Raw genomic sequence first — 57,671 nt, 5'->3', positions numbered from 1 at the left:
TACGCTGTTCGGTCAGCTCATTCTTTTCCGTTTCCAAAGAGCCTTGATAGGACAAAAGCTGCTCTGCGGTGTCAATGTGACAGCGGCAAAGCAGCCTTGTTTCTTTTGTGATAGCGTCCATTTTCATAAGGTCGTCCCTGAGAATATAATGGAGCTTCGCATAATTTTGTTTTCTGCCCTTCGGCAGGATACCGAGCTTGTAGCAGTAATGGAGATACAGCCCACGCAAGCCCCCGATTTTTCTCGCTCCAGACAAAGAACCTTTAAGTCGATAAGCTTTGACCTGTTTTGTCGGCTCGGTAAATCGGTTAAACTTTACGGCGTAGGAGTTTTCACGGATACGCTCCATAATTCGCTCGTTGGTATAATCCTCTCCGAGCTTGTATAACCTCTTGGGGCGTTTCCAACCTCTGCCGATAATCGTCCAATATTTGCGGTTGGGGTCAAAACTGCATTTATAGCCCATTTCCGCCATAAGACGGTCAAAGTCTTTGAGCGTAAATGATTTTGAGATAGCTTCATCAACCGCCTGTCTTGCCACATTATCTCTGGTGGGAAGTCCTTGCTTCTCCGCTTGATAAAGGGCGTATGGCTTTTTCCTGCCGCTTGGGTGTTCAATCACGGACAGAGCATACTCACGGCATAGCTCATCGGAACGCTGACGCAGAAGCCGCAGGTTCGCTTTGTTGTCGTGATAATGCTTGCCGTCCGTAAAGGAAACGGAGTTGACCACAAAGTGATTATGCAGACAGTCCGTATTAAGGTGGGTGGCAACAATCACTTGAAATCTATCGCCCCACATTTTCTCGGCAAGTTTTACTCCGACCTCGTGAGCCTGCTCTGGCGTTAGTTCTCCAGACTTAAAGCTCTGAAAACCGTGATAGCAGACAATCTCGCTTTCATCATTCCATTGGGCTTTGGCAATCAGCATTTCATCTCTGGCAGTTGCGGTATCGCAGTTTACGCCTGTAACAAAAAACTGCTTCTCGGTCTTATCGCCGTTGGTGGCGTATTTCATCACATCTCCGAGAGCCTGCAAGTCAGCTTCGGTATATTTCGGATTGGCGGTCTTATCTGGATTTTTGGCATAGTCGATTGGGTGGTCGAGCCTGCCACGTACGTCCCATATCTCGCAGACTGCCATTAGTCCGACTTCCCTTTAGGGAGTAGATATTTTTTGCGGACATCCATCTGGAACTGCTGCCACTTTTTCACTTCCTCACGGAGCATAGGCGTATCCACAAAGTCAAGGGCGTTTGCCTTAACTGCAAGCTGGTTGATACGGTTGCCGATGGTGGACAGCTCACGCATAATCTGATAGAACTCTGGGTCTGGCTTCTCGCAGAGCCGATACCCTTTGACCATTGAACGGAGTAACGCTTCTTTGGAACGACCAGAGCGTTTGACAAGGTCATAAAGGTAGTCTGCTTCTTCCTCATTCAAGCGGAAAAGTATCTGCACATTTCGTTTTCGCATTTTCCACTTCCTCTCTTTGGGAGAGCCTGTTTATCTGTAAAAGGCACATCAGCACAACGCCGACCAGACCGCCGAGCATTGTGCCGATAATAAAAAACAAAAGCTCATTCATTCTTAAAAACTCCTTTCTTCTGTATGCCGTGTTCTTCACGGCAAAATGGGATACCCTTGCGGTGTTCCTGTTTTTATGGGGTATTAGGGGCAGCCCCTAACAAGCGAATTTGGTTAGCCAAATTCAGTGCTTGGTAAGACTTAATCTTCGCACTCGTCCTCGTACACACATTCTCCGCATACGGGGCAGAAGTACGGACATTCCGAACAATCCTCATACTCAAGACAGGCGTCCTCGTCCTCATTGTCCTCGCAACCGTCCGTCAAAGACTCGGTAATGTCGGCTTCGCCGCAGACAAAATCGTCGTCGGTAAAGTCGATAAGGTCGGTATCGAAAAGGACGATTTCGGTCTTTTTCTTTGCTTCTTCGGGGCTGTCCGCATAGACGGAGATAGTCTTTTCATAGTGTCCTCGCAGGGTTACATCATACTTTTTCATTGGGTAAATTCCTCACTTTCGTTCTTAAAATTGATTTGGTTTGTTGGCTTTTGGGCAAATAATTCAGCGGACAATCAACGGGCATCACTCCTTTCACGGCTCGTCTTTCGCTGTTCCATACCTAAATAGGACAATAAAAAATCGTTGAAGTCCTTGCCGACAGGCGGAGGGTCATCAACGATTTCATAGTCTTTTTTGAGCAGTTCTTTCAATGCAGCGGTACAAAGCCGACCTGTTTTGTCATTGTCCAAATGCAAAATGATGGTCTTGATATGCGGATTTTCTTTCAAAAATGTGGTCAGAGCAATCGGCACTTTGCTGTCCTGTATCTCTTTCTTGGGCTGATACACGCCCGACAAAGAGAGCAGATTTTCTTTTCGGTAGTCCTTGCCCTCGCATTTGAGGTAGGTGGCATAGGACAATAAATCAATAGCGGCTTCAAACAAATGCACCGAAGCTGTCGGCTCTTTCGCCAACAGTCGGAACGAATACCGCTTATCGCTGCCCGATGCGTCCTGCTTAAAAGTGCTTCCGAGGGTACTGCGGCAGGCAGCATACTTGGGTGTTCCGCTTTCGTCTTTGCCAACAAAAACAGCGTTGTGGTACTCGGCACTCTCAAAAATCGTACCGTCCGCAACGCAGTCCTGTATGAGCTGATAGTCAATGCCACGCCCGAAAAGGTACTGTATCACTCTGTCGCAGTTCTTAAATCTGTTCGGTAGTAACAGCTCTTTCGGCTCGTCTTTCTTTGGAGCAGGGGGCGGCGGTATCCAATGACCGACCTCGCCTGTGAGCTGTTGCACGGCTTCCACAAAGGAATACTCCTTGACCTTGATGAGATAATCAAGGGCGGAAACGCCGCCGAAACCTCTCGACCACCAATACCATTTGCCGTTGGAAATCTTCAAGCTGTCGTGTTCTCTGGTACAGTAAACATTCCCTGCCACACGCCTTAGATTACTTGGCTCATAGTGTTGCAAATAAGTCAGCAAGTCCATTTGCCGTGCCTGCTCAATCACGGCAGGGTCAAGCTGAACATAGGGTCTGTTGCTTCTCAATTGGTAAAATCACCTCCTTAAAATGGAAAAAGCCGAGGGATTTTCCTTTAAATGAAAATCTCTCGGCTATGTAAAACAGTATATAACCTTATTCAGTTGTAATTTCCTTAGCTATTTTCAAAGTCAAAAACTGCTCTTTTGCATTTTTAACAGCATCGAATTTATTATCCCATTCTTCACGAATTTTTGATTTTTCTAATACCTCTTGAAGTGTATAATCATCAAAATATTCGATTTCCTTTGAAGAATAGTATTCCTTGCAATAATGCGAATAAAGAGAAATTATTGCATCTTTGCATTCATCTGGCTCGCAATCGGGGTCGAAATTTTTTAATGCCCTTTCTAAATCATTGGACAAATAATGCAGGTCTGGGGGATAATCATAATAAACAATTTCTCCATCATATTCCATAGGAACGGGCTTGACTTCTATTTGATTTTTCTTCAGCTTGTACTCAAAATATGAAAATAATATAGCAGCTTTGACATAAATATCACTATAAGTGCTGACCTCTTTATAAGCAACCAAAAGCAACATCAATTTTTTTGCTTCATTCTTGCTCATATATCGTGTACTATACTCCTTGGAAATCTCGCATAATGAATTGTAATTTTGCCGAGTATATCCGTCTTTTAGCAATCTAACTATTGGATAGATAACTGACATTTTTAAGTTGTTCCTATTGCCTTTATGATAATAAACTGCTGAAATTATCAATGATACTATTCCCGATAACACAACGGTTATCATAGTAAAGCAGTTTGAATACCAATTTGTATCAAACCATTCTTTAAAGCTCATCTATTTTATTACCTCATTTCTTTTAATTTAGATTTTTTCGTGTCACCAATTATACCACAAAGACATATTATTTTCCACCTCTCGGCTATGTAAAAGACGGCATCAGCTTCACGCCAACGCCGCCTTTTTCTTCGGTCAGTCCGTTATAAAATTCCTGCTTTTTTGAGATACCCTACACTATCATAGCAACCACGAAAATAGACGGACTGCATTTCCAAGTCTGTGAGCTTGTTTTTCAGCTCCATTACCTCAATGAGAGCCGCACATTCTTCCTCGGTCAGCTCCGCAGATTTCTCCATATCAAACACGCCGAACACCTTTGGATATTTTTCATACAATTTCTTGATTTTGACTTGTACGGCACGGTATTCCTCGTTTTCTTTCGGGAGCTTCGCTATGACAGAGCTGAGATACTCATTAAAAATATTGCTGTGGACATCTACAAATGTTTCAAATCTGAACTCGCCAGACACCTTTACCACCTCCGCTGTTTGCTAATCTACACCTATTATAATGCCCAGATTTCCACAATACAAATGTGCAAACGGTGTTACCGTTCCAAATTCTTATTTTTTCTTTCGGGCGGCTCGTCGCCCTGTTCTGGCTCGGTATCAATGGCAGAGGGGTCTTTTTCGTCCAGATTCAGCTCGATGTTAAGGGCGTTCAGCCTGTCGGTTTTCTCTTTCAGCTCCTCCTCAAAGGCGAATGGCTTTTCCACCTCAACCTTTGCGTTTTCAAGCTGTGCGACAGTTTCCTCCTTTCTGGTCTTTGCGGCTTCAAGTTTGACAGGGAGCTTTGACAACTCATTCTCAATTCGGGTCAGATTTCCGAGAGCATCAGAGCCTAACTCAACCTTATGCCTGCACTTTCCGCAGAGGTTTAAGCAATAATGGGAATTGATTGTGTCATAATAAACCTCCAACTGAAAGCCACGGTAGCTGCCGATTTCAGTCGGCTGTGACAGCGGATGCTCCTTACAAATAGCAAGCAGCATTTGTCCTGCATCGGCTTTTTCGGTGTAGGTCACGCCCTGCAAGGTCATCGGGCAGAACTTATCCTCGCCCTGCGGCTTGTGCTGTTCAGCAAGTGCGGTATCTGCTTCATAGCCTGTAATGCGTTCCTCATACTCCTTAATCAGCTTTGGGAATTGCTGTAAGATTCTGTCCTCAAGGTCGTAATGCTCGGACAGATAGCTCTGTTTCAGCACTCGGAGCTTCGATACCTGTATATCCAAGTCCATTTTTTCCTTGAAACGCTCATCGCCTGTGGCAAGCATTTTAACCTCTGCAAAGGATAAAGCAACCTCGTCCACATCTTCGGCAGAACGGACAGGGCTTTTGCTCGTCATTATCTGGCTGATAAATTTCTGCTTGCTCTCCACTAACTGATAGAGATATGCGTCAAAGGTCTGCTCTGTAACATAGCGGTAAACCTCAACCTCTAGGAACATATTGCCTTGCCTTTCGATACGCCCCTGTCTTTGTTCAAGGTCAGAGGGTCGCCACGGACAATCCAAATTGTGAATGGCGATAAGGCGGTCTTGGACATTTGTGCCTGCTCCCATTTTCGGGGTAGAGCCGAGTAACACACGGACTTCGCCGCTTCGTACCTTTGCAAACAGCTCCTTTTTCTGTGCGTCCGTGGTCGCTTCGTGGATAAATCGTACCTGTTCGGCAGGAATACCTCGCTCGGTGAGCTTCCCCCGAATATCATCATAAATATTAAAGCTGCCGTCATTTTTCGGAGTGGAGAGGTCGCAGAACACAAGCTGCGTTGCTTTCGTGTCGGCGTGTTCCTCCAAGATACGATAGACATTATCCACGCAGGCATTGACCTTGTTGTCGGGGTCATCGGGCAGCATCGGGTCAATCATTCTCTGGTCGAGTGCAAGTTTTCGCCCGTCATTCGTGATTTTGAGCATATTGTCGATGTTCGGCTCAACAGCTCTGGCACGGACTTTCTCGGCTCGCTTGGCAAGGTTGGCGACCATTTCTGTCTGTATCTCGCTCGGCTTGGTCTTGATATTGTGGTAATTGACCTTTGGAACGGGGAGCTTCAACATATCGGCGGTTTGAATGTCCGCAACCTCTCGGAACATCTGCATAAGCTCTGGCAGGTTATAAAATTTTGCAAATCTCGTCTTAGCACGGTAGTTCGTACCCTCGGGAACGAATTTGTCAAGATGATTTCTTTAATTTTTCTAAACTTAACAAACCGGCTGAAAAGAAATCTTCCTGAACCTCGTGTCTGCATATATCCTTAAATACCTTTTCTATCGGCTTTTTAGCGGTTTCCGACTGCTTCACGCACACAATAAAAGTGGTCTTTCCAATTTGCACCGAATAACTTGAATTTTTGTTTTCCATATTGTTTCACTTCCTTTCCTTTCAAAAAATATGGGACACTCGTTTGCCAAGTGTCCCGATTACTGCCCGAAAATACATTCCCAACAATCCAAGAAGTCATTAAGTCGGGAGTGTAGTCGAAGTGATTATCTTTCCATATCACGCTTATTTCTTCGTGCCTTGATACGCTCTTGTCTTTCTTTTTCCCTTGCTTCTTTTTCGGCTCGTTGTTGTTCTTCATTAAAAGAAAAAAGTTGCCTTACTTTTTCGGTGAAAAGTTTGGCAACTTCGGGGAAGTGTTCCAATGCTTCAAGAAACGGTCTGCATTTTTCTTTCAGCTCGTTGTATTTGGTTTTCATTCTTTCAAGTGCGTTTGCACTGTCAAAATACTTCTGCCTGTAATAATTTGCATTTTGCTCTAATGACTTGATTTCGGCACGACTTGTAATGCCCTCTTTGGCAAGTGCAGTCAGTTGTGAGTAGTCCTCTTTGGATATTGCCATCTTGCCTGTAAATGTTTTCTGTCCCATACCGTCAATCTCGTTTAAGGTCTTCGAGATATGACGGACAGGCTCATATTTCACTTGCTCTTTCTGAATACGCTGTTGCAGTTCCTCCAAGCGTTCCTTGTCCTGCTTTATTTGATATTGCAAAGAGGTTAAATGTTCGGCGGTACTTCCGTATTCACCACGCTGAAAGCCCTTAAAGCCCTGCTCGGTCATATAATTGAACAACTCATCTTGAAGTATGCTGTATGAGGCTCGGAACATTGGTTTTCCGTTCTTTCGCAATAACGGATTGCCTTTTTCATCGGTTAGCGGAATATCCGATTTCCACTTCTTTGAATGGCTTATCTGATTGACCACTTCCTTAACCGTTCCTCGCAGTTTTTCATCTTTGCAACGCTTGCTCCATAAGATTTCTTTTTCGACTACGGGCAATACCATAGCGTGCAGATGATAATGGTAAACCTCTTTTCCGAGTTCTTCGGTCGCAGCTACATTGATTTCGTCAGCGTGCATTACAGCCGATATGATATTGTCAGCACCGAATTTTTTCTCGATGAAATGATAGGCTTCTTCATAAAACTGCTTTGCATACTCATAGCCACCGTTACGCTCGAAGTACATCGTATTCACATCAATCACAATCTCATTAAAGAGTGTTGCGTCTTTTCTCAATCCACGAAGCGATACCAGACCGTCGGTTTCCATCTGCTTCAACTGTTCCATATAGGTCGGAGCAAAAGGCTTTTTGAAATGCACATTAAAAGGTATGCGCTCCTCAATGACATTCATATTTTCGTAGGTTTCATTTTTGCGTTCGTTATGCCTTTCCGCCTTGCTCACATCAGAAGCGGAATACTTTTTTACCCTTGCACAACTCATATCCGCCTTGTTTTCTTTCGCCATTTTCGTTCTCCTTTCTCGGTAGGGCGAAGCCATTACACAACATTCTTTGAATGTGTGTAACCCACTATGACACTTTCAGACTTCGTCTGCAAAGATGTCGTGGGCAAGGGTGTTCCCCCTTGACCTCCTTTGATACCTCAATCACAAAAATAGACTGTCCCACCGTCAGACAATCTGTTTTTATTCTCTCGGTATATCGCCCATCGGCAAAGACCAATACCAGAGAAAACCTTTCTTCTTGGAGATAACTCCTGCGTTTTTCTTTGCCTTTTTGATAGTCGATTTCTTAAACCCTGCGGCTTCAAGTTTTTCTTCACAATCCGAAGAAAGCATTTCTCCGCCCTGCAACATTTCAATGAGAAATGATTTTGCTTTCATCTCTTTTTCATTCGGTCTGCCCATTTGTGGAGCAAGAGATAAAAACGCTTCTTCGGCTGTCATCTCCATTTCGGAAATGAAGTCCACACCTTTCTCGGCAACCTCAAAAAGAATTGCCGAACCTGTTGGTGCGAGATTTGATTTCACTTGCACCAAATATCTTTCCGCAGGTGCTTCCTTGTTCGGTGTGCGTGTGATTGCAAGAATGCTTCTTGCAGCACCTGCAATGTCAATCGAGCCGTTGGTGCGGTAGAGTGGATTATTATCTTTCATCTTGTTCATATGAGCGATAATGACAATCGCACAACCCGTATCTTTCGCAACCGCTATCAGATGATTAAACTCGGCTCTTGTTTCGTTGGCATTGTTCATAGAGCAGTTCTCTCCGATATAGGAACTCAACGGGTCAAGGATTAAAAGTTTTGCGTTATACCTTTCAATCGCTTCACGAATACGGTTATCCCCAAAAGATAAAGTCTTTTCATCTTCCTTAATGAAGATTAGATTTTCTCCGTTCCCTTTGGCAGAATTGAAACGGGGTACTACGGTATCGTCTGCGTCATCTTCCGTTGTCTGATAAATGATAGTCATAGGCTCGTTTTCTTCCGTTTCGATAAAAGGGAGAGGTTCGCCCTTTGAGAGCAGGGCGGCAATGGAAAGCATTAACTTGCTTTTTCCATCGCCCGGATCTCCCTGCAACAGCGTAACCTTGCCAAACGGAATATACGGATACCACAGCCATTTTACTTCTTTCGGCTCGATTTCACTTGCCTTGATAATTTCAAGAGGTACGCTGAAATTAATTTCATTTTCAATTTGTTTCATCATTTTTTGTTCTCCTTTTCGTCTGAAAATATAAAAACCACAGATTGATACATCAGCCTTGTTTGTGTTGCTTTTCGGAGCGTAAATCAAGGGAAATCCTCGTTTTAAGCCTTTCAAAAGAAACACAAGGTCTTTGTACTAACCCGTGGTTATGTATGGGATTTTAGGTTTTAGGGTAACAAAAAACACCGTATTGCTACGGTGCTTTTCGCCATATATGTATAGATTTAATTTCTGCCGTATTTTCCTTTAATATCATCCCATTTGGGGAAATCAATATCTACTCCATAGTGGTTTTTATAACTTCTTTTAAATCTGTTTTTCCATTGTGCACCCTGCGTTCTTGTTTCAGGGTTCTGGTATACCGTTTCCTCAAAGGCGGACAGATAATCGGTCATCGACTCAAAAACGTGAGCGTTTCCTCTTGTAGTGTACCAGTTACCCGGTCTCATTTTTTGTAAAATTCCGTTTTTATATTGAACAGTAATAGGCCAATTATCCATTGTTTTTGTGATTTCCCATATCTTTTTGAGCCAAAGGTCTTTTACTATTACATCTCCAGTTTCTTCATCCATAACATATCCAAAAATAAGAAAATCCGTGTCGATATGATATGGCTTTTCAATGAGTTCGTTTACAAAAGCCTTAAAATCCGCAATATCAAAAGCAGGACTTGACTCTCTATTGAACGCTTTTATTTCAAGAAGATTTTCTGTGTGATTTTCCGGGTTCAAATAAACATCTGGTGGCATTTGAGTGTTTGGATTTGGGTCAAACTCTATGTTTCTTGCAGCAAGCCATCCTTCAAGCCATTCTTGAAGGATATTTCCGACAACATCTTTCCTTTTTACGATAATACTAACATCGCCCAAGTGAAAGCGAATTTGTCCTTTCACCGTCTTAATTTTATCCTCATTTATAAGTTTGTCATAAATTTGTTGAGCCGTTAATTTCATTTCAAACAATCCCTTTCATATATATCAAGAACTCTCTCAGAAACAGCCTTAATCACCGGAACTACTACTGTATTTCCTAAAAGGTCATATCCCTCATCAATAGAAACATCAAATTTGTAATCATCGGGATAGCCAAATAATCTCAAGCCTTCTCTGAGCGTTAGTTGACGAATACCATCTCCGTCTGGAACAAATAAATGTTGCATATCCATTGCCACCAATGTTGGTGCAATTTCATCTGGCGATAAAACTTTACTTACCTCAAATGACATTTTTCCTGCAACTATATTATAGCCTAATGGCAAACTTGAATCTTGCTCTCTACGATTACCGACCTTACGCTTAGGATATTCTTTGCGAAGATATTTTTTTGAAACAAGATCTTCTAACATTTTTTCTAAGTTTGGAAAGTCGCAAAACGAGCGAATCATATCAATTGTTAGAGGCATACCATCCATCCAATCAATACCATATTCTTCTGCCCATTTTTTCTTTCTTCGTTCAGTCATCATAGTATTGAGAAGTTTTCTTTGTTCTTTGCTTACTGAGCCTTTCAGTTCAATATCCCAACTATGAATATTGTTATTGCCACCACGCTTATCTTTAATTGCTTTTCCAAATAATTCTTCGACTGAATAATGCTTTAACAATAGTCTTGTAAACTTACTGTCCATAGTTGGAATACCAGTTTCTAAAACATCTGCCAAAGAGCAGTCCAGACGATGAAACTTTTCAAGATTTGGCTTTTCCTTTTTTGTCCCAACTATATAAATTCGTTTTCTCTCTTGTGGAATGCCAAAGTATTTCGCATTAAGCACTCTCCAAGATACCTTGTAACCTAATGCTTCGAGATGTTCAAGGATAGTAGTTAAAGTTCTTCCGATTTTATCTTTTGGATTTTCTTTATCGTGATTTACAAGGCCTTCAACATTTTCAAGGACAAATCCATAGGGGCGTTTTTCTTTCATAATGCGTTCAACATCAAAAAACAATGTTCCTCTCGTGTCCTCAAAACCTAATCTTTTCCCCGCAGCAGAGAACGCTTGACACGGAAATCCCCCAAGTAAGAAATCAAAATCCGGGATTTTTGTTGCATCAACTTGTGTAATGTCACCCGTAATCGTTTCATTTGGGTGATTTTGCTTTAAGACTTTTATAGCATACGGTTTGATTTCCGAAGTAAAAACACATTCCGTTTTAACACCTCTGTCTGAACACGCCAACTCAAAACCTTTGCGTATTCCACCTATCCCAGCAAACAAATCGACAAATTTAATTGTTTCGTTCACTTGTTTTCCTCCTCTGAGTAACCAAGCCATTGACTTTCAATAAATTCAAATGGTTGCTCATTTTCTTCACAGAAAACTTTAATTGCCTTCATAGCCTTCATATTAGGCTTTGCTTTATTAAGTTCCCAACGATTAACGGTTGACAAAGCAACATTAAGTTTTTGTGCAAAATCTTCTTGTGTGTAAAAGGCTTTTTGCCTTGTTATTCTGATAGCCTCACCCAAATCCATTAGGCAACCTCCTTGCGTAATTTTCCATTATTATAGCGTAAATTAGGCGTTTTGTCAATAGCGTTAAACCACTTCGACTGCACTCCCGACTTAATAACTTCTTGAACACTTACCGAAAAAAAACTGCCATCACTCGACAGCAGTTCTTCTTCGGGCAGTATTCCGTTATGAATACACAATATCTTTTAATACGATTTCATCTACGCAAACTCTGATATTGTTCATCAATCCTATCCATCTCATCATATCCACAGCCTTTAATTGCTCGGTAACTCCTTGCTTTCTTGCCATTTCCTTTATGAGATATTCAGCCATATCACAAGCTGAAGTGTCAATCTCGGCAAGGTGTTCATATAACTTTCCGCTTGTCAGCAGAGTGTAATATAAAACTCGCTTGTGTTCTTTCAAATATCGCTCTCGAATTCTTCCGTACCTTGAGAGCAAAGGCTTTTTCTCTGCGGTTAGGCAGGGGTAGTAATAGTCCCCGATAAGTTCATATCGGATACCCGTTCTTTCGTCTGTGATAAATCTTTGCATTGCGACTTCTCCTTTTCTCTTTTATGGTGGTAAAACTCCAAAGTTTTCTTATTGTGATTTACCCTTTGGCATTCTTCGGAGCAGAATTTCTGCTGGCTGTGTGTAGGCCAATAGGAATTGCCACACACAGCACATTCACGCTGACGATAATAATGATTGCCTTTTTCCGCTTCTCTGTCGGCTTTCTTTCCGTCTTGTCTTGCTTGATAGCAGCACTCCTTTGAACAGAAAATCTGTCTGTTACTTGTCGGGACAAATTCCTTGTTGCAATGAGGACAAACCTTTGTCTTAACGATTTCACCACCGTTTTCAGCGATTTTCAATGCCTTTCGCTTTTCTCGGTAGGCTTTTTCACGCTTACGCTGTTTTGCCAAGCGTTGCTGTTCAATTTGCTCTTGCTGTGCTTTTATTTCGGCAAGTTCTTCTTCGGTGTAGGCAATATCTACTTGACCGACATAGTTAAAATAAATATCAACTTTTTGTGTTCGTGCTTTTCCCACACCCTCTGCTTCATAAACCACAATCTTATCAACAAGGTCATTAAGCATCGTATCGGAGATTTCCGTAGGATTTTTGCATTTGTGTATCAGCGAAATGAAATGTTTAATATCAACGGAACTTACTTTTTCTTCGGCAAGTTCTGTTTTCATCATTTCCATTTTCGTTTCCAGTTCCGCCTGCTCATCGTCATACTGCTTCATCAGTTGCTTGTATTGTCTTTCGGGCAGTAAACCTGATACGAGATTTTCATACAACCCACGAACAAGCGTGGAGAGTTCATCATAGCGTTTCTGACAGCGTTGCAGTTCCGATTGATTAAGTTTCGGCTTTTCTTCCTGCTTTTCGTTCCACAGAGCTTGCAGTTCCAAGGCAAAGGCTTGTTCATCATTCAGAACAAACCTTGAAAAGCGTTTAACTGCCGATAATATCAAGGCTTCAACATTATCAGCACTAATCATATGGGAAGTACAGGAATTAACCCTGCTTGCATACCCACCGCAACGGTAAGAATACTGAACAGAACCGTCTTTCTTGCTGTAATGCGTTTGCAAAGTCATTCTCCTGCCACAGTCGGCACAATACAGATAACCGCTTAATCGGTTGCTGTGCGTTCCTCTTGCCGCAGCTCTGTTCGCTCGTTTCTTTCGCTTCTGAACGCTTTCCCAAAGTTCCTGCGATATGATAGGCTCGTGGGTGTTATAAAACACATACTGCTCATCTTCATCGGTAGTCTTTCTCTTATGCAGTTTGAAATTGGTGCTGACCGACTTTCTTAAAACAGTATGCCCAAGATATTCTTGCCTGCTTAAAATCGTTCTAATGGCAGATATGCCCCAAATATAAGGGTCTGCAAACTTAATTCCGTTGTACTGTTCGGGGTGATATTCCTTTGCATATGCGGCAGGAATTAAAACCTTTTCTTCGGTCAGTATTTCCGCTATGGCTCGTGGGCTTTTGCCCTCATTTGCAAGCAGAAAGATACGCTTTACCACTTCCGAAGCCACAGGGTCAACTACAAGCGTTTGTTTATTGCTCGGCAGTCGGTTATATCCATAAGGGATAGAACCGCTACAACGCTTTCCGTCTTTCATACGAGCATCGAATATAGCCTTGATTTTATTGCTCGTGTCTTTGGCATACCATTCATTCATAATATTCAAAAACGGAGCAAAATCATTATCCGAAGCGTTGTTACTGTCAATACTGTTGTTAATTGCAAGGAAATGGACATTTTTCTGTGGAAACAAAACTTCCGTATAAAACCCTACTTGCAGATAATTTCGCCCTAATCGGCTCATATCCTTAACAATCAAGGTTTCTACATTTCCTGCTTCAACTTCTTTTATCAGAGATTGAAAGCCGGGGCGATTGAAATTCACACCCGAATATCCGTCATCAGTAAAATGGCGGATATTCTCAAAACCGTTTTTTCGGGCGTAATCTTCCAAATATTTCTTTTGGTTGGTTATTGAATTTGACTCGCCAGTAAGGTCATCATCTCTCGACAAACGCTCGTAAAGTGCTGTAATTCTTGAAGTCCTTGACATTCTTTTTACCTCCTTCCTTATGTATTTTTTCAATTTAGGACAGTTAAATTCATCGTCCTATAAAAGTATAGCCCTCTGGAGCAAGCTCCAGAGCCGTGACCGTTTCTCCAAAAGTCGAAGCCCAACTGTCAAAATGCTGCAAGCCGTTCTGCATCAGCGTGTCGTACTGCAAGTACCTTTGAACAGAATACAGCTCCACCATTGAGTTTGAAACAGGCGTCCCCGTTGCAAATATCGTACCTCGGTTGCCTGTGATTTCGTCCAGATAGCGACATTTCATAAATAAGTCGGAGCTTTTCTGTGCTTCGGTCTGAGCAATACCGCCGACATTTCTCATCTTGGTGTAGAGGTACAAGTTTTTATAAAAATGGCTCTCGTCAATGAACAGGCGGTCAACGCCCAATTCCTCAAAGTCAATCACGCTGTCCTTACGCTTGGTGTCGTTGAGCCTGTCGAGCTTCGCTTGGATAGACTTTCTGGTTTTCATTAACTGCTTGACCGTAAACTGTTCACCGTGGGATTTTTGAATATCGTCAATACCACGCTCAATATCGTCAAGCTGTTCTTGGAGCATATTGTACTGCCGTTCAAGGCTCATCGGTATTTTTTCAAACTGACTATGCCCGATGATGACCGCATCGTAATCGCCTGTGGCAATTCTGCCGCAGAACTTTTTACGGTTGGCGGTTTCAAAATCCTGCTTTCTTGCCACTAAAATGTTGGCACTCGGATACAATCGCAGATACTCGGAAGCCCATTGACAGACAAGGTGGTTTGGTACAACAAACATAGATTTTTGGCAGAGTCCGAGTCGCTTGCTTTCTTGTGCTGCGGCGACCATTTCAAAGGTTTTGCCTGCACCGACCTTGTGTGCAAGGAGCGTGTTGCCGCCGTAAAGGATATGGGCAATCGCATTGACTTGGTGAGGTCGGAGCGTGATTTCTGGGCTGATACCGCCGAAAGTGATATGACTGCCGTCATACTCACGGGGTCGGACAGAGTTAAAAGTATCGTTGTAGGAACGGACAAGACGGTTTCTGCGTTCTGGGTCTTTCCATATCCAATCTTGAAACGCCTGCTTGATTACTTCCTGCTTTGCCTGTGCTGCCGTGGTTTCCTTATGGTTAAATACCGCTTTTCGGTTGCCGTGTTCGTCCAGAACATAGTCAAAGATACGCACATCACGCAGATTCAGCGTGTCCTCGATAATACGATAGGCGGAAGCCCTCTTTGTACCGTAGGTGCTGTCCGCCTTGACATTTCCGTAATCGGAACTCTTATTCTCTATAAACCAGTCGCCGTTTATCGCCGTATAGCGTACCCTGATTCTGCCTGCCGCATAGCTCGATGGGGTCAGCAGCTCTATAACAAACCGCTGAATATCCTCCTGCGGTATCCAAGTAGCACCAAGCCGCACGGAGATTTCGCCCGCACTCAAATCCTTTGGAATAACCTTTTTGAGTGCTTCGGCGTTGATTATAAGTTCTGGGTCTGTCTTTGCCGCCGTTTCTGCAATCACAAGTTTATTGCGGACATTGCCAGACAGGTATTCGTCTGCGGTCACATATTTTGCAGGCTCGGATTGGGGTATTTTAAAGATAACGCCCTGTAAATCACGGATTAGCTCCGCCTGTTCCTTGCCTGTCAGCTTCGCCATAAACGGCAAATCCACACAGGCTTTTTCTCCGATGGAGATTGCAAGGGCTTCGCTTGCCGTTTCCACGGAAGTCACGGCACGGTGGGGCTTGATAGTCCTCTTGGAGAACATATCGGCTTTCCGTTTGAAATTGCCCTCGTCGTCAAGCACCTCCAGAGAGCATAAAAGGAAGTAGCTCTCGTCCGAAGCAAACGCCAGATAGTTCCCTCGGCTGTTGATTAGACCGTACTTTGCTGTGTAGGCGTCGTACAGACGGTTAAGGTTTTCCTGCTCGGTGCGTATGAGTTCCTCTGGATAGTCCTCGGTCTGGTATGCTATGAGCTTCCGCACACAATCCCTAATTTCCACCAAGCCCTTAACACGGCTCTCGGCGGTCATTGAAAGATTGGCAGGTGTCATCACATCGTTTTCACGGAAATAGACCTTGCCGTTTACCAGAGTGTAAGAAAAGTTTTTAACGCTGGGGGTCGGCAGGAATAACCTCGTCCTGCTCGTCGGAGATTTCGTCAATCTCATACTCGGGGATTTCTCCGTTAATGTTCTGCACGGCTTCGTGAAGCAGCTCGGCAAGAGGAATATCCTTTTTTGCTTTACAGGCTGCGTCCATTTTGCCGAAGCGTGTGCTTTCCATTACCATATTGCCAAGCACCATTTCGGGGTGTTCGACAAAATAGCTGTTCATCGTAACGCCGTTTTCGTCCGTATCAAGGTGTACCCAATCTGACTCGATGTCGATTACTCGGTCACGCTTCTGCAAAATGAGAATATCACTTGTGACCTCTGTGCCTGCGTTTGCTCTGAAGGTGTTGTCGGGCAGACGGATTGCTCCTAACAGCTCTGCTCTCTGGGCGATATATTTCCGCACCTCTGGGCTTGCTTTATCCATCGTACCCTTAGAGGTAATGAACATCACCACGCCGCCGGCACGGACTTTATCCAATGCCTTTGCAAAAAAGAAATCGTGTATGAGGAATTTTTGGGCGTTGTATCGGCTGTCGTTTACCTTAAAATCGCCAAACGGCACATTGCCAAGCACCACATCGAAGTGGTCATCTGGGAGCTTTGTTTTTTCAAAGCCCTCAATGGCGATATTCGCTTTCTGGTAGAGCTGCTTTGCAATCCTGCCTGTCAATGAGTCGATTTCTACACCGTGGAGCTTTGATTTTGCCATACTGTCGGGAAGCAGACCAAAGAAATTGCCTGTACCGCAGGACGGCTCCAAGATGTTGCCCTCGGAAAAGCCCAGACGGTCAAGTGCTTCATACATTGCCTTGATAACAACAGGCGGCGTATAAAAGGCAGTCAGCGTGGACTCTTTTGCGGCACGGTATTCCTCTGGGGAGAGAGTCACATACAGCTCCTTAAATTCATTTGCCCAAGCCGCATTGTTTTCATCAAACGCCATAGACAGACCGCCCCAACCCACATATCCTGCAAGTATTTTCTGTTCTTCGGGTGTGGCAAGACGGTTTTCGATTTCAAGGTCGTGCAAGAGATTGACCGCCGCCATATTCGCCTTGAACTTTTCCTTTGCTCCGCCAATGCCCAAAGTATCCTCGGTAATGCGGTAGTTGTTGCGGTCTGCGGTAACGGCAGGGGCTTTTTCTTTTTCGGGAAGCGGCTCTGCCTGTTCCTGTGCGTCTAACCATTCACGGACACGGGTAATCTTCTCCACACGGTTAATCGGGAAGCCTACCTCGTTCTGGAATGTGATGTCACGCATAGAAACATCACCGCTGATTTTACCAACGCTTTCAATGACATAACGGCGATTATCAAGCGTGATTTCCTTGCCGATGAGGTCAGAATTGTCCTGCTCTGGGGCAGGCTCTACGCCTTGCTTTGCCCGTTCCGCATACAGCCATTCCTCGGCTTCCTTATCTGCCACGGTCTTTCTGACTTTCAAAAGTCCTGCTTCGGCTTGCTCCTCGGTAGGATAAGTCAACAATTTGCCGTAATCATCGGCATAGTATTCCTCTCGAATGTTATCCCAGATAGCGTAGGCATCTTCGGGGTCGGGAAACGCATCGGAAGTCATTGTAACCTCAAAGCGTTCCTCTGGCGGCTCGGTTTCGCTTTCCGCAGCAACCTGTTCAGCGTATGCAATCATCTCGTCAACGGACGATTTTTCTTCGGGTACTCTAAACCAGTCGCTTTCGGTAGCCATAATCTCGGCAAGGAGCGTTTCATCCTCTTTCGTTAGCTCGGTGTGCTGCTCCAGATAGGGAATGAACTTCTCACGCCCGAAACACAAACTCTCCATCTTCTCTCGGTAGTAGTCCTCGCCCTGCTTTTTCCACTCTGGGATAAAAGGGCAGTTCGGGGATAGGCAGTAATCATAGTAATTTTTGATATGGGCAATCAAATCGCCCTCACCGTCGCCAATGTCAAACCGTCCGTCATAGTGGATGTCCTCTCCGTCAACAACAGCGGAAATCTCAAAATCGGTCTTGTGATACCAACCGATATTTTTATCGCCCTCACGCTCACGGTGCTGTTTTTCATCCAAAACGCCGAGGAGCTTGTTTCCAAGAGCAAAGCTCAAATTGGTAAAGCGGTCATTGAACTCCTTATCATAAAAGGCAGGGTGTTCCGAAAAGCTGATAGAAAAATCCAAGCTGTCGGGCTTTTCCTCGGATAGTGTTTCTGTTTTATGCTTCTCGGTAACAACCACTTTCAAATGGTCGTTTGCGGAGTTTTCTTTCAGCTTTTCTTCAAGGTCGCCACGACTAAACTCTTTACCGAACAGAGGAAACTCGACATTTTGCAGAGAAACGCTATCCTCGGAAATTGTCATTATCTCATACTGATACGCATCAATATACACCACATCGCCCTCGTGATAGAGGTAGTGCAGAGGATGCAGCTCTAAAAGCTCCTGTCCGAAGCTCCACGCATTACTGCGGCTGAAAACATCACTTGTTTTCCATTGTATGGATTTCAAAAAATCAATGAGCTGTTGAACGGTGGCAGGGTCAGACAAATGCTGCTCCATTTGCTCGGCAGTTACATTTTCAAGGTCTGTGCGTTCCACATTGGCAAGCAAGTCTTTCTCATATCTATCCAAGTCACGAATGAAATCGGACAAACGCAAAGCAAGGGTATCTCGTTTATCAGCAGGGGGCAAATCACGCTTTGAGTCAATAAAGACCTGTCGCCGTATCTTCCTTTGGGTGTCAATCTCATATTGCGGAGCTTCGACCTTTTCCAGATAGTCGGCGTAATGTTCTTCCTCCTTTGGATTGAGATAGCATTTATTCTTCACTATCAACTCACGCAAGCGTTTTTCAACCTTTGACCAAGGGAGAAGTACATCGGGTTCGGTATATGAACCGTGCTTTTCTATGGCAATACCTTTTCCACTAAACCAAGCACCGCCCTGTGTACCGTCTGGATAGAAATGCGTACCGCCGCCGATACCATATTCCTTTTTAAGAAATTCAATATTTTTCTTGCTATCCTCGTGCTTCCAGAACTGACGATAAATACGGTACTTGCCGTCTTGAAAACCGCTTCCCTTTACCAGAACAGAGTCAATATCCTCCTGTGAAACGGAAAAAGCAGAGGACTTTTCTTCCTCTGCTTCAACCATCATTTCAATCTGTTCATCCACTGTGGGGAGATTGGCTCTGACCTCATCTTCGTTGGCAATGCTTACTTGTAAATCAGTTCGGTCAAGATGACCTCCTCCGCTTGACTGCGGATATTGTTCATCATTCCTACCCACTGCATCGGTGCTTTCTCTTTCAGCTCCTCCGTCACGCCCTGTTCCTCGGAGAGCTGCTTCGTCAGAAGCTCCAATCTCTGGAGTGCGGTCTGTTCGGTCTGGTAGAGATGTTCGTTCAATTTGCCCGATGTCAGCAGATTGAGATAAGTCACTCGCTTGTTCTGCTCCAGATAATTCCTGTGCATCATAGCGTATCTGCCAAGCTGAAGTTCTGGCTCTGTCGGTAATGTTAGGTCGGGAATAAGGTAATCCCCCTGTTTCGTGTAAGTGATTTCGCTCATTATCGTTGCTCCTTTCGGGTTGTTTTCTGCCCTTATCATACTGATTTCGGACTGTTGATGCAAAGGTGCGATTTTGGTTTTTCTCTGCAATTTGCACATTTCGGACGGTCTGGGAAATCTCTCGGAGTACCATTTCGGAAATATCGCTTGTGGCAAGTCCGATAGCGTTTATCGTGGCAGGGGTATTAAAATTGATAATGTCCGAAAAATCTTCGGTTTCAAAATACTCTCCTGTATCCAGACCGCAACGGCTCATCAGCATAAAAGCTACGCTGTTCACCGCAAGCCGCTTATAGATAACATCAACATTGAAGTCGTCAAGTTCCTCTAAAAAGCTGTCCTTCGTACACTCTTTAAGCTGTGCCAGATAATCGGGCAAATTGTCCTCAACGGCGTTTTTAGCGGTCTGCATAAGAGCTTCGTCCAAATCGTTACCCTCTAAATCTCCAAACCTGTCGGAGAGCCGTTCAATGACCGCCTGCTCGTATCGCTCATTCATCTGCCATATCGGAACAGGGCGGCTGTTATAATATCCCTCGTGGGTATCGGAAACATCAAAGTAATATTTGAGGGTATTCCTGCGACCTTTCGTATCAAACACCGCTATTCCACGGCTGTCCTTATTTACCCAACGCTTAAACTGTTTGTTCCAAGTTTCAAGCGTGGTTACAGCAGTAGCGTCGGGGCGTTGAGCGAAAATCAAGAGCTGCTCATCAAAGCGGCACTTATAATTTCGGCAGGCAGAGGATAGAAAGTTCTGCCACGCCTGCGGATTCCTCGAAACCGCAGCACCTGTACGCTGATACAGTTCTGTAATTAGCTGATACTTCGCAGCCATATTTTCGTACACCTCCTTATCGTCTTAAATCTTTATATCTGTGCTTTTTCATTCCGCACCACCGCCCAGAAAGGAAATGACCTTGTTCGCCTTGATACTCTTTTGCAGGTCGTTGATAATGGTAATGTCCGCAACCGTGATGCCCTGCATAGAGAGAATATCATCCATTGTCATTGCGGAAATCTCTTTTTCATCGGTAAAGCCAGCTTCAAAAATCTTGTTCAAGACCTTAATTGCTTTTTGATTTACAGCCATTTTCTCAATCCTCCTTATCGTTCTAAATTCTTATGCTTCGGTGCTTTGACCGCCTGCGGCTCAGCAAGTATCGGCTCATAGGTCGCACCGTTTTTCTCCATACGCTCGGCAAACTCGCAGATATGATAGAGGTAATTGCCGACTTCGGTATGATACTCGTCGATATAACGGCAGGTGTGTTCCGACTTTTCGCCCCAAGCAGAGGTAACACGAATTTTGCCGCCGTCTGGAATACGAAACAGCTCCTTGTAATGAGAGTCAATAAAACGGATACCTTTTTCTGCATTGCCGATATGCTTGTCGAGCCATTCCTTGACATAGCAATAGCAGTAAAAATTATAGTCGCCCTTTGTGGGATTTAAGCGGAGCAGATAGGCATACTTTTCGGTATCCACTCGTAAGCCGTACTCGGTGCAGTAGTTTCCCTTAAAGGCACTATCGGGGAAACGCCTTGCATACTCGCTCATAGCAGGGCGATTTTGTAACAGCCCATATTCGGGAGAACGCAGGGCGTTGATAACCTCGTCAAGCTCTGTCTTAAATTCGTCTGTTTTCCATTGCGGTCTGTGGTCGTTCCAAGTGGTATAAAATCCATAACCGCCAGAGTCGAAGTCGCCACGAAGATGACCGATATTGCCTGTCTGTCCTGTTATCTGCATACTCTGGGAATAGGTGTATTTCCATTCATTCGGTGCAATCGCCCGTATCTCCATATCAGCGTTCCTCCTTACTGTGGGGTTTCTTTGCCTTTTCCTGTTTCTTGATTGTGGCAACCGCTTCCTTTGCCCAATCGGGCATTTTCTCTGGTTTGATAACGCCAAGCACATCGTACCTTTCCCATCTGGCACGCTTACCGTCTGCAAGGCAAGTACCGAATACCGCCTGACCTCTGCCGCCAATTGCACCGTGTCCGCCGTCCACCAATACAAGCTGATAGGCGGAGTGCTGATATTCATAGCGGTTAAGCTCTGCATTGATAACCACCACCTTGCCAACAATGCTCTCATTTCGGTTATCAGGAATACAATCCTCTGTGGTAAACGGGGTCATATCAAAATCAAATCGGGATTGTTCCTCTTTGACGACTTCAATCTGTGCCTGCACTCGGTCAGTAAATATCTGCATTGCTTCCAGATAATCGTCTGTACCGACACCCTCTGTCGGCCACGCTGCTGACAGAGGGTTGTCATAGATGCAGTAGCAGACCATAAAGGGATATTTGTCTGCTTCGTTTACACCGAAAACAACCTCTTTTTTGCCGATATGGATACTCTGTTTGACCTCATAATCGCCAAGCATACGCTTTTCTTCATTCTCCATCGGGTTGCTCCTTTCTTTGTTTTTTCTCTTTCTGCTCGTCTAAAATCTTTCGGATACAGACATCGCAGAAAATAATAGACCCGTCCTTGTATCGGGGATAAGGACAGGTCGTACAGTCATATATTTTCTTTTTATCGCTCACGGTCATCACGCTGCCTTTGCTTTTTCTGGGGCTGATTGTACGGCATATTACACTCGGTTTTATACTGTTCATTCAGTTTTTCTCTGGCAGAGGACAGCTCATTGCAGTAATAGCCCCAGAAATATTCCTTGCCGTTTTTACAATACCAACAGACATACGGATTAGGAGCTTTTGGGTTATGACCGATGACAAGCTCGTTACTCCCGATAGTACAGCTCTCGATAATTTCATAACCGCCGTTTATGCGTTTTTCTTCGTTCATAAGCACCTCTCATTCTTTGGCGTACTTGCGGTACGCCTTTTCGCCTGCGGCACGGAGCTTCTGAACACGACTGCTTCCCATAAGCTCTGGAAACTCCGCTTGCAGCTTCCGCCGTGTCCTGCCCACGCTCTCAATGCTCGGAAGCCCAAGATAACGGTATTGCAGCATTACCTCTGCAAAGGGCATTGCCCCTGTGTCTTTCAAACAGGTATTGCACACCTTTAGATACAACAGCATATCGTCATTTCTGGCTTCCTCGTCCTTTTCCAGAATAGCTTTCACTTTGCCCTCAATGGTTTTGAGATTTCTCATCGTACACCTCCATATAAATAGGAAAAGGGCGGCTCGTTGTGGCAAGCCGCCCCGTTCCTGCGAAATCGGGTTACTTCTTCTTCCTATTTCGGATATTGAGCCAAATACAAGCTCCGATGATAAACGCCACAAGAACTATGGCAACAATCGTTTTAGCGTCCATTCCTTAATCCTCCTTTTTCTTTCTGTTCTTAAAGCCGATAAAGCCAAGCACTCCTGCACCTGCAAGGGAAACAGCCGCAAGGCTTACCCACAAGCCCAGATTAAAGTCGTCGCCCGTTTTCGGGGTATCTCTGAACTCGTTGTGCATCTGGACAATCGTGGTCGCACCGACCTTGATAGTGAGCTGTTTGTCGGCAGGGAGAATATATCCTGCGGAAGCCTTGTCGCTTACCTCGGATACGGTGTATTCGCCAATTCTCAAATCCTCAACGAAGATTTCGCCGTTTCGGTCAGTTGTAAAGGTCTTGTCATAACCGTTTACGCCTGTTACTCGGAAAGAGAAGCCCTCAACCTTGCCGTCGGAAGATGTTTTGACAATTTTGAGAGAGCCTGTCTGTGCGGCGTTCACAAAGCCTTTTCCTGCTTCATTTTCTACCACATAGGTCTTGCCGTTTTCCTCAATGGATACGGTATAGACATTTTCATCAAGTACGAAGCCTGTCGGAGCTGCCTTTTCACGGACAAAATATTTGCCGTAGCGGAGTTCCTTCATCTGGTAGATACCGCCGTCAAGCTCGGTCATTTCTCCAAGCAGCTCATCGTCCTTATCAAACTCGCCGTTTCCGTTGGTATCGGCAAATACCTCAAAGACAGCACCAGAGAGCTTGTTGTCTGGATAATCCTTATCCACCTTTGTCAGCTCAATGCTGCCCTTAATGAAGTAGTTGATAAGCTCGATTTCCACAACCTCGTCCACCTTGCCGATAGTAACGGCGATTTCTTCTTCGGATAGTACAAAGCCTTTCGGACTTTCGATTTCACGGATTATCCAAGTACCATAGGGCACTTTGGCAAAAGAAAAACTACCGTCATCTTTTGATGTGGTAGTCTGGATAGCATTTTCTTTTGTAAATTCCTCTGTGCCTGCCTTAAAGATACCGATGACCGCACCGCCTAACGCCTTGCCGTCCTCATCTGATTTCTTACCGCTGACAGAGCCGTAAATGAGTTTGTTCTCAATGGCTTCGCCGTCATTTGCTGTGATGTGGACGGTTGCAGTGTCCTGTCCTTGATATTCAAAGGTTACAGGGTATTTCTGGTCGCTTATGATATATGCGGAGTTGGTGGAGATTTCTTTGACATAGTAGCTGCCAAACGGTAAATCGGTTGCCGCCTTGCCATAGCCGTTCTCGTCAAAGGAGATAATCTCAATCAAGCCGTCGGCAGGGATTACCGTGCCGTCTGCGGCAACAATATCCTTTTCCGCATACAAGCCAAAGGTTACATCAAAGATTTCTCCATTATTGTCGATACCGTAATTTTTATCCACCTCAAGGCTCTTAGTAAGGTCGATTCCCACACGCTGACGCTCGTTATAGAAGCTCGTTGCCGTTTCGGTAACAGCCATATTCTGACCTGCATAAACAAGCTCGACAGAGTGGATTTCATCATTCAGCACCATTCCAAACGGAGCTGTGATTTCCTTGACCTCATATTTTCCGAGGTATAATTCCTTTGATTTTGCCGTACCGTCTGCACCTGTGGTAACGGTATCCACAACCTCGCCTTTGGAAGCTCGGAGCGTTCCGTCCAAAGTGTAAATATCTTCGGCGGCGGTAATCTCATAAACTGCACCCTCAAGACCGCTTACTGCAAAAATCGGCTGATACAGACCGTTATTCTCGGATACGGAGCTGAACACCTCGCCAGATTTGGAAACAGTAATCGTGCCTTTCTGTGCCAGATTGGAGCGTACCACCTCAATGACAGTAATGCCGCTTTCTTCGGTGGAATCGGATTGCTCCACATCAAAATAGACAGGCTCGGAATCTAAGACATAGCCATACGGAGCTTGCACCTCTACAAGAGAATAGCCCTTGCCGTATTCCAAAGTCTGCGGCGTGATGAGATAACCGTCTGCTGTGGTATAAAAGGTGTCGATGGTCGTTACTTCGGGGTAAGTGAATGTCATTGTGATGAGGTTTCCATTCGGGTCATAAAGCTGAAAGCCTGCACCTGCATACGGAATGGTGTTGCCTGTTTCCGCATCTTTCTTGACAATCTTGATATAGCTTTCAAAGTTGGCGTTGTTGATTAGGAAACGGTAGGTCTGACCGTCGGCACTGATAAACACATCAAAGTCCTTCATCAGCTCACGCCCATCCCAACCAGAGGTCTGGTGGACGGTGTAGATACCGTAAGGCATATCCTTTGTCTGGGCAAAGCCGTTCTCATCGCAAGTGAGGACATCACGCTCGGTTTCCTTTGCATTTTCAAAGCTTCCTGCCGATTTCAGATAGACCTCAAAGGTAGCCCCGACTTCGGGCGTTTCAATTTGGGTTTCGCCGTCATCGGTGTGCTTGATAATAGCGATATTGCCTTTGATAACCTGCTCATTTACATCATTGGCGGTAGAGTTATATTCCACGGTATAAAGCTCTGGCTCTGCTCCTACCTTGTGGATGGTCGGGTCAAGCAAATATCCCTCGGACGGGCTGATTTCTCGGATAGTCCAGTCATCACCGCAGACATAATACTCTGTGGTAAACTGACCGTTGTTGTCTGTGGCGTAGGTGTCAATCAGTTCTTCGCCCTTGTAAATGCCGTAAACCGCACCTGCAAGAGAAGCGTCGCCCTGTTCCGTTCCCGTTTCCACATCGGATTTTGTCACGGTCACATTGAACTTTTTGAGTACATTGACAAAGGTACGGCTCGTTACCTTTTCCCATTCAATCGGTGCTGTCTGGGATGCAGGAACGACATAGCGGATAGCCGTATCCACTTCCTCAACCACATACGGCGTATCTCCGCTGATAAGGACATCAGAGAATTTCGCCACACCCTTTGCGTCGGTCACGGCATATTCGTCAACAGGCAAGCCGCTTAAAGATGTTCCGTAAAGGTGGAACTTCACACCCTCTACCAGATTGTCCTCGGAATTTTTGATAACCTCCAGAGAGCCACGCTTCAAGGTGTTGTTGAAGTTTACCGTGGTCGTTTTTCCACCAATAAGGGTTACAGTCTGGGATTTCTGCGGTTCGTAACGGTCAATGGACTGTTCGGTAATGGTATAGGTGGCAGGGAATAAGCCTTCCACGGTAATATTTCCGTCTTTGTCTGTCGTTACGGTCTTGTTGAAGTTATCGCCCTTGATATTAAACTGAATACCGCCGACAACGCCGTCCTCGGAAGTCTTTTTCAGGGCAATCGTGCCTGTCGGCGTTTCAATATTGAGATATGCGACAACCGTATCGGCGTTCTCAACGCCCGTTACCAAATCCTGCAAGTTCGGGTCGCCGTAAGCAATCATCTTTGCACTGTCGCTGACTGTCGGCACGCCGTTTCGCTTTGCCGTGATACGGACAGAGCCAGAAACGGCAACGGCAGAGCTGATTGTCAGCTTATCGCCAGACCTTGACACCTTTACATTTCCGTCAGAGCTTGAAAAGCTGTAATCGGAAAGGACACTGTTTTTATCGGTCAGCGTGATACTGTACTTTCCGTCCTTATAGGCAAGCTCTTTGGTAATATCATTTTTACCGCCCGACATAAAGCTCGGAATGGTGTTATGCTCACTCAGCAGCGAAACAATCTGGTCATAGGCAGCCTTTGCTCCGCTGTTGGGATAATTTGAGCCGAAGTGCAGGCTGTATGCCTTTGTACTGTTCTGCTGATATGAGCCTGTGGCTTCACGGCAGCCTGTTACAAACTCCCATACAAGAGTCTGTGTCGCAAGCCATTTTTCATCATCACTGCCCGACAGATGACTGCGGTTACCCTGATACCCATAGAGCAGGGCAAGTCCAACCGCCTTTTTCTGGTTTGTGGAAAGGGCGTTCCAAGTATCTGAGGAAGCCTTTTTCAAGGTGTTTCCCGTTTTCAGCGGTACGCCCGGCTGAATACAGAACGCATTTTCTCCGTCCACAAACATACGGTATTTGTATTTTCCCGTACCGCCTGCGGTATAGCCGTCAAAGACAGCACTTGAATTGTATCTCATCGTATTGCCGCTGCTGTCATAGGTGTGGGTAAAAGAAATCGTGCCTATATCGCCCGCAGCAAACGCCGTTGTCGCAGGCAAAACGGACAATGCCGTGACCGCAGCCATAAGAGCAACCGCAGCCTTTTTGAATAATCTACGAAATTTCATCGTTTACCTCCTGTTATTGTTGAGTTGAATTTACCTTACTAACCGAAAAAAGCCGCCTGTTGGCAGCTCATATATTTTCTTTTTTCGGATAGTTACTGGTAGTAGTTAGGGGGAGAGGTGTGGAGAGGGGGAAGCCGAAAATATGGCTATCCACCGTAAACAGGCAGACCTCGCCCTCGGTGTGTGGCTATCGTTCACGGTCTTTGCTCCGCTGCAAATGGCGGTTGTAAAACTCCAACGCTTTCACAACAAAGTCCGATTCCTGCCCTCTGGGAATAGACTTGGGGATGAGCTTGATTATCCGTTCATCACGAAAGGCAGGCTTCTCCCTCTGGTTTGGTTTTTCCTCCTCCATAATGGATTGAATAACCTCGTCCGTGAGCTTATCATCCTGCATAAACTTCTTCATTTTGATAGCCTGTGCAAGTGACGGGGTAGCGTCGCTGTACTCCATCGCTTCAAGCAGAGTGTATTGCTGCTCTTCGGGCAGATAAGAGATTTCCACCGCAGGACGAAAAGCAATCTGCCTGTCATCGACCATTTGCAGAATTTCGGGAACAAGCTCGGTAAGGCGGATATAGCGGCGTATCTGGTCTTTGCTTTCTCCTACAAGTTCGCCCAATTCTTCATCGGAACGACCTTTCGGTAAATTAGTCGCCAATGGCGACGCATTTTCTTTCGGGGGTCTGCCTGCTTGCCGCTTCATTGCTTCAAGCCGCATTTTATAGGCAAAGGCTTTCTCACTCGGTAGAATCGTTGACCTCTGCAAGTTGCTCTCCACCATTACAATAATGGCTTCTTCACGGCTTAAATCCTTAACCTCGCATTTCAGCGTTTCCAATCCTGCAAGCTCACACGCCTTTTTCCGCCTGTGTCCGCTGATAAGCTCATACCGTCCGTCCTCTTTGAGCCGAACAGTCGCAGGGGTCATTACACCATTTCGTTTAATACTATCGACAAGCTGCTCCATATCCTCGTCTATGAAAACCTTAAACGGGTGGTCTGGGAACTCGTCAATTTCTGAAATGGGAATATCCCTTATCTTACTGAGCTTCGCTTCTTCACGGCTCTGGTCTGTTTCAAACAGGTCATCGTAAGCGGTCAGCTCGATTTTTGTTTCTTTGCTTCTCGCCAATGTCTGCCACCTCCTTTCCGAACTGCTCATAAGCTGCGGCAACCTTTCCGTTTTTGTCATAAGCGAAAATGCTTTTTCCCTCTGCCGTGGCTTCAACTGCACGGATGGAGTGCGGTATCTGGGCATCAAAGACTTTGATGTTCTGACCGTATACACTCTTTACCAATGCAGTCACTTCCTTAGAAATGTTGGTGCGTGGCATTACCATCGTCATTAAGATACCGTCAATCCGCAGGTGGGGGTTGATTTGCCGCCTGACTTTTGACACGGAGCGTAGCAACAGCTCCAGACCTTTCGCTGAAAGATAATGCGGCTGCGTGGGGATAATCACGCTATCAGCCGCCGCTAATGCGTTGATTGTCAACATCCCCAAGCTCGGCATACAGTCGATAAGCACATAATCATAATTCTTTTTAACCTCGCTCATACAGGTCTTTAGAACACGCTCACGGCTAATAGCGTTAATAAGCCTTACTTCCAGACCAGACAGCTCAATGTTAGAGGGTAACAAGTCAACGCCCTCACCGTGGTGCAGGATACCGTTCTGAACATCTATGGGATTATCGTCAATGATGTCCTGCATAATGGTGGCAAGGGAGATGGGTAAATCGTCTGGTCGTGGATAGCCAAGCGACATTGTAAGGTTAGCCTGTGCATCCGCATCGACAAGCAGAACTTTCTTTCCCTGCTGTGCCAAGCTCACGCCCAGATTGACCGCCGTTGTTGTCTTGCCGACACCGCCTTTCTGATTGGTCAGAGCAATTACTTTGCAATTTGACATTTGTGCGTCCTCCTTTCGCATAGATTTAGCCGCTTTGTCAAGGCGGCTATGTAAGAGTAGCAGAGAAAGCAGAACGCAAAAAAACCGCCTACTCTTAGTAAGTTAAGAATAAGCGGCTCAGATGATTTGTACTTTATACATATTCAATTCTCAGCTTCTTGACAGGTGCGTTTGCGACCTTAAATATAAGTTCGTCAACGCAGTCTGCATATCTGCCTTGCTGTATAAGCTGATTTTTCAGCTCTACAAGGCTATGTAATAAGGTTGTCTTTTGGCGACTATCCAGATATATGTGATATGTTTGCTCTCTCATAAACAGCACCTCCGTTTCTGGTTTCATTATATATAGAAGCCCAAAACTGTTCAAAGGTGCAAATTTGAGCGAAAAAAAATAAGCGTACCACTATTTCTAATGATACGCTTATCCGTTTAGATTACCTCAAAATACTTCAAAGCATCTTTGATTGCTTCTACTTTTTCCGCTGTTGGATGTTTTCTCGGATTTTTTAATTCCTCTACCGCATTTGGAGCATCATACATCGGCAAACCTAAATCTCTCTTAACCTCTGCGATATATGCGGTATGTACTTTGAAGCCATACTTCGCTTCTATGTACTCCTTTATCATTTTGTAGGTGACTCGCTCTTTCGGCTTATAGGCTTCTGCTCTTTCAGCGATTGCTTTTAACGGAACTTTACCCTCACCCTCGCCAAACTCCACTTTTATGTTGATATGACTGTCTGGCTTTTTGTGGGAAAGCAGTACTACCGTCTCCACGTGGCTCGTAAATGGAAACATATCATAAGGATATACATCCTTAAAGTCATATCCTAATTTTCTAAATAACTTTAAATCTCTTACCTGTGTATGAGGATCACAAGAAACATAAACTATTTCTTTTGGCTTTAAAGAAACAGCTGCTTTAATAAATGTTTCAGTAGAACCACTTCTTGGTGGATCCATAATAATCACATCTACATCTACTTTCTGTTTTGCTGCTTCTACCATGAATTCAGTCGCATCCCCCTGAATAAACTTGATATTTTCAACCTTATTAAAAGTTTTATTCAGTTTTGCATCCTTCACGGCATCCTTATTAAGTTCTACACCAATAACCTGTTTCGCATTCTTGCTCGCAATAAGACCTATTGTCCCAATGCCACAATATGTATCCATGATTTTAGGATCCTTGACTGTAATAAGAGATAACGCCTTACTATATAATGCTTCACATTGATCATGGTTGATCTGATAGAAAGAACGTGGAGAAATCTTAAAAGTCATTCCACATAGTTCATCTACAATAAACCCTTTCCCAAAAAGAACCTTTTCCTGTTCACCTAATACAATACTTGTCTGTCTCTTATTTGTATTTAAGACAATACTCTTAATAGAAGGAAAAGCTTTTACAAGCTGATTACAGAAGTTCTTAGAACCTTTGAAGATAGCTTCATTAGAAACAATGACAACTAATGTCTGATTTGTCTTGACTGCACGTCTAATAAGAATATGTCTAATTTCCCCTCTTCTTCTTTGTGGATCATAAATAGAAACTCTATACTTTCTAAATAGTATAGCTATTTTACTAATAATTGCATCTGTTTCCTGATCATGAATGAGACAAGATTTATAAGGAATAATACGATGAGAATTCTCTTCATATAAACCATAGTTATAAGTCTTATCAAACGCAATAATTGTCTTATTACGATAGTAATAAGGATCTTCCATCCCAGAGACGGGGTGTACATTGACCTTTAAATCCTTAAAGATCTTCTTACATTCTTCATTCTTATATTCTAAAGACTTAACATATCCTTGATTAATAAACTGACAGCTTCCACATTTTTTCGCTATATCACATTTCATTATAATTCTCCTAGCCAATTCTTTAAAAATTCATGGACTTCATAAAGTGTCTTGATTTCTAATCTTTCCTGTGGTGTATGAATATCAATACAGTTTGGTCCCATAGTCACAATATCCATATCTGGAAATATTCGACTCATATAACCTGTTTCTAATCCACCATGAGTCGGTACTTCTTTGAGTTCTTTATCATATGCTTTTTTATAAGCTTCCTTGTAAGACTTACGTAACTGAGAATCAGGATCATAGCTCCAACCATAATATTCATCTGATGGTGTCACACTTAAGCCAAATAAAGAAGCCAATGTTTCGACTTCATTTACAAGTAGTTTAAGATTGATTTCATTCTCACTACGTAATAACAGAATAAGTTCTACAGCCTTTTCTGTTGTTTCCATAATCCCCAAATTCAAAGAAAGAACTGGGAAATGATTGAAGTAATAAGAATACTTTTCTACACCATATGGACATAACGCAAGGAAATGAATAAGTGCATCACTATCTAAGATTACATGACCACTCTGTTCTTCTTCTAATGTATAATCTAAAGGTTCTAATGGATAAAGAGCTTTCTGTTCTTCCATTCTTTCATGAATAAAAGCCTTCAATTCTTCTTTATTGCTTGTAGACTGGAAAGTAAATAAACCTTCTCTACAGATTGCATTGGCCTTCTGTCCTGCATTAAGTGAAGAGAAACGGATATCAAAACCATTATCCAAACATGCTTTTAGTACAAGTCCTGCAATCTTAATCGCATTCCCTCTACCTTCTTTAATCGCATCACCAGAATGAACACCTAATAACCCTTTTACATAGAACTTATATCCCTGATCATGAGATTCTACAAATGTCGCATTCTTTCTAATAGTTAACTGAACGCCACCTGCAGAAGAAACACTTGTTTCTCCTACTACATCACCATCTAAAGAAATCATCTTGCGAGCATGAATCCAATCCTTATCTACATGAGTAATACCATCCATAGTTGTTTCTTCCTGAACAGTAAATAAACATTCTAAACGAGGATGTTTAAAGCTATTATCACTTAATAAAGCGAGCATGATAGCCACTGCCACACCATCATCTGCTCCTAAAGTTGTTTTTGTTGCATGTAAATAACCATCTTCTTCATAGATTTCTAAAGGATCAGTGAGGAAGTCATGGTTACTATCTTCCTCTTTTTCAGCTACCATATCCATATGACCCTGTAGTAAAATAGGTGCATGATCTGCGTAACCAGGCGTAGCTTCCTTATAAATAATAATGTCCCCTATTTCATTTCTTGCATAATCAAGTTCATTATTCTGTGCAAATTCTTCTATATAGTTGCCTAGTAATTCTTCATGTCCTGAAGGATGAGGAATACTACAAATAGTTTTAAAATAGTCTAATACATCTTTTGTCATAGTTAACTCCTTTATTTTGTAATAATATCTGTAATACCTGGATTCATAGATAATTCTATTCTTTGTACGTGAGGATGACTGCGATATCTTTTTCTCACCATCTGACCTAAAGTCTGTCCTTGATTATATCCATGGATGATTCTTAAAGTCAATGCATCAGGTTTCTTTAAAGCTGCATCGATCATCTTACGTGCTTCCTGCTGGGTATAGCCATGTATATCTATTTCTTTGATATATTGCATAACTGCCTCCTAGTAATGTCTTTTAAATGATTGATTTCTTCTTGAGTGAGAGTTCTATATGTACCACTTGGAAGATCACCTAACGAGATATCTCCATACATAATGCGATGAAGTGATGTAATCTTATTATTAAGAGAAAGGAACATCTTCTTTATTTCATGATAACGTCCTTCTTCTAAAGTGATGACACCTTCATATTCACTTGTCATTTCTACTATTGCAGGTAAACATTTTACATCTCCATCAATAGTAATACCTTCTTTAAAAGGTGTTATATCCTTTAAAGGATTTAAACAAGTAAAGGCATAGGTTCTAGGTATATGAAATTCAGGAAGAGTGAGTCTTTTTCTTAATTTCAAATCATTAGTCAAAATGACTAGACCCGTTGTATTACGGTCTAATCTCCCCACATAATGAAGGTTATCATCTGGAAGCAAGCTAATAAGACAGGGATCATGAGAATCCTTATTGGCACATACATAGCCTGATGGTTTATGAATGATATAGTATTTCAAGGGATGAGGATCAAGAATCTTAGAATCATAAATAACTGTTTCATCAGTTATGTCCATGTCTTCATCAACTATTTCATTGTTGACTTGTATCAGTCCCTTTTTAATGGCCTTCTTCGCCTGTTTCTTACTTCCGCATTTATTTAATACAAATATGTCTATCAGTCTCATTAATGAGTATTCCTTCCACGAGAACAGTCATTCGAACGATTATCAGTACTATTGACTACAATCACCTTGACTTTATCTCCTCTTTTATATGAAGGATCTTTTTCTAAAATATCGCGTAAAGCAGTTAATCTCTTATTGCCATCTACACACAAATAGCCACAGCCTGTTTCTTTGACCTTAATAGGAAAAGAGAAACCGATTCTAATAATAGAATGATAGAGATGATCTGTATATTCTGACGGAATAAAGTGAATATCACTTAATGGTAGTTCTTTAATACGCATAAAATATGCCTCCTTTTTCTACATTATAAACAAAATAAAACATAATACAAAATTATTTCTAAAGATTATTACAACTATGATATAATATTCCAAAAGGGGCGTGAATATAATGGGCTTGTTACTTAGTAGAATATTGACTTATTTAAATGGTGCGATGCAGAATGATTACTATTATAAAATATGCAATTTCATTATCTTTAACTATCTAGATATATTTGAAATGTCTGAAGAAGAATTCTTAGATAAAGGTGCTTTTAGAAAAGAAGAACTTTATAGCTTCTTATTATCATTTGGATTCTCTACTTATGAAGATTTCCGTTTTAAATTAGAAGCTGATCATCAGTTACGTTTGAATCAGATTCGTGTCAGATTATTTGGAGAAACTCCTCAGAAATTCTTAGCGAAGATGGACAAGGCAATGGACGAAGAAGTACTTGCGAACACGATTACTTCTATCTGTGAACATTTCTATAAAGCAAAACGTATTATTATCTTTGGTGGTTTATATCCTTGTTCTATTGCCGTAGAGTTACAGACAGATATGATTTCTTTTGGACGTCCATTTATCCATTATCATAAGTATGATCCTATTCAATTTAATGAAGATGATGTTGTCATCTTTGTGAGTGCTACAGGACGTAGTCTAGAAGAAATGAAGAAATATGATAATTGCAGCTTTGAAAAGGCATATTCATTACTCATCACGCAGAACCGTAAATATACACAGTCATGTTTTAATGGAAATACAACAGTAATCTATGTACCAGGTAAGTTTGATTCAATTGATTTCAACTACCAGATCATGTCAATCTGTGACTTAATCAGATTACGTTATTTCCAACAATACTACCTCTAAGCAGACTTCAGTCTGCTTTTTTCATGCATTATAAAAGACAAGGATCATCCTTGTCTAGTGAAGAAGAACGCGGTCATTCGCTTCTCCTGTTTCAGTAAATTTTCTTACAAGTTCTTCGACAGTCATTTTCTTTTTAGTTTCTTCATCAATATCCGCAATGATTTTTCCATCCTTCATCATCAGGATTCTATTACCGTATTTAAGAGCATCTTCCATATCATGGGTGATCATCATAGTGGTAATATGATGTTCTTTCGCAATTCTTTCAGATAATTTCATCACCTTGATAGATGTTGCAGGATCAAGTGCAGCAGTATGTTCATCCAATAAAAGTAATTGTGGTTTAACTAAAGTTGCCATTAATAGTGTGAGGGCTTGTCTTTGTCCTCCAGATAAAGTACCTACCTTAGTTGTTAAACGGTCTTCTAAGCCTATATCTAAATCCTTTAATGCATTTACAAAGACATCATGGTGTTTATGAGTAAATGGTGTAAGTGAGAAATGTTTTCCTCTTTGATAAGCTAAAGATAAGTTTTCTTCAATTGTCATTGAAGGGGCTGTTCCTCTCAAAGGATCCTGGAATAAACGACCAATAGTACGGCTTCTCACATATTCCTTTTCATGAGTGATATCTTTATCATCTAAGACAATTGTTCCTTCTTTTGTTTCTACTGCCCCAGAGATAGCACCAAACAATGTGGATTTCCCTGCACCGTTAGACCCTATAATAGTCACAAAATCTCCTGGTTCAAGATGAAGAGATAAATGATCAATAGCTTTCTTTTCATTGACTGTCCCTTCATTAAATATAACTGTTAAATCTTTTATATTAAGCATGTTTCTTGAACCTCCTCTTGAGTGTTGCAGAAGAAATCGCAATCACAACAATAAATGCTGATAGGATCTTTAAGTCTCCTGAAGGAAGACCTAAGTATAAGGCAATTGTTAAGGCAAAACGATAGAAGATAGCCCCTACAATCGTACCAACTAGACATACTGCCACTTTATCACTCTTAATGAATGTCAAACCAATAATAATAGAAGCAAGTCCGATGACCATCATACCAATACCACTCGTGATATCAGCATAGCCCTGCTGCTGTGTAAATAAAGCACCACTTAAAGCAACTAGTCCATTAGCAAGTCCTAAACCAATAATTTTCATCTTATCTGTATCAATAGAGCTCGCACGTACCATCGCTTCATTATCACCACAGGCTCTAAGTGCAAGCCCCATCTGTGTCTTTAAGAAATAATTCAATAATACGGTAATCACTATCACAATCACACCAATAATCAATAATTTATCATAAGGTTCAAACTGAGTTGTACTGCTGAAGATTGTCTTATGATTAAATAATGAGATATTTGGTGTCTGATGCATAATACGTAGATTCACTGAATATAAAGCAGTCTGTGTAAGGATTCCGGCTAGGATTTCATTGATATTGAGCTTAGTAATGAGTAAACCTGTCACCATTCCTGCAATCGCACCTGCTACAAATCCAAGTACCATACCAAGTACTGGGTAGCCAGCCACTGCCACCATAGCACTCACTGCACATCCTGTTGTAAAACTTCCATCCACTGTCAAGTCTGGAATATTCAAAACTTTGAAACTAATATATAAGCCTAGAGATAAGACGGCAAATATGCCGCCTAACTCTAGGGCTCCAAGAATAACTGTACTATTCATAAAAACTCCTTAGATTTCTGTATATTTACTATCGCTTGTAATGTTTTCTGGTAACTTAATACCTAATTTATCTTTTGTAGTTGTATTGACATAGATTTTTAAGTTTGTCTTAAATACTTTCACTGGGATATTTTCTACTTTATTACCCTTTAATACTTTATCAACGATTTTAGCCGTTTCTTTACCAAGTTCTTTATAATCGATACCAACACTTAAGAAACCACCATCTTTAACCATTGAATCAGCGCCTACATATAAAGGCTTGTTTGCTTTCTTACATGCATCACTGACTACATTCATCGCACTTGCAACTGTATTATCATTTGGTGCAAAAATAGCATCATATTTACTATTTAATACATTGACAGCACTCTGTGCTTCATTGACTGATGCAATTGTTGCTTCTTCTACCTTGATATTCTTCTTAGCACAATAAGCTTTTGCCTTTTTAATATTAGTCACTGAGTTGGCTTCACCTTTATTATAAAGCATACCAATTGTTTTTGTATTTGGATTGATTTCTAATGCCTTATCAATAATCTGATCAACCTGTACCTCATCACTTGTACCAGTAATATTCTTATCCGGTTTAGTTAATGAGCTCGTTAACTGTGCACCTACAGGATCAGTCACTGCACTAAATACAACGGGTGTCTTAGTAGCAAGTTTAGCAACGGCCTGTGCTGCAGGAGTCGCAATTGCCATGACACAATCAAAATTCTTTCCGGCAAAATCATTGGCGATACTTGCACAAGTATTTGTGTCACCCTGACCATTCTTGAATGTATATTCGATATTCTTATCATCATATCCAAGAGTCTTCATTTCTTTATCGAATGAATCCTTGATCTCATTTAATGATGTATGATCCATAAATTGGATAATACCTACTTTCTTCTTATTACTAGAAGAAGTTCCACATCCTGCTAAAAGTGAAATTGTTAATGCTGAAGTTAATACTGTTCCTAATAATTTGTTCATTGTTCTGTTCCTCTTCGTTTTCATAAATTTTGTTTTCTTTGATTCAATTCAAACAACGACGCCATCGCTTCATATGAGTTCCTCCCAACTTGTTAGCAGGTAATAAAAAAACACCTGTCCCAAAAGACAGATGTTACTCTTTAAGCCACCTTTTGATTCATAAATGCTAACACATTTTTGCATTATAACGTTTGCATCACGTCTCAGGATACTTGTTGCCTTTCCCCCTCGCCCTCACAGGTCCATTTATCATTGTGGTACTACCAGGTTTCCAGCATCCCCAGCTCTCTATCAGCCCTCTACAAAGTTTTATCTCCCGCTCTTAGGTTTATCTGAATGTTACATCACAACACATTCATTGTCAACACATTTATTTATATTTTTGTATATTTTCGAATATTGCTTAACATATTTGTGTATATAATAAATATCCTGTTCAAACGAACAGGATATTCGTATTTCCTTTTTTATCGTATCCTTTTTACAGGGTCCATTTTACTATTATTAATAGCCTTTTGTTCTATTAACAAGGTTTTCTAATGGTTCCTTGTTCTTTAAGTGATTGAGGTTTCTAATGACTAATTGTGTATAATAGTCCTGTACGCTCTTCCAATGGTACCCGCCAGAACAATGCGGTGTAATCATGACTCTCGGATTTTTCCATAATGGTGAATCAGCTGGTAATGGTTCTTCTTCAAAAACATCAAGTAATGCCCCACCAATAGACTTATTGTCTAATGCTTCTAATAAAGCATAAGTATCAATCACACTACCTCTACCTACATTACATACAATAGCATCTTCTTTCATTAATGAAAACTCATCATGGCTTAACATATGGAATGTTGCATTGGTTGCTGGTAAAGAAGTAATAATATAATCCATCTTTGGTAATACATCATGTAATTCTTTAGAAGTGATAATATTATCACAATAAGGATGTTCCTTATAAGAGTTTCTTAGTCCTGTTACATTGGCACCAAGTACCTTTAATACTTTCGCAAATTCAGTACCGATATCCCCTACTCCAAGCAATAAGACATTTGAGCCATAAATTTCTCTACCAGTAAATAATGGTGTCCATCTTGCTTCTTTCTGTCGATCATAATAAAAACGTAGATTCTTATTAAAGCTGAAGATCATTCCCATCATATGTTCACAGATGGCATGACCATAGCTACCACTTGCATTTGTAAGAAGTGTTTGTCTATTTAAGATATTTGGCAAAAGAAATTGATCATTACCTGCACTATTTAACAATAATGCCTTAAGTGTAGGTCTATTCAAGTTAAATTGTCTTGGTGGATTACCTACAATGACATCTGCTTCATCAATCATTTCCTGTGTTAAATCATCTTTGTTTACCTTTAAAAGGTTCATATCAGAACATGACTTTTTAATAAGTTCAATATTTGAATCATCTAAAGCTGGAATAAGTAATACCTTCAACATATTAGTCCCCCCTAAGTTCTTTTGATAAACTTAGTATGACACTTTGGACAGCTGATTTCAATCTTTCCACGTCCTTTGGGTACTCGAACAACCTGTTTACATGTTGGGCATTTATAATATTTATGTGTTTTATCTTTTCTTTTTTTCTTAAAGAAATCTACCTTTTTTGTAATAGGTGCGATAAGCTGTACATATTTCTGATTTTCCTGATAACGTTTATAGATATTCCTAGAAAATATTCTGAAATAAATATAAATCATCAAAAATAAGCTTAAGATCATTAATGGTTTTGAACCAGTAAATAACTCTATAATAACTAAAATAAACAATAAATACATGAGATGACTGTTGAGCTTATCTGCTCCACCATATCTTCCCTGCATGAATCTTATAAATTTTTCTTTCATAAAATACCTCCATGTCATTAATATAGTATTTAATTATAAACTCCATATTAACAAAAAAGGACAGAAACTGTCCTTTTTGTCCATTATCTACTTTTGTTGATGAGTTCTTTCGCAATCTTTAATGCAGTATTTGAAGGAATCGCAAATCCTAAACCTTCACTGTTTGTATCGGATGATTTTGCATTCACAATACCAATGAGATCACCATTTCCATTAAATAATCCTCCACCAGAGTTACCTGGAGAAACGGCTGCATCTGTCTGAATAACTGAAATAGAAATAGTCTTAGAAGAGCTATAAAGCTGACCAAAACGACCATACTCACTAGATGAAGACGAGTCATCGTTGTCTAGCTGTACTGTAATCTTACGATTTAAGGCTGATACGATACCTGAAGTAATAGAATCACTGAATGTACCTTCTGGGTTACCTACGGCGTAAGTTGACTGACCTTGAATTAATTTATCACTATTCGCAAATGTTGCTGGTTTTAAATTAGTTGCATTGATCTTAAGTACCGCAATATCATTATCACTATAAGTTCCTACTAATGTTGCATCATATGTTTTATTATCACTTGTAGTGACCTTAATTGTACTTGCACCAGAAACAACATGGGCGCAGGTAATAATATAACCATCGCTACTCATGATCACTCCTGAACCGGCACCACTTGATACCTGTGACCCATACCAGAAGTTATCTCTTGAGATATTTTCAGTAGTAATAGCGACAACACTTTGTGTCATCTTAGAAGAGATACTTGATGCATCATTTGATGTACCTGTTGCTTTAGTTGTAGTAGTCTTTGTCACTACTGTAGTACCCTGGTTATTCATAAAATAAGAACCAGCAGCGCCTCCACCAAAACCTAATGCCACAACAATAAATGCTTTACCTATATTTTTGCTTAAACGACTGACTTTCTTTTTATTCTGCTTTTCATAAACATCTTTTAAATTTTCGTTGTTCATAATACCACTCTCACTTTCTGATTCTAGTATATATCTTAAACTTAATACCTAAATGTGGTTTTTGTGGGAAAATATGTTATTACATATCTATTCCTGCATATTTCAAAAATTTCTTTTCATTGAGGATTCCTTGTGTTAAAAACTCTCCATCTTTAAATAATGCATAGGTAGAAACTGGTGTTGGAAGGTTCTGTGCCTGTTCACGTGTTGTAATATGAATCGTTTTTAAAGGAATGTTGTATTCTTTTGCCACTTCTTCTATGCGTGGTACCCAATAGTCTGTAAAAGGACATTGATCTGTATAATATAATACAAAGCCCTGTTCATTGATATGCGGATGTTTGGCACATTCTTTAAACTGTGGTGGATTACCTTCAGTGAGCGGAAGATACATAAGTACAATACCATTATCTGATTCATCGGCTATCTTAAACCCTTTATGTGTCAAATATTTATAATCAGAAAGGAACTCCTTCTTACGTCCTTTGGACGATAGAATACAAACGCCTTTATAACCTTTTTGACGTGCATCTTCTAGACAATAGTTTAATAACTCACTTGAATAGCCATGTCCTTTCATTGAACCAGATACCCATAAACAATTGATATACATATAGTTATTACTTGTAATAGGTATCCAGGCATATTGATCTGGAATATATTCAATAAAACATTTACCTCTTTCTTCACTGCGATAAAATACTAAACCTTCATCAAATCTTTCTTTTAACCATTCTTTCTTTTGAAGACTCTTCTTATTAGACATAGCACAACATATATGTTCTGTGTCTATGTTGTCTTTATTAATAATAATATAGTTCATACGTTCTCCTAGTAAAAAAGCCATGTGAATGGCTTTTTAGATGATTGGTGTATTCATAAATGTTTTATAGATAGGAATTTCATCTTCCTTGGATGAACCATAAAGGATATCTCCTTCTTTCTGGTCATTCAAACAATCACATTCCTTTAAACAATTATAAAGATGTTTACTTGTTCCATAAGCTCCATCAAACATCGGAATATCACCTAAAACTGTCGCTATTTGATCTTTTACAAATGGATAATGTGTACATCCCAGTACGACACTATCTACTTTACCTTTATAAGGACCTATTAAATCTGTAAGTAATTCAATGAGATCTGGTTCATCTAAATTTCCCTGTTCAATACGTTTAGCAAGTCCATAACATGGAACTGGAATAATAGTGGCTGATTTATCATATCTTTCAGCTAATTGATGAAACTTATCTAAACGTAATGTATTGGCTGTCGCCATTACAAGAATACAGCTGTTCTTCTTAGATAAAGCTGCTGGTTTTAATGCAGGTTCTATACCTATAACAGGAATATCTGTATATTTTTCTCTCAATAATGTCACTGCAGCACTTGTTGCTGTATTGCAGGCAATTACGATGGCCTTTAAATGCTTCTTCTTATTCATGTTCTCTATCGCATTAAGAGTAAGCTGCTGGACATCTTCTAATGTTTTCTCCCCATAAGGTGCATTAAGTGAATCACCAAAGAAATAAAGATTCTCTCCTGGCATCATTTCATGAATAGCCTGTAAGACACTCACTCCTCCAACACCTGAATCAAATACACCTATATATTCTTCTTTCTTCATACTGATAACTCCCTTTCGTTTTTTCATTATAGCACAATTATTCTTTCAAGGTCTATATTACTTAACCACTGGTTTTAGTTGTGATAAAATAGTATTTGAAAGGAGGTATTCATATGGCTATGAGTGAATTGTTGAAAAAGACAGTACTTGTAGGTATTGGTGCAGCTGCTGAAATCGCTGATCGTTCTAAAGACTTAACCGATAGTCTTGCGAAAAAAGGTCAGGATACCATCAATAAAGGACGTGCGATGAATGAAGAATTAAAAAGAAAAGCACGTGAAGACTTGTTAGAACATGTAGAAAACATGACTGAAGAAGAACGTAACGCTTTGCGCCAGAAGCTTGATGCATTAGATCATGAAGAAAATCAGTAATATTAAACGTATGAGAGAAATACTCTCTATCATCAAGAAACATGATATTAAAAATGGTCTGACTCCTATTAAGGCAAGAGAGATGATTGAAGAGCTTGGCCCTACTTATGTCAAATTAGGACAGATCATGTCAATGCGTAGTGATTTAATACCTCTCGAATACTGTAAAGAGTTTGAAAAACTAAGAGCGTCTATTGCGCCTCTTAGTTTTTCTACTATTCGTAGTATTATTGAAGAAGAACTAGGACGGCCAATAGAGAATGTATTTAAGAATATAGAAGAAAAGCCTATTGGATGTGCGTCTATTGCGCAGGTTCATTTAGGACATTTATTAAATGGTGATACAGTTGTATTAAAGGTTCAAAGACCTCATATTCATGAAATCATGGAAGCTGATGTACGTATTATGCATAAGTTTCCTCGCTTGTTGAAGATGGTGACGGGAACAGGTGATCTGATTGATTATCGTTCTATTATTGATGAATTATGGCGTACAAGCCAGACAGAGATGAACTTTTTAAACGAAGCGAATAATCTGAATGTCTTTGCGAATAATCAAAAAGATATACGTTATATTAAAGCACCTCATGTCTATAATGAATATACAACCAATCATTTACTTGTTTATTCTTATATTGATGGTATTCCTATTGATGCAATAAAGAGATTAAAGTATGAAGGATATGACTTAGATGAGATTGCCTTGAAGATGGCCGATAACTGTTGTAAACAGATTCTAGATGATGGATTCTTTCATGCAGACCCTCATCCTGGCAATATCTTAATAGATGAAGGTCAAATTGCCTGGATAGATTTTGGCATGATGGGAACTGTGTCATCCTTTACTCAGCATATCTTATCGCTTGCTTTACAGGCACTCATTGAAGATGATATTTATGATCTAGAAGAAGCATTCTTGATGTTAGTAACACCGGATCATGAGATAGATGAAACACAATTATTACAACAATTAAATTCAATTGTAAGTGAATATAAGGCAAAGAGCTTATCTGATTATAACTTCTCTGAATTAATCCAGAAATGTTTTGATATTGTGACAAGTAATGATATTGCGATACCAACAGAACTCACTTTACTGTGTCGTTGTTTAGTGACTCTTGAAGGAACTTTAGAGAAGATCAGTCCAACTTCTAATTTGATTGAAATATTAATTAATCATAAGCGTAATACAGTACTAAAAGATCTGAATTATAAGGATCAAGGATTAAAAATAGGTCAGAACCTTTATAAGACACTAAAGAAAAGCTATGCGTTACCTCAGATTGTCTATGATTTAATCAAGATGAGTAAGAATGGTCAGTTACATGTCAATGTGACTGAGAGTGATGATTACAATAGAACAACTTATCAAAAGAAACAGTTCTCAATCATTATAAAAACAGTATTTAGCTGTATGTGTATGTTATGTGGTGTATTGACTGAGTCTTATTATATGTCTATTGTATTATTTACTATTTCTATGTTACTTGGTATAGATGTATTCTTTCACCTAAGGAAGCTAAAAAGATGATTCCGTTTTTTGGAATCATCTTTTTCTATTTGTTGGGATCAATCATAGTTAATTGAACTTTATGTCTTTGTTCATCAATTGTATCTACCCATGTCGTTACGATATCTCCTACAGAAACAACATCACTTGGGTGTTTAATACGGTTTTTACTCATTTTAGAGATATGGACAAGTCCGTCTTCATGTAATCCAATATCTACAAAGGCACCGAAGTCTACGACATTGCGGACTGTCCCTTCTAGCTTATCGTGTACATGAAGATCTTCTAAAGTCAAGATATCCTGTCTTAAGATTGGTCCATCATAATCATCACGATAGTCTCTTAGTGGTCTCATAATAGAGTCTAAGATATCTTTAAGTGTATAGTCATCTAGTCCTGTAAGTTCTTTAAGTGATGTAATGTTAGCCTGTGAGACAGCCTTCTTACATGCATCTGTTCCTAAATCATTAGTCGTTAAGTTTAATGCCTTTAAGATTGCTTTTGTCGCATCATAAGATTCTGGATGGATATTCGTACGATCGAGTGGCTCACTGCCCTCTTCTATTCTTAAGAATCCGGCTGCCTGCTGGAAAGCCTTCGGTCCAATTTTAGGAATCTTCTTCATTTCTTTACGGCTCATGATCTTACCATTTTCTTCACGATAAGCGACAATACTATTGGCTGTTGCCGCATTGAGTCCAGATACATTTTTTAGAAGTGTTGGACTGGCTGTATTGATATTTACACCAACTAGGTTAACCGCTTTTTCTACAACGAAATCAAGTCTTTCTTTAAGTTGTGTAGTAGGAAGGTCATGCTGGTACTGCCCTACTCCAATAGACTGGGGATCGATTTTGATAAGTTCTGATAAAGGATCAAGTAGTCTTCTTGCGATAGAGATAGCACTTCTTTGTTCAACATGAAGATCTGGGAATTCTTCTATCGCTAGTTTTGAAGCACTATAAACACTTGCCCCTGCTTCACTGACTATTGTGTAGCTCACAGGTAAGTGATATTTCTTAATAGTATTTGCGACAAATGCTTCACTTTCACGACTGGCTGTTCCATTCCCAATCGCAATCAGGTTAACATCATACTTCTGACATAAGTCTACAAGTTTCTTTTCTGATTCCTTCACCTTTGCGACTGGAGGATGTGGGTAGATAACATCGACTGTAAGCTTCTTACCTGATTCATCAATAACTGCAAGTTTACATCCTGTACGAAAAGCTGGGTCAAAGCCTAAGATTCTCTTATTTTTCATCGGTGCCTGTAAGAGAAGCTTGCCTAGATTATCAGAGAAGACATCAATACTTGCATCCTGTGCTTTTTCAGTAAGAGTATTTCTCACTAATCTTTCAAGTGATGGATAAGCAAGACGCTTTAAGCCATCATCAATGGCTTCATCGACATATTTTGCTGTTGGGCTCTTAGGATTCTTAATATAACGTCTTACGACAAATGTTTTGATATAGTCTTCATTGATACTAATAGAGACATTGAGGATTTTTTCTTTTTCTCCTCTATCGATAGCCATAATACGATGTGTCGCAATACGTGAGACATTTTCAGAATAGTCATAATACATCTTATAGGTCATCTTTTCATCAATCGCATTCTTCTTTTTAGATGTGACAAGTCGTCCATAATGCATCATAGAATCAACAATCTTATTACGTACTGTCATATCATTAGAAATTTTTTCTGCAATGATATCCTTAGCACCCTGCAATGCCTCTTCTCTAGAAGTGATTGTATCATTCAAATAGGCATCTATATCTTTTTCATTAAATATACGTGGTAAAGAAAGAAGTGTTTTAGATAAAGGTTCTAGTCCAGCTGTAATGGCTACACTCGCTCTTGTTTTCTTTTTCTGCTTATATGGACGATAAATATCTTCGACCTGTGATAAACGTGTACAAGCTTCAACCATCTTCACAATATCATCATTTAAATGTCCAAGTGTTTCTATTCTTGCAAGAACTTCTTCTTTTCTCTTTTTAAGATTGACCTGATAGTCATATTGTTCCTGGATTACACGGATCTGTTCTTCATCTAATCCATGAGTGAGTTCCTTACGATAACGAGCAATAAAAGGAACTGTACAGCCATCTTCTAATAACTTTAATGTATTTTGTATCTGCTCTGTCTTAATATTTAATTGTTCTGAGATTTTAAGTATAATATCTTCCTGCATCTTTTTCTCCTTTATAAAAGGCTGATTGCTCAGCCTTATGCATGCTTATATAAATATGTGATTGAAAGTGGTGGTAATTCTAATTGTCCGTTATAATCCACCATTTCTCCACTCATAAGATTCTGATAAGAACCCTGTTCAATAGGTGGATAGATTGTATAAGGTGCATCATCAATATTTAATGCGACCACAATCTTTTCTCCTTCATAGTTTCTTTCTAATACATATTGTTTATTAGTCAATACAAGATCTTTATAATCTCCCATAGAGAGTGCTTTATGTCCTCTACGCATATGAATATATTTAGAAACTAAATCGGATAAATCATTTGGTGCAGGTGCATCAAGTTCTGGACGAAGTGGTGCATCAGTCACTCCTTGAATCTTTTCACCCTTAATACCCCATTCAGAACCATAATAAATACATGGAATACCAGGAACTGCCATAAGTAAGCCAAACACTAATGGTAGTTTTCTTTCATCAGTCAAAGTACTAGATATTCTATTCACATCATGGTTATCTACAAATGTAAGCAAGTCTCTTCCTCTATACATATCCATCGCATTTCTCTTTAGTGTATGAGCATATTCAAACATATTCAAAGAATTGAATGAAGACCAGAAAGCTTTATATGATGGATAATCAGTAATCGCATCTAATTTAGCTTCTGTATACATATAACCTGCATTATCACCTAAAACTTCTCCTAGCATAAAGAAATCCTGTTTCTGACTCTTACAATGATCTGATAACATTGCCATAAACCATCTAGGTAATGAATAAGCAACATCTAGTCTTAAGCCATCAATATCAAAGCATCTGATCCAGTAATCGACTGCATCAAGTAAATAATGCTGAACATCAGGATTATCTAGATTTAATTTAACAAGCTCATAATGACCTTCCCATCCTTCATACCAGAATCCATCACCATAGCTTGAATCTCCATCAAAATTGATATGGAACCAGTTCGCATATTGGCTTGAAGGTCCTTTTTCCTGGACATCCCTAAACGCAAAGAAGCCTCTTCCAACATGGTTGAATACACCATCCAACACAACCTTAATACCATGTTCATGGAGTGTTTTACATACTTCTTCAAAGTCTTCATTTGTACCTAAACGCGTATCGATGAGATTATAGTCACGCGTATCATAGCCATGTGAATCACTGTTGAATACAGGATTGAAATACACAGCACCTATTCCTAATTCTTCGAGATATGGTACAAACTCCTTGATTTTTAAAATACGATGAGCCTGGATATCATCATTTTTTTCAGGCGCACCACAAAGTCCTAGTGGGCAGATTTGATAAAATACTGTTTCTTGATACCACACAATTAACACTTCCTTTCTTTTCTATTATACTTCATTTTAAAGTATTATCCAATTCATTTATATTATTAGTAATGCCGTTTTCTATATATCCATAATGTTTCTATTATCACTAAATATGTTATTGTATATATCGATTATGTTCAGGATTATATTCGCCCAAGAGTAATTCTATCTTGTCTTCATCATAATCTAAGTAAACATAGAAAACATAAATAAGCAGATCTCTAATCTGTTCATGAATGTCTGCCCCATAATAAAGACGTAAGATCTTCTCACAGCTTAATGCAAAACCAAGAATATCTTCTGTATCTTTATAATCCTCATATATATGATCAATCATCCACCCCATTTCTTCATTGATGGAATTCTTGAGTAGTGTATATAATTGTTCCATATTAGTTCCTCTTGAAATAGTTCTGTATATCCTGTTGCGGAATAACTGTTACTTTATCTTCCTGGTAGTTATTTTTCCATGGACCTGTTTTTGCGAGTGTGACAAGTGTCTTTAAAGGATAACGAGAGAATGTATTGAGAATATCATCAATGAATTGTTTCTTTGAATCATCAAGATGATGATAAGCATCTTCAATGATCTTATAACGTACATCATCCTGAACCTTAAATGGGAATGTAGAGAATAGATGATAGACATCAGGATAAATCACTCCCTGCTTCCATGCTTCACAATGTTCATGAAAAAGTGGTTCAGGATAAGAATAAGCCTGAATAAAATAAAGATAGGATTCTAACTGCATAGGAGTCAATTCTTCTAATTTATAAAAAAGATATGAGATGACTTCTAGAATCTCTTTTGAACAGGAAAATTGTGATTTAAGTTCCAGGCAGCGATTGATTGCCTTCTTAAAGGCAGGACCCATCTTTTCATGGTTTCTATTGACTAAATCCATCATATAATCAATATCACATAGCGCACTGTGAATAACTTGTGCATAATCAGGATGTGGTGTACTTCCCTGCAAATAACGTGTAATAGTGACTTCACCAAAGCCTAAAGCATAAGATAAGGGTGCTTTTCCTAGATGATAAAGAGACATCAAAGCTTCTATTTCTTCTTGTAGTGTAGTTTTACACATCTTATTCACCTTCTTCACATCCATTATAGCACATGATAGACTTTTTAAAAATATCTATCATATTCCTCGAATAAATAAAAAAGTGCACATCATTGTGAATATGCACTTCCCTGTGTGAATAGATTTTCTATTTCCAATAACATTTTCCCATACTCATTGAGCTTTGTATAAAGTTCATCATCATCAATCATCATAATGATTTCATTTTTACTGATCTGTGCATCATGCATATAACAGATAGCAGAAATTTTCTCCTTCATATCAGCGTCCAACTGATATGCATCCGCAATATTTGCGATAGTGGATGCCTGATCAGAAAGTGTATAAGACCGATTGTGTGAAAATGCATAAACGATAATAGGATCCCCTTTAAAATTCTTATAAGGCATCAACAATTTTTGATAATTCAGCACACGCCTCACTTCCCCTTCTATACTTATTATATCTGTACAACTTTTAATAAAGAAAGGTGTGGCAAAAGATTGGGCATGAAAAAAGAACACATTATAGTTCTAATGAACAGATATTCATTAGCTGTATTTTATGATTATTTATATAGATATAGTGATGAGTGAGGTTGATAGATTGTACAATTCCTGTGATTTTTGAATAAGATGAACCAGTATAATAGATGACCTCTACTTGATCACCTTCCTTTAACTGATGAATCTTCCAATCCAATTCATAATATTGATCTTCGCATAGTTCTTTTCTTGGAACAGATGTATCTTCTATAAGCAGTTCTTTAAATCCTTTAAGTGCATCAAAACTTAAAAACAAGCGTGCACGATCCACCTTCTTAGGCATTATGACCTCCTATTAATGTATTTCTCTTCTCTGTAGTTGCTTTTTCCTGTTTATTCATAAGTTTTAATATTGCATTTTTCCCATACTTATGACGAATAGAGACAATCGCTCTCTGCAGCTTCTTTTCTTCCTCTAATGCCTCTATATCACTAAATAAATCATAGGATTCATGGCACTCATCTAAAATATCTCCAAAAGAAATAGAAATCTGTCTGATCATTCTACCCTTCTTGACTTTTAGATGATAAAGAGAGATGAATTCATCCATAAGAATATTCAAGGAATTCGTACAAACAGTCAACTTCCTTGAACCTCCTGTCCATCCCCCGCCATCTGTACGTGAATAACCGATATAAAGACTAATATGATTTGTGACAAGATGTGATTCAACAAGTCTTAAAACATTCAATTCAACCATCTCTTTCACAACAAGTAAGGCATCCTCATATTCATAATCAGAAAAGAGAACCTGTGAATTATTGACTGATTCATTCTTAGGACGATACTTCTTAATAGAAGCAATTGTAGCCGATTCTCGTCCCCAGGCATGATCAATTATATATTCAGCATTAATCCCAAACTCCTTATAGAGCACCTCTTCAGGAATCTGTGTAATACCATGCATATCCACCACACCTAGTCTTAATAGATGATTGGCTGTTCCACTTCCCATATGCCAGAAATCAGTAATTGGCAAATGATGCCATAAGTATTTCTGATAACGTTCTTCATCAAGTATGCCGATATTCTCTTTCGTATGCTTAGAAATAATATCAAGGGCGACTTTCGCAAGATAGAGATTGGTTCCTATTCCACAAGTCGCAGTAATATGCGTCTCGTCAAATACTGCTTTCATCAACATTTTCGCAAACTCTTTCGCACTCTTATGATAAAGATGCATATAAGACGAGATATCAATAAAACATTCATCAATAGAATAAACATGAATATCATCCGATGAGACAAAACGACAATAAATACGATAAATACGTGCTGAATATTCCATATAGAGATGCATACGAGGCATGGCAGTGATGTACTCAACCCCTTTAGGAATCTCAAATATACGACAACGATTATGAATCCCCATGCTTTTCATCTTAGGTGTAATTGCGAGACACAAAGCACCATTACCTCTTGTTGGATCCACAACAACAAGATTTGTCTTAAAGGGATCAAGATGTCTTTCACTGCATTCTACAGATGCAAAGAAAGTTTTCAAATCAATACATAGATATACTTTATTCATCATTTTCTCTCCTTCCTGTTATCACTATTATAGTAAGTGGTGGTGCATATTTCAATCTGTTTTGCACCATATTGATGATGTACATACATTGAGTGACGCATTTCATTGCACCAAAATGTAATTTATTGTATAATGCCTAAAAAGAGGTGGATTCAATGAATTTTAAAGATTATCTAAAAAAGTATAAGGAAAAGATGGGTGTATCAAATGAGTATATTGCGAAGCAGTTAGGCGTAAATCGTTCAACTGTTACTAGATGGTTAAAAGGAGATACAAAAGTAACCAATCCTGAAGTCATAGAAAAACTCTCTTTTATATTAGGCGCTGATGTAGAATCACTTATTAATAATGAAGAACGTTTTGAAAAGCCCGTGCTGGGAGAAGTTAAAGCAGGTTATGACTTGCTTATTGATGAAAACTTTGAAGGGTATGAACAGGTCACACAGGATGATTATTATCGTGGTGATTTCTTTTTACGTGTCGTGGGAGATTCTATGTCGGGGGCACATATTCATGATGGTGATCTTTTATATGTCAAGAAATGTCAGGATGTACCAAGTGGAACAATTGCGGTCGTCTTAATAGGACGTAGTGAAGTGACTGTAAAAAAGGTTATAAAAAAAGAAGGGTTACTGATTTTACAGCCAGCTAACCCTTCTGTAGATGCACGTTATTATTCTAAGGAAGAAGTAAAAAGTCTTCCTGTAGAAATTATTGGAAAAGCATTATATAGTCGTTCTGATTTAGTATAAGAATTCTTCAATCATTAATGTACTCATACGCTTTTTTAAGTCATCGAGTTTATCATCATCACCTAGACAAAAAGAAATGTGTTTATATTCTTCAAATAATGTCTTTCTGCAAGTGATTTCTCTTTGTCCGATTGTTGCATGATAAAGATGTTCCTGCGTAGTGATATTCATATTATGTTGTAATTCTTCTAAAGCTTCCTGACCATTTCGCTTCATCTGTTGATTCTTTTCATCCTGATCATCCGTGCTTTCAGCATCAAACATATAAGCACAAATACTATAGTTCTTATGATGGCATTCCCTAAACAAATCATGAATCATATAAGTGAAATCAACAAAGATGCCTCCGCCAGTACCACCAACAATACCAGATGCGATCAATACATTAATATGATCTTCTCCAGCAATAGAGATCATCTTCTCAATAAGTGTCTTAAATTCACTTCTAATACCTTCATAAACCTTTTCATCTCTAAAGATGCTCTGTCCAAGTGTTCTGTCACAATCTGTTCCACGAGGATCTAGGATAATGATTTCATCATTTGTTATATGTGTTTTCTTAACATGAGAAGTCATATCCACAATTCTCATTTCTACTCTATTTATATCATCATAATCATTTTTTATTTTACCTTTTAAGGAATCAATGACACCGCCACCAAGTCCTCCTAATCCTGCAATAATAATAGGATCTGCGAGATTCATGTTTCTACTAGATTGTAGCCCCATAAAATTATCCTCCATTTCTTACCACAAATAATTTAACCTTCACTATTCTAACATATTTTATACACATTACAATGAAAAATAGAAGAAGCTGTAAGGCTCAATTAAGAACCTTACAGCTTCCTTTTTTGCATATAATGAGATGCCTTGACGACAAGGTAACGATCAGAATACTGATAGCCATTTCTCATCATATGTATATTGGAGAATTTCTTTTGGCATTTGAACTGATTATCTTCCCCATTATAATCAGCATTTGTCTTTTTCTCTTCTTTCATAAGATAATGCTTCCCCTCTTTCAATGCCATACTCTATTATACAGTAACAATTATATATTACAACACCCAAATATAACTATTTTTTATTTATATTCTCTTTATGTATACAATTAGAAATATCATGCACAAATAATGACTTCCAGAAAAAAAAGAATAGGCAATCGCCTATTCTTCTACAAAATTGAATTTATCTTTGTTTCTTTCTTTGAATACTTCAAAGAGAACATTAGTCAATTCCGGTGTGATACCTAATAAGCCATCTACACCCTCATCTTTAGTAGGCACTACTTCATAGATAGAGACCTGAGTTGTAGATTCATTATGTGGCATAAGGACGACATATGTACGCTCTTCATGAGTGAATTGATCAAGCATCTTGAATTCAATATCTGTACCCGATGCATCTTTTAGTGTAATAATATTTTTCATTGTATTTACCTCGCACACTCATTATGCCATAAGTGTATATCATACGACAATCTTTTTTAGCTGATCTGCCATTTTACATGGGAACCATTGTCATCTTTTGAGACAACTAATTGATCTTCTATTTCCTGTTTTAATTCTGATACGTGAGAAATAATACCAATCAGCTTAGTTCCTTCTGACATATCCATAAGTACTTTAACAGCTTCATCTCTTGAATGATCGTCGAGAGAGCCAAAACCTTCATCAATAAACATGATATCTAAATCAATACCTGCAGCACTTTCCTTGATCTCATCTGCCATACCTAAAGCTAAAGAAAGTGCAGCCATAAATGATTCTCCACCGGACAATGTATTAATTTCTCTTTCAGAATCAGTCACAAAAGAATAAACCATTAAGTCCAGCCCTTTGTTTTTACCTTCTCCCGCCTGTTCAATATTCTTTAAATGTAATTCATATTGACCAGCAGACATGTCATAGAAACGTCTGTTGGCTTCAACAAGAATACGTTCTAGATATGTTCTTTGAACGTAGGTTTCTAAATCCATTCTAGATCCCGATACATTACCTGAAAGCTGATTATATAAAGTTGTCAATTGATGATTCTTATGAATCAGCTTTTTCGCATGAGTCACTATATCATCTAAGGTATTTAATGATTCGTTGTTATTTGTATAATTATGTTCTAATACCTGTACAACACCCGCTTGATTTTTATAAGTATCCATTGCCTGATTGTATTCATTTTCTAATACAGTAAGTTCAGGACATGGCTGTCCATTAATTCCTTTTTCAATTGTTTCCTTCTTAGAAGTATATTCAGAAAACTTTCTTGTATAGCTAATATACTGTTCATTAAACTGCTGAATATCTTTTTCCTGATACTTTGAAATAATATTCTGCCAGTCATCACACTGAAGTTCTTCGACTAGATGAGAATAATGGTTATCTGCCTGTTCAACTCTTTCTTTTAATCGTGGAAGAGATTCATTATAAGTGTTAATCAATGTATGACACTTATCATAGGCTGTTTGAGAAGCACTCACTTTCTGTTTAAATAACTTATAGGCAATATCTTCTGCCTCTTGATCCTTTATAAGTTTATCTAAAGCCTTCTGTGCTTCTTCTACTGATGCATAGCTTAACTGATTCTTTAATTGCGAAATAGTTGTATCAAGAGAAGCTTTCTTGACTTCATATTGATGAATCGCCTCAGTGATTGCAGTTTCCTTCTCTTCATATTGTTTCAACTTTATATCAATACTTTCAAGAAGTGTATTTAATTCATTGAAACGTTCTTTCTTATCTCTTAAATGATCAGCCTGTTGTTGTAATATCTGTTTTTCATTCACCAATGTCTTTTCAAATAATTCTAGATCATTATCACATTCAAGTATCGCACCAAGCTTGCTTAAATCTAGATCATATTTTGTTTTCATATCATCCAATGTTGTCTTTAAAGAAGAAGCCTTAGCACTTTCTTTCTGCATTAAGATGAGCGCCTGATCTTTTGTCTCTCTTAAATCTTTTAATTCTTCTTTGGTTGGTACCTTACCCTCTTTTAAGCAGGCAGGAGATGGATGATGGATAGAACCACACACAGGACAAGGAGTCCCTTCTACAAGAGTAGAAGCCAATATACCTGCCTGTGCATCTAGGAAGATCTTATTTGCCTCTTCATATATATGATTCTTCTTTCCATAGTTTTCACTTAAACGTGCATAGTTATGCTGCGTAGTGATGAATTCTTTTTCTTTAATTTGAATACTGTTGAAATCTTTGACTAGCTGATTATAAGATTCCACCTTCAGTTTGAAATCTTTACGCTGTGACTCTAATACAACGGCTTCTGTATCAACATCTTTTAAAGTGTCTAATTCTTTTTTGCCTTCTTCCTGCTTCTTAACTAATGATTTCTTAGAATTCTTTATATGATTCAGCTGTTCAATAGAATCATCTGTATGTTTATTGATATCAGATATTTCTTTTGTTTTATCACTTAATGTTTTTCTATTATCTAAATCTTTCTTCGTTTTATCCGTTTCTTGTGTACAATATCTAACAAATTCTTCGTGTTTTATATCAGCACGATTATCCTTTTCTTTTAGTTCTTCATACTTTGAACGCAGTTCAGGCTCTCTTTTTAACTCTTCATCGAGTTTACTTTGCGTTAATTTCAATTGCTTATCAGCGTCTACATAAGCATCATATGCCTGTTTGATCTTATAAGCATGATCAATTGTTGACGCCATCTTATAGTTATTTTCAATTACTTCTTTATGAGCAACTAAAGCAGTTAACTGTTTACTGGCTACTTCCAAATTTGAATAAGCATCAATCAGTTCTCTTCCCTTATCTAACTGAAACTTCTTCTCTTCCTTTAATTTTTCAGTTTCATTTAAAGATTGTTTCTGTTCATTCAGTTTTTCTTCCTGAATCTTACAATAAACTTCTAATTCTTGTACAAGTTCATCTAAGTAACTGATTTCTCCTCTTTTAATTGCTTCAATATAGAACACCAATTGTTCATATCCTTCATCCACACTTAAATGTCCTGCTTCACTCATACATTTTGTCTTGATATCACCAATACTCTTCTCAGTTTCTTTTCTACGTTGATTGAGTTCTTCTACAATATCATTATAGATTTCTGTATGGAAAAGTTTTCTAAAGATTTCCTTCTTTTCATTCGATGTCTTACGTAATACATCCATGAACTCACCCTGAGCAATCATTGCGACCTGCATGAACTGTTCCTTAGTCAAATGAACAATATCAATAATCTTCTTATTGGCTTCCTTCTGCGGATACTCAGACCCATCCGGCATCATTAATGCGATACTTCCAGATTCAGCTTTCTCTTTTCTCAAGCCCTTTTTAGCCCCTGCTTTATAATAAGTATAATGTTGAGGAATACGATGAATCGTATAAATCTTTTCATCATCGCCATAACCTTGAGAGAAAGTAAGTTCTACATAGGGTTTGACGTCTAATGAGGCAAATTGGCTCTGCAAAAGAGTTCCTGTCTTTTTATTAAGAGTCGAACTGCTTTCACCATATAAAGCAAATACGATTGCATCAAAGATTGTCGTTTTACCTGCGCCAGTATCTCCAGTGATTAAGAATAAGTTCTGATTTGGTTCACTAAAGTCAATAATAGTTTTAGATGCATAGGAACCAAAAGCTTCCATTACAAGTTTAATAGGCTTCATATTATACTCCCTTCACATGGTTGATAATATCTTCTAGAAGTTCTTTTTCTTCTTCATCAACACCATTTAAGAAATCAGTACATAAAGAAAATGGATCCATTTTGACATCCTTCTTCACGACTGCCTGATAGTTATTCTTTCTTATATTTTCTCTTCTAATTTCTAATAATCGAGGAAAGGCGTTCTTTAACTTCTCCTGCATTTCAAAGACATTGAGGTCCTGTTTATCTGTAAGTACTACTCTCACAAAATCATCACAAGACTGTTCTAATACATCCTTTAATTCCCCTTCAATAATTCTTAATTCATGGAGTGGTTTTAAAGGAAGAACCTGTGTTTCTACAACCCCCTTCTCTTTCATTTCTATTTCAATAATACCTTTATCTTGTCCTGCCTCACTCATAGAATAAGCGAGAGGTGTCCCACAATAACGATACAAGTCACTTCCTACCTTCATAGGCTTATGAATATGCCCTAATGCCGCATAATCAAAAGGAAGTAAAACTTCTCCACTCACTTCATCAATATTACCTGCAGTACGTATTTCAGAATCTGCACGTTCTATATCTTCTGCTTTCTTATTAACAGGTAAATAAAACTGATGAGAAATCAATACATTTCTATCCTCTGTATTTATTTCTTCTCTTTCTATTAATTTTTTAAGTGTTTCATTATAAGAATAATTTCTTCCATCGTTAGTGCCTATAATGTTTTTAACCATGGATGGCTTCACAAAAGGAAGAAGGTAGAAATGTACAGGTCCATAATTGTCATTTAAAGTAATTCTTTCAATATGATCTTCTTCTTTTTCAGGAGGGTTACCTACCATATAGAGGTTCTGTTTAAGTAGTACCTGTCTAAAACAATCTATTCTAGGAGCACTATCATGATTACCAGAAATCATCATAATAGTAGATTGGGGTACTGCTTCCTTTAAAGAAGTCACAAAATCATCAAATAAACTCACTGCTTCAGCACTAGGAACAGCCTTATCATAAATATCTCCTGCAATCATAATTGCATCCGGTTGTCTTTCTTTTGCATAACGTACAATTTTATCAAGTATATATTGTTGATCTTCAATTAAGTCTCTATTCATCAGCTTTAAGCCAATATGAAGATCAGATAAATGAAATAATCTCATTATTATTCGTCCTTTCTATGTATCAAAGATATGTCTATTATACACTATCTATTCAACTTATGTCTTGAATAGAGGTTTTATAATGCCTTTAAAAAGGTGTTAAAAAAATATATTTTAGAATAGATTTTGCATATGTTTAGAGTTTTCTATCCTAAAAATATAAAAGGAACAGCACTATCATCATAACTGTTCCTTAAATATTCAATTATCAGTACTAATATGTGACGTAATACCTTCTACATCTTGCCCATCATAGAATATTCTGATAATTATGACTTCCATCTGACTATCATCTACTTCGTAATAGACAACATAATGATTCACCTGTGCTCTATGCATTCCATAACTCTTCCATGGTTCCCATTCAACAATTGGATATCTTGAAGGCATGCAATCAAGAGAATGGATCAATTTTCTAATTCTGTTTATCTGATCCTCGGCAGTAATAGGAACCATTAACTTAAAAGCAATATAAGTATAAATCTCTTTAATATCTTTTCGTGCTTCCTCATTATAGATTACAGAATACCTGTCATTCATATGCCAAATTCCTTAGCCAATTCTGCATCAACCTGATCTGCCGTATAGGTTTTTGCCGATTTTAATGACTCAACACCTTTTCTTAACTCTGCATCAAGTTCTTCTCTACTCATACCACCAATTGCAGTTGGATTAGTAGGAGGTAAATGCAGGTCAAGCGGTAGACCTCTGGTTAATACAATCTGACTATACAGCATCTGAATTGCACTAGATGGCGTAATGCCTAATTGAGAAAGAATCTCTTCAGCATTTTCTTTTAGCCCTGTATCAATACGGGCATAAACAGCTGTTGTATTTGCCATATATATCACTCTCCTTTAACTGTATACTATCACCAATTCTAGGCATATGCAATCAATTGCAATCATATAACATTGTGCTTTCATATTTTGAAATATTTGAAAGCAATTTAAACTTTAGTTCAGTACACCCAAGTATTATGTTCTAGAAATCTAAAAAAAAACAGGAGAAATTCTCCTGTCAATCTATAGTAAACAACAAAACTAGAACCCCCAGAAGTACAAACAATATAGGTAGGATAATCGCAATGAATTTATTAGATGCTTTCTTATACCAATAAGGGATTAACGATAATCCAAATAGGATTATACTAGC

The 57,671-nt window shown here is 39.6% G+C and carries 57 protein-coding genes and 2 pseudogenes (2 of these 59 cut by a window edge); 4 read left to right on the top strand and 55 right to left on the bottom strand.

Features of this window, described 5'->3' with window-relative positions:
* The 32 genes and pseudogenes from NQ499_RS06295 to NQ499_RS06145 all read right to left on the bottom strand — a co-directional run.
* Nucleotides 1-1,144: the 5' portion of a relaxase/mobilization nuclease domain-containing protein gene (locus tag NQ499_RS06295; protein WP_006506507.1), read on the bottom strand. Its footprint begins 269 nt before the window's first position; the window shows 1,144 of its 1,413 coding nt (coding positions 1-1,144); it begins with the start codon at nucleotides 1,142-1,144; the stop codon falls past the left edge of the window.
* Entirely contained in the window at nucleotides 1,144-1,476 is a 333-nt protein-coding gene (locus tag NQ499_RS06290; protein ID WP_040390094.1) for a plasmid mobilization protein, read from the bottom strand. Before NQ499_RS06290 ends, NQ499_RS06295 begins: the two co-directional genes overlap by 1 nt.
* Nucleotides 1,436-1,588, bottom strand: coding sequence for a DUF3789 domain-containing protein (locus NQ499_RS06285; RefSeq protein ID WP_006506509.1), 153 nt, complete (start codon nucleotides 1,586-1,588; stop codon nucleotides 1,436-1,438). Before NQ499_RS06285 ends, NQ499_RS06290 begins: the two co-directional genes overlap by 41 nt.
* Nucleotides 1,589-1,728: 140 nt before the next feature.
* The gene (locus NQ499_RS06280; RefSeq protein ID WP_006506510.1) at nucleotides 1,729-2,025 is read right to left on the bottom strand and encodes a hypothetical protein; all 297 of its coding nucleotides are present in this window, start codon (nucleotides 2,023-2,025) and stop codon (nucleotides 1,729-1,731) included.
* Between the two features lie 74 nt (nucleotides 2,026-2,099).
* A complete protein-coding gene (locus NQ499_RS06275; protein ID WP_040390095.1) occupies nucleotides 2,100-3,083 on the bottom strand; it encodes a DUF3991 and TOPRIM domain-containing protein in 984 nt (327 codons plus the stop codon).
* An 88-nt stretch (nucleotides 3,084-3,171) separates the two neighbouring features.
* Nucleotides 3,172-3,885 carry a hypothetical protein gene (locus tag NQ499_RS06270; RefSeq protein ID WP_006506512.1) on the bottom strand — a complete coding sequence of 238 codons (714 nt, stop codon included), beginning with the start codon at nucleotides 3,883-3,885 and terminating at the stop codon, nucleotides 3,172-3,174.
* Nucleotides 3,886-4,028: 143 nt separating this feature from the next.
* Entirely contained in the window at nucleotides 4,029-4,358 is a 330-nt protein-coding gene (locus tag NQ499_RS06265) for a DUF6664 family protein (protein ID WP_021983571.1), read from the bottom strand.
* A gap of 77 nt (nucleotides 4,359-4,435) precedes the next feature.
* Nucleotides 4,436-5,983, bottom strand: a complete 1,548-nt coding sequence (locus tag NQ499_RS06260) for a helicase-related protein (RefSeq protein ID WP_081455850.1) — start codon at nucleotides 5,981-5,983, stop codon at nucleotides 4,436-4,438.
* Between the two features lie 79 nt (nucleotides 5,984-6,062).
* Nucleotides 6,063-6,251, bottom strand: coding sequence for a transposon-encoded TnpW family protein (locus tag NQ499_RS06255; RefSeq protein ID WP_002570986.1), 189 nt, complete (start codon nucleotides 6,249-6,251; stop codon nucleotides 6,063-6,065).
* Nucleotides 6,252-6,376: 125 nt separating this feature from the next.
* Nucleotides 6,377-7,642: a plasmid recombination protein gene (locus NQ499_RS06250; RefSeq protein ID WP_006506517.1), complete on the bottom strand. Its 1,266-nt coding sequence runs from the start codon at nucleotides 7,640-7,642 to the stop codon at nucleotides 6,377-6,379.
* Between the two features lie 180 nt (nucleotides 7,643-7,822).
* Nucleotides 7,823-8,848, bottom strand: coding sequence for an AAA family ATPase (locus NQ499_RS06245; RefSeq protein ID WP_238319891.1), 1,026 nt, complete (start codon nucleotides 8,846-8,848; stop codon nucleotides 7,823-7,825).
* Nucleotides 8,849-9,072: 224 nt separating this feature from the next.
* Nucleotides 9,073-9,801, bottom strand: coding sequence for an NgoBV family restriction endonuclease (locus NQ499_RS06240; protein ID WP_006506519.1), 729 nt, complete (start codon nucleotides 9,799-9,801; stop codon nucleotides 9,073-9,075).
* On the bottom strand, nucleotides 9,798-11,090 hold the full coding sequence (gene dcm / locus NQ499_RS06235; protein WP_006506520.1) for a DNA (cytosine-5-)-methyltransferase: 1,293 nt from the start codon (nucleotides 11,088-11,090) through the stop codon (nucleotides 9,798-9,800). The genes NQ499_RS06240 and dcm overlap by 4 nt, the downstream gene beginning before the upstream one ends.
* Nucleotides 11,087-11,320, bottom strand: a complete 234-nt coding sequence (locus NQ499_RS06230) for a helix-turn-helix domain-containing protein (protein ID WP_006506521.1) — start codon at nucleotides 11,318-11,320, stop codon at nucleotides 11,087-11,089. Before NQ499_RS06230 ends, dcm begins: the two co-directional genes overlap by 4 nt.
* 165 nt (nucleotides 11,321-11,485) lie before the next feature.
* Nucleotides 11,486-11,764, bottom strand: a complete 279-nt coding sequence (locus NQ499_RS06225; RefSeq protein WP_050772183.1) for a TnpV protein — start codon at nucleotides 11,762-11,764, stop codon at nucleotides 11,486-11,488.
* Between the two features lie 17 nt (nucleotides 11,765-11,781).
* Nucleotides 11,782-13,905, bottom strand: coding sequence for a recombinase family protein (locus NQ499_RS06220; protein ID WP_006506523.1), 2,124 nt, complete (start codon nucleotides 13,903-13,905; stop codon nucleotides 11,782-11,784).
* 49 nt (nucleotides 13,906-13,954) lie between these two features.
* Nucleotides 13,955-17,147, bottom strand: a pseudogene (locus NQ499_RS13660) (N-6 DNA methylase); the annotation flags it as partial.
* Nucleotides 17,148-17,888: 741 nt separating this feature from the next.
* Nucleotides 17,889-18,359: pseudogene (locus NQ499_RS13655) on the bottom strand (LPD25 domain-containing protein); the annotation flags it as partial.
* 857 nt (nucleotides 18,360-19,216) lie between these two features.
* Complete coding sequence (locus NQ499_RS13650) at nucleotides 19,217-19,570, bottom strand: TnpV protein (RefSeq protein WP_074075048.1); 354 nt, start codon at nucleotides 19,568-19,570, stop codon at nucleotides 19,217-19,219.
* A gap of 886 nt (nucleotides 19,571-20,456) precedes the next feature.
* Nucleotides 20,457-20,663, bottom strand: a complete 207-nt coding sequence (locus tag NQ499_RS06210) for a hypothetical protein (protein ID WP_006506526.1) — start codon at nucleotides 20,661-20,663, stop codon at nucleotides 20,457-20,459.
* A gap of 14 nt (nucleotides 20,664-20,677) precedes the next feature.
* Nucleotides 20,678-21,376: a hypothetical protein gene (locus NQ499_RS06205; protein ID WP_006506527.1), complete on the bottom strand. Its 699-nt coding sequence runs from the start codon at nucleotides 21,374-21,376 to the stop codon at nucleotides 20,678-20,680.
* A 1-nt stretch (nucleotide 21,377) separates the two neighbouring features.
* On the bottom strand, nucleotides 21,378-21,983 hold the full coding sequence (locus NQ499_RS06200) for a hypothetical protein (protein WP_006506528.1): 606 nt from the start codon (nucleotides 21,981-21,983) through the stop codon (nucleotides 21,378-21,380).
* Between the two features lie 131 nt (nucleotides 21,984-22,114).
* Nucleotides 22,115-22,387: a hypothetical protein gene (locus NQ499_RS06195; RefSeq protein ID WP_006506529.1), complete on the bottom strand. Its 273-nt coding sequence runs from the start codon at nucleotides 22,385-22,387 to the stop codon at nucleotides 22,115-22,117.
* A 9-nt stretch (nucleotides 22,388-22,396) separates the two neighbouring features.
* Complete coding sequence (locus NQ499_RS06190) at nucleotides 22,397-22,699, bottom strand: hypothetical protein (RefSeq protein ID WP_006506530.1); 303 nt, start codon at nucleotides 22,697-22,699, stop codon at nucleotides 22,397-22,399.
* 166 nt (nucleotides 22,700-22,865) lie between these two features.
* A complete protein-coding gene (locus tag NQ499_RS06185) occupies nucleotides 22,866-27,011 on the bottom strand; it encodes a SpaA isopeptide-forming pilin-related protein (RefSeq protein WP_006506531.1) in 4,146 nt (1,381 codons plus the stop codon).
* 187 nt (nucleotides 27,012-27,198) lie between these two features.
* Complete coding sequence (locus NQ499_RS06180) at nucleotides 27,199-28,146, bottom strand: ParB/RepB/Spo0J family partition protein (RefSeq protein ID WP_006506532.1); 948 nt, start codon at nucleotides 28,144-28,146, stop codon at nucleotides 27,199-27,201.
* Nucleotides 28,100-28,927: a ParA family protein gene (locus tag NQ499_RS06175; protein ID WP_040390097.1), complete on the bottom strand. Its 828-nt coding sequence runs from the start codon at nucleotides 28,925-28,927 to the stop codon at nucleotides 28,100-28,102. The genes NQ499_RS06180 and NQ499_RS06175 overlap by 47 nt, the downstream gene beginning before the upstream one ends.
* A 429-nt stretch (nucleotides 28,928-29,356) precedes the next feature.
* Nucleotides 29,357-30,796, bottom strand: coding sequence for a 23S rRNA (uracil(1939)-C(5))-methyltransferase RlmD (rlmD, locus tag NQ499_RS06165; RefSeq protein ID WP_006506535.1), 1,440 nt, complete (start codon nucleotides 30,794-30,796; stop codon nucleotides 29,357-29,359).
* Nucleotides 30,796-32,202 carry a beta-Ala-His dipeptidase gene (gene pepD / locus NQ499_RS06160; protein ID WP_006506536.1) on the bottom strand — a complete coding sequence of 469 codons (1,407 nt, stop codon included), beginning with the start codon at nucleotides 32,200-32,202 and terminating at the stop codon, nucleotides 30,796-30,798. The genes rlmD and pepD overlap by 1 nt, the downstream gene beginning before the upstream one ends.
* 11 nt (nucleotides 32,203-32,213) lie before the next feature.
* Entirely contained in the window at nucleotides 32,214-32,444 is a 231-nt protein-coding gene (locus NQ499_RS06155) for a Smr/MutS family protein (RefSeq protein WP_006506537.1), read from the bottom strand.
* Nucleotides 32,423-33,127, bottom strand: coding sequence for a pseudouridine synthase (locus tag NQ499_RS06150; RefSeq protein WP_006506538.1), 705 nt, complete (start codon nucleotides 33,125-33,127; stop codon nucleotides 32,423-32,425). Before NQ499_RS06150 ends, NQ499_RS06155 begins: the two co-directional genes overlap by 22 nt.
* Nucleotides 33,127-33,411, bottom strand: coding sequence for a hypothetical protein (locus NQ499_RS06145; RefSeq protein WP_006506539.1), 285 nt, complete (start codon nucleotides 33,409-33,411; stop codon nucleotides 33,127-33,129). The genes NQ499_RS06150 and NQ499_RS06145 overlap by 1 nt, the downstream gene beginning before the upstream one ends.
* Nucleotides 33,412-33,520: 109 nt before the next feature.
* Between NQ499_RS06145 and NQ499_RS06140 the strand changes: the two genes are divergently transcribed.
* Nucleotides 33,521-34,267 (top strand): MurR/RpiR family transcriptional regulator, encoded by a 747-nt coding sequence (locus NQ499_RS06140; protein ID WP_006506540.1) that lies wholly within the window; start codon nucleotides 33,521-33,523, stop codon nucleotides 34,265-34,267.
* Nucleotides 34,268-34,321: 54 nt separating this feature from the next.
* Here the strand turns inward: NQ499_RS06140 and NQ499_RS06135 are convergent, their stop codons facing one another.
* The 8 genes from NQ499_RS06135 to murI form a co-directional block, all read right to left on the bottom strand.
* Nucleotides 34,322-35,104: an ABC transporter ATP-binding protein gene (locus NQ499_RS06135; RefSeq protein ID WP_006506541.1), complete on the bottom strand. Its 783-nt coding sequence runs from the start codon at nucleotides 35,102-35,104 to the stop codon at nucleotides 34,322-34,324.
* The gene (locus NQ499_RS06130) at nucleotides 35,097-35,963 is read right to left on the bottom strand and encodes an ABC transporter permease (protein WP_006506542.1); all 867 of its coding nucleotides are present in this window, start codon (nucleotides 35,961-35,963) and stop codon (nucleotides 35,097-35,099) included. The genes NQ499_RS06135 and NQ499_RS06130 overlap by 8 nt, the downstream gene beginning before the upstream one ends.
* A gap of 9 nt (nucleotides 35,964-35,972) precedes the next feature.
* A complete protein-coding gene (locus NQ499_RS06125) occupies nucleotides 35,973-36,944 on the bottom strand; it encodes an ABC transporter substrate-binding protein (RefSeq protein ID WP_040390099.1) in 972 nt (323 codons plus the stop codon).
* A gap of 504 nt (nucleotides 36,945-37,448) precedes the next feature.
* Nucleotides 37,449-38,396: a D-2-hydroxyacid dehydrogenase gene (locus NQ499_RS06120; RefSeq protein WP_006506544.1), complete on the bottom strand. Its 948-nt coding sequence runs from the start codon at nucleotides 38,394-38,396 to the stop codon at nucleotides 37,449-37,451.
* Nucleotides 38,397-38,407: 11 nt separating this feature from the next.
* A complete protein-coding gene (locus tag NQ499_RS06115) occupies nucleotides 38,408-38,803 on the bottom strand; it encodes a BRcat domain-containing protein (RefSeq protein ID WP_040390100.1) in 396 nt (131 codons plus the stop codon).
* Nucleotides 38,804-38,886: 83 nt separating this feature from the next.
* The gene (locus NQ499_RS06110) at nucleotides 38,887-39,777 is read right to left on the bottom strand and encodes a S1C family serine protease (protein WP_006506546.1); all 891 of its coding nucleotides are present in this window, start codon (nucleotides 39,775-39,777) and stop codon (nucleotides 38,887-38,889) included.
* Nucleotides 39,778-39,856: 79 nt separating this feature from the next.
* Nucleotides 39,857-40,600, bottom strand: coding sequence for an N-acetyltransferase (locus NQ499_RS06105; protein WP_040390101.1), 744 nt, complete (start codon nucleotides 40,598-40,600; stop codon nucleotides 39,857-39,859).
* A gap of 36 nt (nucleotides 40,601-40,636) precedes the next feature.
* Nucleotides 40,637-41,404 (bottom strand): glutamate racemase, encoded by a 768-nt coding sequence (murI, locus tag NQ499_RS06100; protein ID WP_040390102.1) that lies wholly within the window; start codon nucleotides 41,402-41,404, stop codon nucleotides 40,637-40,639.
* Nucleotides 41,405-41,517: 113 nt separating this feature from the next.
* On the opposite strand from murI, the gene NQ499_RS06095 reads away from it, so the two are divergent.
* Both NQ499_RS06095 and NQ499_RS06090 read left to right on the top strand, forming a co-directional pair.
* On the top strand, nucleotides 41,518-41,778 hold the full coding sequence (locus NQ499_RS06095) for a hypothetical protein (protein WP_006506549.1): 261 nt from the start codon (nucleotides 41,518-41,520) through the stop codon (nucleotides 41,776-41,778).
* Complete coding sequence (locus NQ499_RS06090) at nucleotides 41,762-43,309, top strand: ABC1 kinase family protein (RefSeq protein ID WP_006506550.1); 1,548 nt, start codon at nucleotides 41,762-41,764, stop codon at nucleotides 43,307-43,309. Before NQ499_RS06095 ends, NQ499_RS06090 begins: the two co-directional genes overlap by 17 nt.
* A gap of 25 nt (nucleotides 43,310-43,334) precedes the next feature.
* Here the strand turns inward: NQ499_RS06090 and NQ499_RS06085 are convergent, their stop codons facing one another.
* The 7 genes from NQ499_RS06085 to NQ499_RS06055 form a co-directional block, all read right to left on the bottom strand.
* Nucleotides 43,335-45,485: a Tex family protein gene (locus NQ499_RS06085; protein WP_006506551.1), complete on the bottom strand. Its 2,151-nt coding sequence runs from the start codon at nucleotides 45,483-45,485 to the stop codon at nucleotides 43,335-43,337.
* A 35-nt stretch (nucleotides 45,486-45,520) separates the two neighbouring features.
* Nucleotides 45,521-46,825, bottom strand: coding sequence for an alpha-amylase family glycosyl hydrolase (locus NQ499_RS06080; protein WP_040390103.1), 1,305 nt, complete (start codon nucleotides 46,823-46,825; stop codon nucleotides 45,521-45,523).
* 118 nt (nucleotides 46,826-46,943) lie between these two features.
* Nucleotides 46,944-47,219, bottom strand: coding sequence for a hypothetical protein (locus tag NQ499_RS06075; RefSeq protein ID WP_006506553.1), 276 nt, complete (start codon nucleotides 47,217-47,219; stop codon nucleotides 46,944-46,946).
* 1 nt (nucleotide 47,220) lies between these two features.
* Nucleotides 47,221-47,919 (bottom strand): Panacea domain-containing protein, encoded by a 699-nt coding sequence (locus NQ499_RS06070; RefSeq protein WP_050772184.1) that lies wholly within the window; start codon nucleotides 47,917-47,919, stop codon nucleotides 47,221-47,223.
* 89 nt (nucleotides 47,920-48,008) lie between these two features.
* A complete protein-coding gene (locus tag NQ499_RS06065) occupies nucleotides 48,009-48,332 on the bottom strand; it encodes a DUF1828 domain-containing protein (RefSeq protein WP_155812860.1) in 324 nt (107 codons plus the stop codon).
* Between the two features lie 91 nt (nucleotides 48,333-48,423).
* Complete coding sequence (locus tag NQ499_RS06060) at nucleotides 48,424-48,726, bottom strand: YolD-like family protein (protein ID WP_006506556.1); 303 nt, start codon at nucleotides 48,724-48,726, stop codon at nucleotides 48,424-48,426.
* On the bottom strand, nucleotides 48,719-49,978 hold the full coding sequence (locus tag NQ499_RS06055; RefSeq protein ID WP_006506557.1) for a Y-family DNA polymerase: 1,260 nt from the start codon (nucleotides 49,976-49,978) through the stop codon (nucleotides 48,719-48,721). Before NQ499_RS06055 ends, NQ499_RS06060 begins: the two co-directional genes overlap by 8 nt.
* Nucleotides 49,979-50,130: 152 nt before the next feature.
* On the opposite strand from NQ499_RS06055, the gene NQ499_RS06050 reads away from it, so the two are divergent.
* Nucleotides 50,131-50,727, top strand: coding sequence for a LexA family protein (locus NQ499_RS06050; RefSeq protein ID WP_259848715.1), 597 nt, complete (start codon nucleotides 50,131-50,133; stop codon nucleotides 50,725-50,727).
* On the opposite strand, the gene NQ499_RS06045 is transcribed toward NQ499_RS06050, so the two are convergent.
* The 8 genes from NQ499_RS06045 to NQ499_RS06010 all read right to left on the bottom strand — a co-directional run.
* The gene (locus NQ499_RS06045) at nucleotides 50,719-51,456 is read right to left on the bottom strand and encodes a tubulin-like doman-containing protein (protein ID WP_040390105.1); all 738 of its coding nucleotides are present in this window, start codon (nucleotides 51,454-51,456) and stop codon (nucleotides 50,719-50,721) included. The two genes, NQ499_RS06050 and NQ499_RS06045, sit on opposite strands and share 9 nt — an antisense overlap.
* Nucleotides 51,457-51,566: 110 nt before the next feature.
* Entirely contained in the window at nucleotides 51,567-51,731 is a 165-nt protein-coding gene (locus NQ499_RS06040) for a hypothetical protein (protein ID WP_155812872.1), read from the bottom strand.
* A gap of 165 nt (nucleotides 51,732-51,896) precedes the next feature.
* On the bottom strand, nucleotides 51,897-52,160 hold the full coding sequence (locus NQ499_RS06035; protein WP_006506561.1) for a DUF1292 domain-containing protein: 264 nt from the start codon (nucleotides 52,158-52,160) through the stop codon (nucleotides 51,897-51,899).
* A gap of 56 nt (nucleotides 52,161-52,216) precedes the next feature.
* Nucleotides 52,217-55,372: an AAA family ATPase gene (locus NQ499_RS06030; RefSeq protein ID WP_006506562.1), complete on the bottom strand. Its 3,156-nt coding sequence runs from the start codon at nucleotides 55,370-55,372 to the stop codon at nucleotides 52,217-52,219.
* A gap of 1 nt (nucleotide 55,373) precedes the next feature.
* Nucleotides 55,374-56,516, bottom strand: a complete 1,143-nt coding sequence (locus NQ499_RS06025) for an exonuclease SbcCD subunit D (protein WP_006506563.1) — start codon at nucleotides 56,514-56,516, stop codon at nucleotides 55,374-55,376.
* Between the two features lie 201 nt (nucleotides 56,517-56,717).
* On the bottom strand, nucleotides 56,718-57,056 hold the full coding sequence (locus tag NQ499_RS06020; protein ID WP_006506564.1) for a type II toxin-antitoxin system RelE/ParE family toxin: 339 nt from the start codon (nucleotides 57,054-57,056) through the stop codon (nucleotides 56,718-56,720).
* Nucleotides 57,053-57,358, bottom strand: coding sequence for a type II toxin-antitoxin system RelB/DinJ family antitoxin (locus NQ499_RS06015; RefSeq protein ID WP_006506565.1), 306 nt, complete (start codon nucleotides 57,356-57,358; stop codon nucleotides 57,053-57,055). Before NQ499_RS06015 ends, NQ499_RS06020 begins: the two co-directional genes overlap by 4 nt.
* 178 nt (nucleotides 57,359-57,536) lie before the next feature.
* Nucleotides 57,537-57,671, bottom strand: partial view of a zinc-ribbon domain-containing protein gene (locus tag NQ499_RS06010; protein WP_006506566.1) — the end only. The gene runs 237 nt beyond the window's last position; 135 of the gene's 372 nt are visible here — the last part of the coding sequence; the start codon falls outside the window, past its right edge; it ends in the stop codon at nucleotides 57,537-57,539.

This window comes from Catenibacterium mitsuokai (assembly GCF_025148785.1).
In the GTDB taxonomy this organism is placed as follows: Bacteria; Bacillota_I; Bacilli_A; order Erysipelotrichales; family Coprobacillaceae; genus Catenibacterium; species Catenibacterium mitsuoka.
The sequence above is the reverse complement of the archived record's forward strand: the minus strand, read 5'-3'. Positions and strand labels throughout refer to the sequence as shown.

What these genes read in the sequence shown, in the direction of transcription:
- NQ499_RS06060 (WP_006506556.1), bottom strand. Translation starts at nt 48,726, where the DNA reads ATGCCTAAGAAGGTGGATCGTGCACGCTTGTTTTTAAGTTTTGATGCA.
- NQ499_RS06150 (WP_006506538.1), bottom strand. Translation starts at nt 33,127, where the DNA reads ATGAGACTGATAGACATATTTGTATTAAATAAATGCGGAAGTAAGAAA.
- NQ499_RS06280 (WP_006506510.1), bottom strand. Translation starts at nt 2,025, where the DNA reads ATGAAAAAGTATGATGTAACCCTGCGAGGACACTATGAAAAGACTATC.
- NQ499_RS06105 (WP_040390101.1), bottom strand. Translation starts at nt 40,600, where the DNA reads ATGAACTATATTATTATTAATAAAGACAACATAGACACAGAACATATA.
- NQ499_RS06195 (WP_006506529.1), bottom strand. Translation starts at nt 22,387, where the DNA reads ATGAACGAAGAAAAACGCATAAACGGCGGTTATGAAATTATCGAGAGC.
- NQ499_RS06175 (WP_040390097.1), bottom strand. Translation starts at nt 28,927, where the DNA reads ATGTCAAATTGCAAAGTAATTGCTCTGACCAATCAGAAAGGCGGTGTC.
- rlmD (WP_006506535.1), bottom strand. Translation starts at nt 30,796, where the DNA reads ATGAAATGTGATATAGCGAAAAAATGTGGAAGCTGTCAGTTTATTAAT.
- NQ499_RS06025 (WP_006506563.1), bottom strand. Translation starts at nt 56,516, where the DNA reads ATGAGATTATTTCATTTATCTGATCTTCATATTGGCTTAAAGCTGATG.
- NQ499_RS06200 (WP_006506528.1), bottom strand. Translation starts at nt 21,983, where the DNA reads ATGGAGAATGAAGAAAAGCGTATGCTTGGCGATTATGAGGTCAAACAG.
- NQ499_RS06270 (WP_006506512.1), bottom strand. Translation starts at nt 3,885, where the DNA reads ATGAGCTTTAAAGAATGGTTTGATACAAATTGGTATTCAAACTGCTTT.
- NQ499_RS06210 (WP_006506526.1), bottom strand. Translation starts at nt 20,663, where the DNA reads ATGGCTGTAAATCAAAAAGCAATTAAGGTCTTGAACAAGATTTTTGAA.
- NQ499_RS06045 (WP_040390105.1), bottom strand. Translation starts at nt 51,456, where the DNA reads ATGGGGCTACAATCTAGTAGAAACATGAATCTCGCAGATCCTATTATT.
- NQ499_RS06290 (WP_040390094.1), bottom strand. Translation starts at nt 1,476, where the DNA reads ATGCGAAAACGAAATGTGCAGATACTTTTCCGCTTGAATGAGGAAGAA.
- NQ499_RS06090 (WP_006506550.1), top strand. Translation starts at nt 41,762, where the DNA reads ATGAAGAAAATCAGTAATATTAAACGTATGAGAGAAATACTCTCTATC.
- NQ499_RS06285 (WP_006506509.1), bottom strand. Translation starts at nt 1,588, where the DNA reads ATGAATGAGCTTTTGTTTTTTATTATCGGCACAATGCTCGGCGGTCTG.
- NQ499_RS06055 (WP_006506557.1), bottom strand. Translation starts at nt 49,978, where the DNA reads ATGATGAATAAAGTATATCTATGTATTGATTTGAAAACTTTCTTTGCA.
- NQ499_RS06155 (WP_006506537.1), bottom strand. Translation starts at nt 32,444, where the DNA reads ATGCAATATATCAAAGAAATAGATATACATGGCTATACCCAGCAGGAA.
- pepD (WP_006506536.1), bottom strand. Translation starts at nt 32,202, where the DNA reads ATGACAAAAGATGTATTAGACTATTTTAAAACTATTTGTAGTATTCCT.
- NQ499_RS06205 (WP_006506527.1), bottom strand. Translation starts at nt 21,376, where the DNA reads ATGGAGATACGGGCGATTGCACCGAATGAATGGAAATACACCTATTCC.
- NQ499_RS06135 (WP_006506541.1), bottom strand. Translation starts at nt 35,104, where the DNA reads ATGCTTAATATAAAAGATTTAACAGTTATATTTAATGAAGGGACAGTC.
- NQ499_RS06240 (WP_006506519.1), bottom strand. Translation starts at nt 9,801, where the DNA reads ATGAAATTAACGGCTCAACAAATTTATGACAAACTTATAAATGAGGAT.
- NQ499_RS06255 (WP_002570986.1), bottom strand. Translation starts at nt 6,251, where the DNA reads ATGGAAAACAAAAATTCAAGTTATTCGGTGCAAATTGGAAAGACCACT.
- NQ499_RS06075 (WP_006506553.1), bottom strand. Translation starts at nt 47,219, where the DNA reads ATGGAACAATTATATACACTACTCAAGAATTCCATCAATGAAGAAATG.
- NQ499_RS06140 (WP_006506540.1), top strand. Translation starts at nt 33,521, where the DNA reads ATGGGCTTGTTACTTAGTAGAATATTGACTTATTTAAATGGTGCGATG.
- NQ499_RS06070 (WP_050772184.1), bottom strand. Translation starts at nt 47,919, where the DNA reads ATGTGTAAAACTACACTACAAGAAGAAATAGAAGCTTTGATGTCTCTT.
- NQ499_RS06020 (WP_006506564.1), bottom strand. Translation starts at nt 57,056, where the DNA reads ATGAATGACAGGTATTCTGTAATCTATAATGAGGAAGCACGAAAAGAT.
- NQ499_RS06040 (WP_155812872.1), bottom strand. Translation starts at nt 51,731, where the DNA reads ATGAAAGAAGAGAAAAAGACAAATGCTGATTATAATGGGGAAGATAAT.
- NQ499_RS06030 (WP_006506562.1), bottom strand. Translation starts at nt 55,372, where the DNA reads ATGAAGCCTATTAAACTTGTAATGGAAGCTTTTGGTTCCTATGCATCT.
- NQ499_RS06260 (WP_081455850.1), bottom strand. Translation starts at nt 5,983, where the DNA reads ATGTTCCGAGAGGTTGCGGACATTCAAACCGCCGATATGTTGAAGCTC.
- NQ499_RS06095 (WP_006506549.1), top strand. Translation starts at nt 41,518, where the DNA reads ATGGCTATGAGTGAATTGTTGAAAAAGACAGTACTTGTAGGTATTGGT.
- NQ499_RS06110 (WP_006506546.1), bottom strand. Translation starts at nt 39,777, where the DNA reads ATGAACAACGAAAATTTAAAAGATGTTTATGAAAAGCAGAATAAAAAG.
- murI (WP_040390102.1), bottom strand. Translation starts at nt 41,404, where the DNA reads ATGAAGAAAGAAGAATATATAGGTGTATTTGATTCAGGTGTTGGAGGA.
- NQ499_RS06050 (WP_259848715.1), top strand. Translation starts at nt 50,131, where the DNA reads ATGAATTTTAAAGATTATCTAAAAAAGTATAAGGAAAAGATGGGTGTA.
- NQ499_RS06085 (WP_006506551.1), bottom strand. Translation starts at nt 45,485, where the DNA reads ATGCAGGAAGATATTATACTTAAAATCTCAGAACAATTAAATATTAAG.
- NQ499_RS06130 (WP_006506542.1), bottom strand. Translation starts at nt 35,963, where the DNA reads ATGAATAGTACAGTTATTCTTGGAGCCCTAGAGTTAGGCGGCATATTT.
- NQ499_RS06120 (WP_006506544.1), bottom strand. Translation starts at nt 38,396, where the DNA reads ATGTTGAAGGTATTACTTATTCCAGCTTTAGATGATTCAAATATTGAA.
- NQ499_RS06190 (WP_006506530.1), bottom strand. Translation starts at nt 22,699, where the DNA reads ATGAGAAATCTCAAAACCATTGAGGGCAAAGTGAAAGCTATTCTGGAA.
- NQ499_RS06125 (WP_040390099.1), bottom strand. Translation starts at nt 36,944, where the DNA reads ATGAACAAATTATTAGGAACAGTATTAACTTCAGCATTAACAATTTCA.
- NQ499_RS06015 (WP_006506565.1), bottom strand. Translation starts at nt 57,358, where the DNA reads ATGGCAAATACAACAGCTGTTTATGCCCGTATTGATACAGGGCTAAAA.
- NQ499_RS06230 (WP_006506521.1), bottom strand. Translation starts at nt 11,320, where the DNA reads ATGGATTTGGGTGAGGCTATCAGAATAACAAGGCAAAAAGCCTTTTAC.
- NQ499_RS13650 (WP_074075048.1), bottom strand. Translation starts at nt 19,570, where the DNA reads ATGAGCGAAATCACTTACACGAAACAGGGGGATTACCTTATTCCCGAC.
- NQ499_RS06115 (WP_040390100.1), bottom strand. Translation starts at nt 38,803, where the DNA reads ATGAAAGAAAAATTTATAAGATTCATGCAGGGAAGATATGGTGGAGCA.
- NQ499_RS06250 (WP_006506517.1), bottom strand. Translation starts at nt 7,642, where the DNA reads ATGGCGAAAGAAAACAAGGCGGATATGAGTTGTGCAAGGGTAAAAAAG.
- NQ499_RS06220 (WP_006506523.1), bottom strand. Translation starts at nt 13,905, where the DNA reads ATGTCAAGGACTTCAAGAATTACAGCACTTTACGAGCGTTTGTCGAGA.
- NQ499_RS06245 (WP_238319891.1), bottom strand. Translation starts at nt 8,848, where the DNA reads ATGATGAAACAAATTGAAAATGAAATTAATTTCAGCGTACCTCTTGAA.
- NQ499_RS06035 (WP_006506561.1), bottom strand. Translation starts at nt 52,160, where the DNA reads ATGAAAAATATTATTACACTAAAAGATGCATCGGGTACAGATATTGAA.
- NQ499_RS06145 (WP_006506539.1), bottom strand. Translation starts at nt 33,411, where the DNA reads ATGCGTATTAAAGAACTACCATTAAGTGATATTCACTTTATTCCGTCA.
- NQ499_RS06185 (WP_006506531.1), bottom strand. Translation starts at nt 27,011, where the DNA reads ATGAAATTTCGTAGATTATTCAAAAAGGCTGCGGTTGCTCTTATGGCT.